The sequence below is a fragment of the Flavobacterium quisquiliarum genome (assembly GCF_019308285.1).
GTDB classification, from domain to species: domain Bacteria; phylum Bacteroidota; class Bacteroidia; order Flavobacteriales; family Flavobacteriaceae; genus Flavobacterium; species Flavobacterium quisquiliarum.
In genome coordinates, this window is the sequence record NZ_WWEM01000036.1 from 128,560 (window position 1) to 186,230 (window position 57,671).

Annotated in this window: 50 protein-coding genes and 1 tRNA gene (2 of these 51 only partly in view); 31 read left to right on the forward strand and 20 right to left on the reverse strand. The window is 34.2% G+C overall.

Features of this window, described 5'->3' with window-relative positions:
* From GSY47_RS19215 to GSY47_RS19225, 3 genes are all read right to left on the reverse strand, one after another.
* Positions 1–375: the start of a fumarylacetoacetate hydrolase family protein gene (locus tag GSY47_RS19215; RefSeq protein ID WP_179000840.1), read on the reverse strand. 480 nt of this gene lie to the left of the window's left edge; 375 of the gene's 855 nt are visible here — the first part of the coding sequence; it begins with the start codon at positions 373–375; its stop codon lies beyond the left edge, outside the window.
* A 145-nt stretch (positions 376–520) separates the two neighbouring features.
* Positions 521–1,285 (reverse strand): SDR family NAD(P)-dependent oxidoreductase, encoded by a 765-nt coding sequence (locus GSY47_RS19220; protein ID WP_095930657.1) that lies wholly within the window; start codon positions 1,283–1,285, stop codon positions 521–523.
* 38 nt (positions 1,286–1,323) lie between these two features.
* Positions 1,324–2,979 carry a UxaA family hydrolase gene (locus GSY47_RS19225; RefSeq protein WP_179000838.1) on the reverse strand — a complete coding sequence of 552 codons (1,656 nt, stop codon included), beginning with the start codon at positions 2,977–2,979 and terminating at the stop codon, positions 1,324–1,326.
* A 172-nt stretch (positions 2,980–3,151) separates the two neighbouring features.
* On the opposite strand from GSY47_RS19225, the gene GSY47_RS19230 reads away from it, so the two are divergent.
* Positions 3,152–4,048: an AraC family transcriptional regulator gene (locus GSY47_RS19230; protein ID WP_179000836.1), complete on the forward strand. Its 897-nt coding sequence runs from the start codon at positions 3,152–3,154 to the stop codon at positions 4,046–4,048.
* Positions 4,049–4,279: 231 nt separating this feature from the next.
* Here the strand turns inward: GSY47_RS19230 and GSY47_RS19235 are convergent, their stop codons facing one another.
* The 5 genes from GSY47_RS19235 to GSY47_RS19255 all read right to left on the reverse strand — a co-directional run bounded on the left by GSY47_RS19235 (position 4,280) and on the right by GSY47_RS19255 (position 10,556).
* Positions 4,280–5,059, reverse strand: coding sequence for an L-fucose dehydrogenase (locus GSY47_RS19235; RefSeq protein ID WP_057115557.1), 780 nt, complete (start codon positions 5,057–5,059; stop codon positions 4,280–4,282).
* A 242-nt stretch (positions 5,060–5,301) separates the two neighbouring features.
* The gene (locus tag GSY47_RS19240; RefSeq protein ID WP_179000834.1) at positions 5,302–6,987 is read right to left on the reverse strand and encodes a sodium/sugar symporter; all 1,686 of its coding nucleotides are present in this window, start codon (positions 6,985–6,987) and stop codon (positions 5,302–5,304) included.
* A gap of 249 nt (positions 6,988–7,236) precedes the next feature.
* Positions 7,237–8,295 (reverse strand): UDP-glucose--hexose-1-phosphate uridylyltransferase, encoded by a 1,059-nt coding sequence (locus GSY47_RS19245; RefSeq protein WP_179000832.1) that lies wholly within the window; start codon positions 8,293–8,295, stop codon positions 7,237–7,239.
* A 17-nt stretch (positions 8,296–8,312) separates the two neighbouring features.
* Entirely contained in the window at positions 8,313–9,473 is a 1,161-nt protein-coding gene (galK, locus tag GSY47_RS19250) for a galactokinase (protein ID WP_179000830.1), read from the reverse strand.
* A 30-nt stretch (positions 9,474–9,503) separates the two neighbouring features.
* Complete coding sequence (locus tag GSY47_RS19255; RefSeq protein WP_179000828.1) at positions 9,504–10,556, reverse strand: aldose epimerase family protein; 1,053 nt, start codon at positions 10,554–10,556, stop codon at positions 9,504–9,506.
* Between the two features lie 101 nt (positions 10,557–10,657).
* On the opposite strand from GSY47_RS19255, the gene GSY47_RS19260 reads away from it, so the two are divergent.
* On the forward strand, positions 10,658–11,656 hold the full coding sequence (locus tag GSY47_RS19260) for a GntR family transcriptional regulator (protein WP_179000826.1): 999 nt from the start codon (positions 10,658–10,660) through the stop codon (positions 11,654–11,656).
* A gap of 83 nt (positions 11,657–11,739) precedes the next feature.
* On the opposite strand, the gene GSY47_RS19265 is transcribed toward GSY47_RS19260, so the two are convergent.
* Positions 11,740–12,429 (reverse strand): NUDIX hydrolase, encoded by a 690-nt coding sequence (locus GSY47_RS19265; RefSeq protein ID WP_179000824.1) that lies wholly within the window; start codon positions 12,427–12,429, stop codon positions 11,740–11,742.
* A 537-nt stretch (positions 12,430–12,966) separates the two neighbouring features.
* Here GSY47_RS19265 and GSY47_RS19270 point away from each other — a divergent pair.
* From GSY47_RS19270 to GSY47_RS19300, 7 genes are all read left to right on the forward strand, one after another.
* Positions 12,967–14,511 (forward strand): alpha-N-arabinofuranosidase, encoded by a 1,545-nt coding sequence (locus tag GSY47_RS19270; protein WP_219071511.1) that lies wholly within the window; start codon positions 12,967–12,969, stop codon positions 14,509–14,511.
* 8 nt (positions 14,512–14,519) lie between these two features.
* Positions 14,520–16,505, forward strand: coding sequence for a glycoside hydrolase family 127 protein (locus GSY47_RS19275; protein ID WP_246611359.1), 1,986 nt, complete (start codon positions 14,520–14,522; stop codon positions 16,503–16,505).
* A gap of 376 nt (positions 16,506–16,881) precedes the next feature.
* Entirely contained in the window at positions 16,882–18,573 is a 1,692-nt protein-coding gene (locus GSY47_RS19280) for a ribulokinase (protein ID WP_179000818.1), read from the forward strand.
* Positions 18,557–19,258 (forward strand): L-ribulose-5-phosphate 4-epimerase, encoded by a 702-nt coding sequence (locus tag GSY47_RS19285; protein ID WP_012023205.1) that lies wholly within the window; start codon positions 18,557–18,559, stop codon positions 19,256–19,258. Before GSY47_RS19280 ends, GSY47_RS19285 begins: the two co-directional genes overlap by 17 nt.
* Positions 19,259–19,417: 159 nt before the next feature.
* Positions 19,418–20,926 (forward strand): L-arabinose isomerase, encoded by a 1,509-nt coding sequence (araA, locus tag GSY47_RS19290; RefSeq protein ID WP_179000816.1) that lies wholly within the window; start codon positions 19,418–19,420, stop codon positions 20,924–20,926.
* Positions 20,927–21,035: 109 nt separating this feature from the next.
* Positions 21,036–22,220 carry an aldose epimerase family protein gene (locus GSY47_RS19295; protein WP_219071512.1) on the forward strand — a complete coding sequence of 395 codons (1,185 nt, stop codon included), beginning with the start codon at positions 21,036–21,038 and terminating at the stop codon, positions 22,218–22,220.
* A gap of 199 nt (positions 22,221–22,419) precedes the next feature.
* Positions 22,420–22,890 carry an OsmC family protein gene (locus GSY47_RS19300; RefSeq protein ID WP_179000812.1) on the forward strand — a complete coding sequence of 157 codons (471 nt, stop codon included), beginning with the start codon at positions 22,420–22,422 and terminating at the stop codon, positions 22,888–22,890.
* A 64-nt stretch (positions 22,891–22,954) separates the two neighbouring features.
* Here the strand turns inward: GSY47_RS19300 and GSY47_RS19305 are convergent, their stop codons facing one another.
* Both GSY47_RS19305 and GSY47_RS19310 read right to left on the reverse strand, forming a co-directional pair.
* Positions 22,955–24,739 (reverse strand): hypothetical protein, encoded by a 1,785-nt coding sequence (locus GSY47_RS19305; RefSeq protein ID WP_179000810.1) that lies wholly within the window; start codon positions 24,737–24,739, stop codon positions 22,955–22,957.
* A 108-nt stretch (positions 24,740–24,847) separates the two neighbouring features.
* A tRNA-Leu gene (locus GSY47_RS19310) sits at positions 24,848–24,927 on the reverse strand.
* Positions 24,928–25,215: 288 nt separating this feature from the next.
* On the opposite strand from GSY47_RS19310, the gene GSY47_RS19315 reads away from it, so the two are divergent.
* The 4 genes from GSY47_RS19315 (at position 25,216) to GSY47_RS19330 (ending at position 28,664) form a co-directional block, all read left to right on the forward strand.
* On the forward strand, positions 25,216–26,157 hold the full coding sequence (locus tag GSY47_RS19315; protein WP_111378835.1) for a ribose-phosphate pyrophosphokinase: 942 nt from the start codon (positions 25,216–25,218) through the stop codon (positions 26,155–26,157).
* A gap of 70 nt (positions 26,158–26,227) precedes the next feature.
* Positions 26,228–26,839, forward strand: a complete 612-nt coding sequence (locus tag GSY47_RS19320) for a 50S ribosomal protein L25/general stress protein Ctc (RefSeq protein WP_026727205.1) — start codon at positions 26,228–26,230, stop codon at positions 26,837–26,839.
* Positions 26,840–27,283: 444 nt separating this feature from the next.
* Positions 27,284–27,913, forward strand: coding sequence for an aminoacyl-tRNA hydrolase (gene pth, locus GSY47_RS19325; protein WP_179000808.1), 630 nt, complete (start codon positions 27,284–27,286; stop codon positions 27,911–27,913).
* Between the two features lie 139 nt (positions 27,914–28,052).
* Positions 28,053–28,664 (forward strand): superoxide dismutase, encoded by a 612-nt coding sequence (locus GSY47_RS19330; RefSeq protein WP_179000806.1) that lies wholly within the window; start codon positions 28,053–28,055, stop codon positions 28,662–28,664.
* 1,119 nt (positions 28,665–29,783) lie between these two features.
* Here GSY47_RS19330 and GSY47_RS19335 read toward each other — a convergent pair.
* The 5 genes from GSY47_RS19335 to GSY47_RS19355 form a co-directional block, all read right to left on the reverse strand.
* Positions 29,784–31,682, reverse strand: a complete 1,899-nt coding sequence (locus tag GSY47_RS19335) for an amidophosphoribosyltransferase (protein WP_179000804.1) — start codon at positions 31,680–31,682, stop codon at positions 29,784–29,786.
* Between the two features lie 82 nt (positions 31,683–31,764).
* Positions 31,765–32,688: a PfkB family carbohydrate kinase gene (locus GSY47_RS19340; RefSeq protein WP_132987703.1), complete on the reverse strand. Its 924-nt coding sequence runs from the start codon at positions 32,686–32,688 to the stop codon at positions 31,765–31,767.
* 226 nt (positions 32,689–32,914) lie between these two features.
* Positions 32,915–33,826, reverse strand: coding sequence for an alpha/beta hydrolase family protein (locus GSY47_RS19345; protein WP_179000802.1), 912 nt, complete (start codon positions 33,824–33,826; stop codon positions 32,915–32,917).
* Between the two features lie 8 nt (positions 33,827–33,834).
* On the reverse strand, positions 33,835–34,239 hold the full coding sequence (locus GSY47_RS19350) for a hypothetical protein (RefSeq protein WP_179000800.1): 405 nt from the start codon (positions 34,237–34,239) through the stop codon (positions 33,835–33,837).
* Complete coding sequence (locus tag GSY47_RS19355; protein WP_179000798.1) at positions 34,223–34,810, reverse strand: RNA polymerase sigma factor; 588 nt, start codon at positions 34,808–34,810, stop codon at positions 34,223–34,225. Before GSY47_RS19355 ends, GSY47_RS19350 begins: the two co-directional genes overlap by 17 nt.
* Positions 34,811–35,118: 308 nt before the next feature.
* On the opposite strand from GSY47_RS19355, the gene GSY47_RS19360 reads away from it, so the two are divergent.
* Entirely contained in the window at positions 35,119–35,466 is a 348-nt protein-coding gene (locus GSY47_RS19360; RefSeq protein ID WP_091490403.1) for a DUF6249 domain-containing protein, read from the forward strand.
* A 64-nt stretch (positions 35,467–35,530) separates the two neighbouring features.
* Here GSY47_RS19360 and rnhA read toward each other — a convergent pair whose 3' ends face one another.
* Together rnhA and purN are read right to left on the reverse strand one after the other, a co-directional pair.
* Positions 35,531–36,007: a ribonuclease HI gene (gene rnhA / locus GSY47_RS19365; protein ID WP_179000795.1), complete on the reverse strand. Its 477-nt coding sequence runs from the start codon at positions 36,005–36,007 to the stop codon at positions 35,531–35,533.
* Positions 36,008–36,079: 72 nt separating this feature from the next.
* On the reverse strand, positions 36,080–36,643 hold the full coding sequence (purN, locus tag GSY47_RS19370) for a phosphoribosylglycinamide formyltransferase (protein WP_179000793.1): 564 nt from the start codon (positions 36,641–36,643) through the stop codon (positions 36,080–36,082).
* 175 nt (positions 36,644–36,818) lie between these two features.
* Between purN and GSY47_RS19375 the strand changes: the two genes are divergently transcribed.
* From GSY47_RS19375 to GSY47_RS19455, 17 genes are all read left to right on the forward strand, one after another.
* Positions 36,819–37,055, forward strand: a complete 237-nt coding sequence (locus GSY47_RS19375) for an acyl carrier protein (RefSeq protein ID WP_007137004.1) — start codon at positions 36,819–36,821, stop codon at positions 37,053–37,055.
* Between the two features lie 238 nt (positions 37,056–37,293).
* A complete protein-coding gene (fabF, locus tag GSY47_RS19380; protein ID WP_179000791.1) occupies positions 37,294–38,547 on the forward strand; it encodes a beta-ketoacyl-ACP synthase II in 1,254 nt (417 codons plus the stop codon).
* A 9-nt stretch (positions 38,548–38,556) separates the two neighbouring features.
* Entirely contained in the window at positions 38,557–39,297 is a 741-nt protein-coding gene (gene rnc / locus GSY47_RS19385; protein ID WP_219071513.1) for a ribonuclease III, read from the forward strand.
* Positions 39,298–39,422: 125 nt separating this feature from the next.
* Entirely contained in the window at positions 39,423–39,911 is a 489-nt protein-coding gene (locus GSY47_RS19390; RefSeq protein WP_109191320.1) for an IPExxxVDY family protein, read from the forward strand.
* Positions 39,912–39,916: 5 nt separating this feature from the next.
* A complete protein-coding gene (gene pyk / locus GSY47_RS19395; protein WP_179000789.1) occupies positions 39,917–41,350 on the forward strand; it encodes a pyruvate kinase in 1,434 nt (477 codons plus the stop codon).
* A 531-nt stretch (positions 41,351–41,881) separates the two neighbouring features.
* Positions 41,882–43,561 carry an arylsulfatase gene (locus GSY47_RS19400; RefSeq protein WP_179000787.1) on the forward strand — a complete coding sequence of 560 codons (1,680 nt, stop codon included), beginning with the start codon at positions 41,882–41,884 and terminating at the stop codon, positions 43,559–43,561.
* A gap of 66 nt (positions 43,562–43,627) precedes the next feature.
* Positions 43,628–44,644, forward strand: a complete 1,017-nt coding sequence (locus GSY47_RS19405) for an HAD family hydrolase (RefSeq protein ID WP_179000785.1) — start codon at positions 43,628–43,630, stop codon at positions 44,642–44,644.
* 67 nt (positions 44,645–44,711) lie between these two features.
* Complete coding sequence (locus GSY47_RS19410; protein WP_179000783.1) at positions 44,712–45,515, forward strand: hypothetical protein; 804 nt, start codon at positions 44,712–44,714, stop codon at positions 45,513–45,515.
* A 154-nt stretch (positions 45,516–45,669) separates the two neighbouring features.
* Positions 45,670–47,142, forward strand: coding sequence for a DUF1254 domain-containing protein (locus tag GSY47_RS19415; protein ID WP_179000781.1), 1,473 nt, complete (start codon positions 45,670–45,672; stop codon positions 47,140–47,142).
* A gap of 25 nt (positions 47,143–47,167) precedes the next feature.
* Positions 47,168–48,571, forward strand: a complete 1,404-nt coding sequence (locus tag GSY47_RS19420) for a DUF1254 domain-containing protein (RefSeq protein WP_179000779.1) — start codon at positions 47,168–47,170, stop codon at positions 48,569–48,571.
* A 10-nt stretch (positions 48,572–48,581) separates the two neighbouring features.
* Positions 48,582–49,982: a DUF2252 domain-containing protein gene (locus tag GSY47_RS19425; protein WP_179000777.1), complete on the forward strand. Its 1,401-nt coding sequence runs from the start codon at positions 48,582–48,584 to the stop codon at positions 49,980–49,982.
* A 25-nt stretch (positions 49,983–50,007) separates the two neighbouring features.
* Positions 50,008–50,748, forward strand: coding sequence for a DUF2092 domain-containing protein (locus GSY47_RS19430; RefSeq protein WP_179000775.1), 741 nt, complete (start codon positions 50,008–50,010; stop codon positions 50,746–50,748).
* Positions 50,749–50,766: 18 nt separating this feature from the next.
* Positions 50,767–51,513, forward strand: a complete 747-nt coding sequence (locus GSY47_RS19435; RefSeq protein ID WP_179000773.1) for a DUF6515 family protein — start codon at positions 50,767–50,769, stop codon at positions 51,511–51,513.
* Positions 51,514–51,750: 237 nt separating this feature from the next.
* Positions 51,751–52,329 carry a DUF4136 domain-containing protein gene (locus tag GSY47_RS19440; RefSeq protein ID WP_179000772.1) on the forward strand — a complete coding sequence of 193 codons (579 nt, stop codon included), beginning with the start codon at positions 51,751–51,753 and terminating at the stop codon, positions 52,327–52,329.
* Positions 52,330–52,456: 127 nt separating this feature from the next.
* Positions 52,457–53,638 (forward strand): helix-turn-helix domain-containing protein, encoded by a 1,182-nt coding sequence (locus GSY47_RS19445; protein WP_179000770.1) that lies wholly within the window; start codon positions 52,457–52,459, stop codon positions 53,636–53,638.
* 73 nt (positions 53,639–53,711) lie between these two features.
* Positions 53,712–54,680: a SphA family protein gene (locus tag GSY47_RS19450; RefSeq protein WP_179000768.1), complete on the forward strand. Its 969-nt coding sequence runs from the start codon at positions 53,712–53,714 to the stop codon at positions 54,678–54,680.
* A gap of 49 nt (positions 54,681–54,729) precedes the next feature.
* Complete coding sequence (locus tag GSY47_RS19455; protein WP_179000766.1) at positions 54,730–55,881, forward strand: BamA/TamA family outer membrane protein; 1,152 nt, start codon at positions 54,730–54,732, stop codon at positions 55,879–55,881.
* Positions 55,882–55,960: 79 nt separating this feature from the next.
* Here the strand turns inward: GSY47_RS19455 and GSY47_RS19460 are convergent, their stop codons facing one another.
* Both GSY47_RS19460 and GSY47_RS19465 read right to left on the reverse strand, forming a co-directional pair.
* Positions 55,961–56,824 (reverse strand): CPBP family intramembrane glutamic endopeptidase, encoded by an 864-nt coding sequence (locus GSY47_RS19460; protein WP_179000764.1) that lies wholly within the window; start codon positions 56,822–56,824, stop codon positions 55,961–55,963.
* A gap of 78 nt (positions 56,825–56,902) precedes the next feature.
* Positions 56,903–57,671 carry the 3' portion of an AraC family transcriptional regulator gene (locus GSY47_RS19465; protein WP_179000762.1) on the reverse strand. Its footprint extends 29 nt past the window's final position, so only the last 769 of its 798 coding nucleotides appear in the window; its start codon lies beyond the right edge, outside the window; it ends in the stop codon at positions 56,903–56,905.

Genomic DNA, 57,671 nt, shown 5'->3' on the forward strand with positions numbered 1-57,671 from the left:
TTCCCAGTCTGTTTTTTCACTGTTTTTTGGAATGATCAAATTGTCATTTGGTCCGCATAAAGAAGTGGTAGATTTGAAGAAAATAATTGGTTCTTCTGGAATTGCTGCTCCAGTTTCTTCACAGTGATCTACATAATTTAATCCGATGCAGATAATTTTTGAAGGACGTGCAACAGGTGAACCTAAACGTACTGAATCGCTTACTTCTGGCAATGAAGGATTATTTTTTAAAGCTTCTTCTAATTTCGCTAAACCGTCATTTTCAAAAAAAGTTTCGTTGTAATCTGTTACAATAGACGAAACATCGTATCTTTTTTCATTTAGTAAAACTCCTGGTTTTTCCTTTCCTTCTTCTCCGAATCTAATAAGTTTCATATTTTAATTTTTTTAGTAATGTGTATTTTTTTAGCCACGAATTCACGAATTAAAATGATTTTAAAAATCTGTGAAATCTGTATTAAATAAAAATAGCCACGAATTATGACTGAAAAAATTCGTGAATTCGTGGCTATTCTTTTTTTTAGTTATTCAATTTAATAAAGCCTCCGTCAATTGGGTAATCTGAACCTGTGATGAAAGACGATTCGTCGCTGCATAAGAATAAAGCTAAAGTGGCGATTTCTTCTGGTTTTCCCATACGACCGATTGGCTGTGACTGAGATAATTTTTCGAAGATTTCTTCTTCTTTTCCAGGATAATTTTTAGCAATAAATCCGTCTACGAAAGGCGTGTGAACTCTTGCAGGAGAAATAGAATTACATCTGATTTTATCGTTCAAATAATCTTTTGCAACCGATAAAGTCATAGCCATAACCGCTCCTTTTGCCGTAGAATAAGCAAAACGATCTGGAATTCCAACCCAGCATGCAATTGAAGCCAAGTTCAAAATGACACCTCCGCCAGAATTTCTTAGCGCCGGAATTGAAGCATGAAGACAGTTGTAAACTCCTTTTACGTTTACATTCATAATACGGTCAAAATCAGATTCTGAAGTAGTATCTACTTTTCCAACGTGAGCAATTCCCGCGTTGTTTACCAGAATATTGATATTTCCGATTTTTTGGAAAGTTGAATTTACTTGTTCGTGATTCGAAACGTCGCAAGCGTGAGCAAAAACATTCCCTCCAGCTGATTTTATTTCTTCAACCGTTTCTTTTGCGCTTTCTTCTGTTAATTCTAAAATATGAACTTCAGCTCCTTGTTTCGCAAATAAAACCGAAATAGCTCTTCCAATTCCGCTTCCGCCGCCCGTGATAATTGCTTTTTTATTTTGTAATGAAAACATTTGATATAATTTTTTTATAGTTATTTTAATTGAGTCTTTTACAAAGATACGCCGCGTTTCCACGGAATAAAATCATCTTGGTTTAATTGAACTGCTTTCGGAATAATTTCGCCGCTTGCCGCTTTGATGCAATATTCTAAAATTTCCTCGCCCATTTCTTCAATAGATTTTTCGCCACTGATAATTGGTCCGCAGTCAATATCGATAATATCTTTCATTCTTTTTGCCAAAACTGAGTTTGTTGCTACTTTAATTACTGGACAAACTGGGTTTCCTGTCGGAGTTCCCAATCCAGTTGTAAATAAAATTAAAGTTGCTCCAGAAGCCGCTTTTCCAGTTGTCGCTTCAACATCATTTCCTGGAGTACAAACCAAACTTAAACCTGGTTTTGTAACCAATTCGGTATAATCTAAAACATCAACAACAGGAGAAGTACCGCCTTTTTTAGCTGCCCCAGCACTTTTGATAGCATCTGTAATTAATCCGTCTTTAATATTTCCCGGAGAGGGATTCATGTGGAAACCAGAACCTACTTTATGCGCCAGTTCGTCATAAGATTCCATTAAATCAATGAATTTTCTAGCTTTATCTTCGGTAACACATCTGTCAATTAAATTTTGCTCTGCACCACACAATTCTGGGAATTCAGCCAAAAGAATTTTTCCGCCTAAGGCTACCACTAAATCTGAAGTATAACCAACCGCAGGATTTGCAGAAACACCGCTGAAACCGTCGCTTCCACCACATTTTACACCAATGCATAAATCGCTTAATGGCGCATCGGTTCTTTCGTATTGGTTGATTTCAATTAAACCTTCAAAAGTTTTTTTGATGGCATTTGTAATCAGAACTTCTTCGCTTTCTGTCTGCTGTTGTTCAAAAATAAACAATGGTTTGTCAAATTCTGGGTTTTGTCTTTTTACATCATTTACAAAATCCTGAACTTGTAAATGCTGGCATCCTAAACTCAAAAGCGTAATTCCTCCAACATTTGGATGATTGGCATAAGAAGCCAGTAAAGCGCTCAAAGTAGAAGCATCTTGGCGCGTTCCGCCACAGCCGCCTTGGTGATTTAAGAATTTGATTCCGTCCACATTTTCAAAAACGCGATTGTTTTTTGGAGTCGGATTTAATTCAATATTAATATTGTTTATATCATTTCCGTTCAAATAACCTTGAAGCAATTCATGCGTAAATTGATTGTATTTATCGGTGACAGCATAACCCAATTGTTTGTGTAACGCTTCTTTGATTACGTCAAGATTTCTGTTTTCACAAAAAACAGTCGGAATAAAAAGCCAGTAATTGGCAGTTCCAACTCGTCCGTCTTTTCTTTTGTAGCCTTTAAAAGTTCTGTTTTCAAATTTAGAAACATCCGGTGCATTCCATTCGTAAGAAGCATTTTTGTAAGCGTAAGGATCTGCAGCGTGTTTAAGGTTTTCAGTTGTCATTAGACTTCCTTTTGCCAAATCGTTTTGCACTTTTCCAACCAAAACACCATACATATTCACTTCTTCTCCCTGCTTCATATCTTGCATGTAGAATTTATGTTTGGCCTTGATGAGGTCTTGTAAAACGTAAGTTTCATTTTCAAAATGAATAGTTTCGCCTTTTTGAAGATCGGTTAAGGCAACCAATACATTATCATCTGGATGTAGTTTTACAACCAGTTTTTTTGTGTTATTCTCAGACATTGTGTTGTTGTTTTTTTCTTTTTTTTTGATGTCGCTGCTTTCATTCTATACCATTTTAATCTTCTGATTTTGTATAGAATTCGGGCAGTTAACGAAAAATAAAATTAGGGTTTTTACATATTCATTAGTAGTCTAATATTATCCGTATCTAATCTTTAATTATCTTTGCAATATGAAATTGGAACAAACCAAAATAGCGTCTTATCTCAACACCAAAGTTTCGGTGCTGAATCGTATTGAACCCTTTTTTCAAGCGCCGTTTCATTCGCATCCAGAATTGGAATTGGTATACGTAAAAGAGAGTTTTGGCAAGCGAATTATCGGAAATTCGGTAATGCCGTTTGAGCCCGGGGATATGGTTTTTTTAGGCTCTGATATTCCGCATGTTTGGCTGAATGATGAAAAATATTATCAGGGAATTGAGGATTTAAGAGCCAATTCGATTGTTGTATATTTTCATAAAGATATTTTCGGACCAACTTTTTACGAATTAAAAGAAACCCAAAAAATCAATGAACTCTTTTTTCAGGCTGGAAAAGGAATTTCGATTATCGGAAAAACCAATAAACAGATTGCGAAAAAACTGGAGAAGTTAGTTTCAAAAAAAGACTTTGAAGTTATTGTGGGACTTTTTGAGATTTTGTCTATTCTTTCCGAAAGTCAGGATACGATTTACATCAATGACGAGATTTATTCTTTGATGCAGAAGGATTCGAAAGTAGATCGTCTTTCGGAGGTTTTTCAATATGTCAATAAAAATTATAAAAAGAATATTTCATTAGAAGAAATTGCTGCTGTCGCAAATATGACAAGAACGTCTTTCTGTAGAATGTTCAGGGTAAAAACGAAAAAGAATTTTGTGGATTATCTGCACGAAATCCGAATTTCGAATTCCTGTAAATTGTTATTGGAAACCGATAAAAGCATGTCTGAGATTGCGTACGAATGCGGTTATAAAACGGCATCGGATTTTAATAAACTCTTCAAAAAAGTTAAGGGAATTACGCCTTCGGATTTTAAAAATAATGCGAACGTTAGTTTTGCCACTCCCGATAGCTATCGGGATTAAAGATTAAAGAGGATTCAAATCTGTTTGAAAAGAAATAGCCACGAATTCACGAATTAAAAGAATTAAAAAATTTACAGTAGCTGCTTGAAAAATAAACTTAGAATTTCACAGATTAAATGATTAAAAAAAAATTTGTGAAATCTAGGAGAGAAAAAAGGAAAGCCACGAATTCACAAATTTATTCTCAAAGATTTTCAAAAAATAATTCATGAATTCGTGGCTAAAAAAAAATTAAATAGAACGATCTAAATGTGTATAACCACCATCCACATAAATAATCTGTCCTGTAGTATGGCTTGATTTTTCAGACAATAAGAAAACCACCATATTAGCAATTTCTTCAGCGGTTGTCATTCTGTTTTCTAACGGAATATTTTTAGTGATTGCCGCTAGTTTTTCTTCTTTATTTTCAAAAGTATTGATCCAGGTTTCGTAAAGCGGCGTATAACATTCTGCCACGATTACTGCGTTTACACGGATGCTGTATTTTAATAGTTCAACCGCCCATTCTCTAGTTAAAGCATTTCTTCCTCCATTTGAAGCAGCGTAGGCTGAGGTTCCGCCTTGACCAGTTTCGGCGGTTTTAGAACCGATGTTTACAATTGCTCCTTTTGATTCTTTTAGATAAGGAAGGGCATGTTGCGCCATTAAATAATAATGCACCAAATTTTTGTGAAGAGAAGCGGCGAAATCTTCATAATTTCCGTTTTCTAATCCAACACCGTCATTAACGCCGGCATTATTTACCAATCCGTCGATTCTTCCGAATTTTGCAATTACGGCTTCAACGGCTTTTTTGCAGTCTTCTGGTTTTGTTAAATCGGCGGCAACTTGGTGCGCTTCTTTTCCAATGGCTTTTAATTCTTCTACGGCTTTGATGTTGTCATTTTCGTTACGTCCAACGATGAACGGAATAGCATTTTCTTCGGCTAAAACCTTAACGATTCCTAAACCAATTCCTTTTGCGCCTCCCGTAACGATAATGATTTTTTGGGTTAATGATAACTGCATGGTATTTATATATTATAATTTAAATTCTGTTTATTTTTTTTCCACAGATTAAAATGATCTAAAAAATCTGTGAGAGTAAATTCTTTCGCCACGAATTTCGCTAATTTCTTTTTTAAATTATTATAAAATTTGTGTAATTCGTGGCGAAAAAATAAATACTATCATACTCTTAAAAAAATTTACAGCTGTTGTTCATGACAAACAACAGCTGTAAAAATAGAGAGAATAGAACTGATAATTTATTACCAGAACTTAACATAAAGCGCAACAATAATCAATAACGTAATAACGATTAAGACTGTTGTTTGCGGTTTAACTTTAAACATTCCAGGTTCTGTCTCGAATGCTTTAGGGTTTACTTTTGGACCAGCGAAACTTATTAGAATCATGGCAATCATTGTAAATAAGAATGATAATCCCATGCAGATGTGGAAAGGAATTTCGAAAGCTCCTTTTCCGTTAGCATAAGCTGTGTATAAAAGTGTATCGTTTCCAAATAAAGCTGGAGCGTATTCGTTGAATAAAACAGATAATAAGAATCCTAAGATTACCCCAACGATTGCAGCTGTTCCAGTAGTTCTTTTCCAGAACATACCTAAGAAGAACATTGCAAAAACTCCAGGGCTGATAAATCCAGTGTATTTTTGGATATAGGTAAATCCACCAACACCACCAATTCCTAAAACGTCATTCCAAGTAAATAATACCGCTAAAAGCATTGCAGCAAAAACGGCAAGTCTACCAATATTTACCTGTTGTTTTTCGCCAGCTTCTTTTTGAATGTATTTTTTATGAATATCTAATGTATAGATTGTAGAGATACTGTTTACTTTTCCAGCTAAAGAAGCTACGATTGCTGCAGTTAAAGCCGCAACAGAAAGTCCTTTTAATCCAGTTGGAAGGAATGTTAATACAGCAGAGTAAGCGCCATCTTTTCCTCCAACTAATTGAGGTAAATGTCCGTTTGTATATAAAACGTAAGCAGCAATACCAGGAAGCATTACGATAAGCGGCATTAATAATTTTAGCATACCAGCAAATAAAATTCCTGTACGAGCCGTTTGTAAGTCAGCACCAAGTGCTCTTTGTGTAATGTATTGGTTACATCCCCAGTAGTTCAAGTTGATGATCCAGATACCAGCAGCATAAGATAACAATCCTGGGAACGTCAAATATTTGTCGATTTCAAGTTGTGTAGAAGTTGCAGTTGGTTTTGGAATAATCATTTTAAAATGCTCAGGAGCTTCTGTCATTAACACTTTAAAACCTTCAATAGCACTGCTGCTAATTCCTAATTTTTCACCAACAGTTACCAATGCAATATAAGAAGTTACCAAACCTCCAATAATCAATACAGCAACCTGAATAACGTCTGTGTAAGCCACAACTTTCATTCCTCCAAGAGAAATAAATAAAGCAAAAACAGCTAATCCAATCATAATAGCGTGAAGATATTCTCCTCCAGCAAGACCGTTAATTGCAACTGCTCCTAAGTATAAGATAGAAGTCAAGTTTACAAAAACGTATAAAAACAACCAGAAAACTGCCATAATCAATGCAGTAGATTCGTTGTAACGTGTTTTTAAGAACTGAGGCATCGTGTAAATCTTATTTTTAAGATATACAGGAATAAACCATACAGCCACAATAATAAGTGCAATAGCAGCAAGCCATTCGTAAGCAGCAACAGCGATTCCTAAGAAGAAACCTTCACCACTCATTCCGATGAATTGTTCTGCAGAGATGTTAGAAGCAATAAGAGAAGCTCCAATTGCCCACCAAGTTAAATTTCCTTCAGCCAAAAAGTAAGCTTTAGCATCTTGTTCGTCTTGTTTACGTTTGCGATAAACCGTGTAACCGTAGACAGAGACTACGATAAAATAAATAATAAAAACCGCATAATCTGCGAAAGCGAGGTTTTGGTTCATTGTTAGTAGTATTTTAAATAATTATTATAGGGTAAAGTTTGTTTATTTAGTTTTACAATCAGTTTTGTTTTATCTCGTTAAAAATGCAAGATGTGTTTTATTTTTGTTATTTTTTTGCGAAAATAAAAGCAGAAGCCAAATGTAAAATAAAAATTTAGAAATCAACCATCAGCAAATGTGTTTTTTACATTTCTAAATGGTATATTGTGTTAAATTTTTACATTTCGCACCTTGATAAAGCGATAATTCTTACACTTTTACAAGGCTCTTATAATGTACCTCTGATTGTTGTCTTAAAATTTCGGCACTTTTCTCTGGTGTAATATCACGCTGTGATTCTCCTAACATTTCGTATCCTACCATAAATTTCTTGACAGTTGCTGATCTTAGCAATGGCGGATAAAAGTGCATGTGGAAATGCCATTCCGGGTGATCTAATCCGTCAGTTGGTGATTGGTGGATTCCTGAAGAGTATGGGAAAGAAGTATTAAACAAGTTATCATACTTCGTCGTTAACTGCTTTAAGATTTTAGCAAAAGCAGTGCTTTCTTCAGCCGTGAAATTGGTGATTTTGTTTACCGCTCTTTTGCTTACAATCATGGTTTCGTAAGGCCAGATTGCCCAGAAGGGAACTAATGCCACAAAATGATCGTTCTCTATTACGATACGTTCTCCAGCTTTTAATTCAGCTTGAACGTAGTCCTCTAAAAGCGTTTTTTTATTTCTGTCGTAGTATGACTTTAAACTGTTTTGTGTTTTTTCAACCTGAGTTGGAAGCGAAGATTGAGCCCAGATTTGTCCATGTGGATGCGGATTGCTGCACCCCATTACACTTCCTTTATTTTCAAAAATCTGAACATGATTAATATATTTTATGTTTCCTAGATCAGTATATTCTTTCTGCCAGGTTTTGATGATGGTTTCAATTCCTTCAAGATCCATTTCTGGCAAAGTCAAATCGTGTCTTGGCGAAAAACAAACCACACGAGAAATTCCCTGTTCAGGTTTAGCTTTAAAAAAAGTATGTTTGATGTCTTCTTCAAAAATAATTTCGTCTTGTTTCATGGCAGCAAAATCATTTTCAAAAACAAAACTGCTTTCGTATGGCGGATTATGCATTCCGTTGGCGCGAACATTTCCTGGACACAAATAACAAGTTGGGTCGTATTTAGGAAGTTCTTCTGTTGAAATCGTTTCGTTTTGTCCTTGCCAAGGGCGTTTTGCACGATGAGGTGAAACCAAGACCCATTCGTTGATTAATGGGTTGAAGCGTCTGTGCGGATCTTCATTAATGTCAAAATTTTTCATTGTAGTTGTGTTGGGTATTAAAGTAGTGTTGTTCCGTTTGAGATTTTTACATCATAGAATTTTAATTCAATTCCAAATGTATCTAAATAAAGTTTCGAAAACTTACTTTTAACCTCATTTTCATATCCTTTTTTAACTAAATTGATAGTGCAGCCGCCAAAACCGCCTCCCATAAGTCGAGAACCAATAATAGCATCGTCTTCTTTTGCAGTATCTACAAGGAAATCTAATTCTTCGCAGCTTACTTCATATTCTTGCGATAATCCATAATGAGTTTCAAAAAGCAATTCTCCTAAAAGCTCAATATTTCCTTGATCCAAAGCTTCGCAGGCTTTAATAACTCGGTTAATTTCTTTAACAACAAAATGAACTCTGCTGAAAACTTTTTCAGTCATTTTATCTTTAAGACTTAGAACCTGCTCTTCTGAAGCATCTCTAAAACTTTTTACTTCTGGAAAATGACTTTTTATGATTGCTAATCCTTCTTCGCATTCAATTCTTCTGGTATTGTATTCTGATGTGAACAGCGAATGTTTTACATTAGAATCCAATAAAATCAAAGAATAGTCTTTAAAGTCGGCATTGTGATATTCAAAATCTAAAGTGTTGCAGTCTAATTTGATTACTTTGTTTTCTAAACCATGAACGCTTGAAAACTGATCCATAATTCCGCAGTTGATCCCAACCCAGTGTTCTGCTTTTTGTCCTAATAAAGAAATATCTACTTTCTCAATCTTTAAATCAAAAAGAGATTTGATTCCGAAAATCATTCCGCATTCCAAAGCCGCAGAAGAGGACAATCCAGAACCAACCGGAATATTACTGCTGAAAACACAGTTGAAACCTTCAAAAGAAAATCCGTTATCCTGCAGTTGTTTGATTACGCCTCGAATATAATTTGTCCAAACTACATCACTCAATTTAACTTCCTGAGTTAAGTCGATTTCAAATTCTTCGTTTAAATCGATAGCGATAATTTTAGAAGTGTTGGTGTTGTTTTTTTCAAAAGCAAAACAAATTACTTTGTCAATTGCTGCTGGTAAAACATAACCGTCATTGTAGTCAACATGTTCTCCGATAATATTGATTCTTCCTGGAGAAAGTACCGTTTTCTGTGGAGAAGATCCGAAAGATTTCTCAAAAAAAGCAACGGTGTTTTGTATTAAAATATCATTCATTCTAGTTGTTGTAATTGTATTGGGTAATAGTTAGTTTAAGGTTTCAAATTGGTACACTGTTTTTTGAACATATTGTTCACCTTTTTTCAAAACAGCATTTGGGAAATGTGCCTGATTTGGCGCATCTGGGAAATTTTGTGTTTCAAAACAAATACCGCTTTGTGCATTGTAATCGACGTTTTCTTTTCCTTTTAGTTTTCCAAAACAATTCCCGCCTACATATATATGCACACTTGGCTGATCGGTATAAACATTCATTCGCAGTTTATTTTTTAAACTGATTAATTGAGCAACGATTTCAGTTTTAGAATTGACTACGAAAGAATTGTCAATAGGAAACGGACAGTTTTTAGGCGCTCTAAAATCAAAATTGTGATCAGTTAAATCAGTAAAATCTCCTGTTGGAATATTATCTGAATTCGTTTCCAGCATTTTAGCCGATTTGATAAACATCTGCTGTTCTAAAACATTTCCATCATGTCCGTCAAGATTAAAATAACTGTGATGCGTTAAATTAATAACGGTGTCTTCTGTTGACGTTGCTTTATATTCTAATTTTAATTCGTTTTCTTCTGTTAAAGTATAGGTTAAGTAAACCGTCATTTCGCCAGGAAAATTTTCATCTAAATGTTGGCTCAAAAGACCAAAAGTAATGGACGGATTTTCGCCAGTTTTTGCATCGGTTACACTCCAAGCTTTTCTTCCAAATCCCATTGTTCCGCCGTGAAGTGTATTTCCATTATTGTTTCCGTCAAGCTGAAATTTTTTATCGTTCAAACTAAAAGTGGCTTTATGAATACGACCGGCGTAACGTCCAACCGTTGTTCCAAAATAAGGAGCACTTGGTAAATTATACGATTCTAAATACGATTCCAGATTATCAAACCCTAATACAACATCGGTTAATTTTCCATTTACAGGAATCTGGATTGAAGTAACTGTTGCACCATAATTGATGATTTGAACATTCATTCCGTTTTTATTCACTAATTCAAATGAATAAATTTCTTCCTTATCAGGCATTAAACCAAACAATTTGCAATTATGAGTGTCCTTTAAATGAGATATGTGTTTTATTTCCATATAATTTTTACCAATAATGAAATCCAAAAATAGAAACATTCTTTATATTTGCATACCAGTACCTACCAGTTTTTAATCTTAATAGTCAAAATGACTTTATTATGAGCATTATTTCAATCCAGAATAATATTGGTCTGCCAAAATATAAGCAGATAATTCTTTCAATAGAAAAAGCGATAGAAGAAGGAAATTTGATCAAAGGAGACCGACTTCCTTCGGTAAATAAAGTTTGTTTGGAGTTTTCTTTATCTCGTGATACGGTGCTTTTGGCATATGACGAATTGAAGAAAAGAGGAATTATTTATGCCATTCCTGGCAAGGGATATTATGTTAAAAGCATTGAAATCACTATAACTCAGAAGGTTTTTCTGCTTTTTGATGAATTAAATATTTTCAAAGAAGACATCTACAATTCGTTCTTAAAAAATATTGGAAAGAATGTTCAGGTTGATATTTTCTTTCATCATTTTAATGCGCAAGTTTTTAAAAAACTGATTAATGACAGTAATGGAAATTACACCAAATATATTTTGATGCCGACGAACTTAAACGATATAGCTGATTCGATAAAAACCCTACCAGTGAATGATGTGATAATTTTGGATCAGACTAATTCGGACTTAAAAATGTTTCCAGCAATTTATCAAAATCATCAAAAAGACATTTATGAAGGTTTGATGAAAGGCAAATCGAGATTATCTAAATACAAGAAACTGATTTTAATTTTCCAGGGATTTAGAGAACCGACCGGAATGAAAATTGGTTTTGAATCTTTCTGTCAGGATTATGGTTTCGACTACGAAGTTATTTCCGATTTCAACAATCAAACTATTGCTTTGGGAGATTTGTATATTATCCCTCATGATCGAGATTTGCTTTTGGTAATTGAAAATGCGATGGCAAGAAAATTAAAATTAGGAGAAGATTTTGGAATTATCTCTTATAATGAAACGCCATTAAAGAAAATTGCTGCAAACGGAATTACCACAATTTCAACCCATTTTGAAATGATGGGAAAAATTCTAGCTGATATGGTCTTGAAAGGAACAAAAGAGCAGATCGAAAATAAATCTGCCCTTATATTGAGGAATTCTTTATAATTTTTCCCCGCAGATTTAACAGATTTTCTTTTGATAATTGATCAGCTAAATCTCCTAAATCTGCGAGCGAATAAATAAAGTTCTTATAAATTGAGTGCAAAGTTATTTTGCAGTTTTTCTTCGTATTTCTCTTTATTAAAGGTATACAAGTAAGAACCTTTTCGAGAAGACTGCATATCTTTTTCTTCTAGTTTATTTAAAATGTCAAGAGAATTAATTTTGCTGATGAAATTTCGTTTGTCCAATTCTTTGCTCAAAATAGCTTCATACAATTCTAAAAGCTGACGCATCGTGAATTTCTCTGGAAGCAATTCAAAACCAATTGGTTTTACAGATGTTTTGTAACGAAGTCTCTTGATTGCATTTTGAACCATTTCATTATGGTCAAAAATCAAGTTTGGCGCATCGTTAATCGGAAACCATTCTGCGTGATAATTTTGAATCAATTCGGCATTATGGTTTTCAATATTAATTAAAGCAAAATAAGAAACCGAAATGGTTCTTTCGACAGGATCACGATCGATCTCACTGTAAGCATATAACTGCTCCATATAAATATCATTCAGACCTGTATAAGTATTTAAGATTCTGGTTGCGGCACTATCTAAAACTTCGTCGCGTTTTAAGAAACCTCCAATCAAGGACCATTTACCTTTTTCGGGCTCAAAATCTCTTTGGATTAAAAGGATTTTCAAACCTTCATTATCAAATCCAAAAATGATGCAGTCTACTGCCAGTAAAACTTTATCGGCAGAACTATAGCTGTTTAACATATATAATTAATTTGGATTGTAAATATATAAACTTCTTAAAACGTTTCATAATTTATTAATGTTGTTTTTACACTTATGTTAAAAATGTTTCAAAAAGAAGTTTTATTGTTGATTTCAGCTAATGAAAAAGGAAAGATTTTTTCCGAATTCTTTTTCATTTTGTACCAAAATTACGAGTCAAAGTTAGAAACATTTTTAAAAGAGAATTGATTTGAGGATTATTATTTCATATTCAGAATTCAAATAAGTTTTAGCGATTGTTAAAAAACGTAGAGAAATCAAGGTTTTTGTAAGTTTTTTTAGTTTCTTAACTTTTGTAAATCTTATAACAGCCCTTTATTTCTGCCGATTTTTTGAAGTTGAATTGAAAAATCTGTTTTTTGCAACCAGTTGTTTTGTGAATTTAATTTTTTTACCTGACTTTTTTTTATTTAAATTTACAAATGTCAAACAGACACTTATTAATCTAAAAAAACCAAAATCCTTTAAAAATATGAAACCACCATATTTTTCTAGGTTCCAAAAAACCAAAAAACTATGAAAAAACCATTTCTCCTGCTGTTTGCTGTCTTGTATCTGCAAACAGTAAGTGCGCAAAAAGAATCTGTAACCATTACAATAAAAAATGATGCTTCGGCAGCAACGATTAATAAAAATATTTACGGTCATTTTGCAGAACACTTAGGACACTGTATTTACGGTGGATTTTTTGTTGGAGACACTTCAAAAATTCCAAATACAAATGGAGTTCGAAACGATATTATTCAAGCATTAAAAGATTTAAAGATTCCGAATTTAAGATGGCCGGGTGGTTGTTTTGCCGATACTTATCATTGGAAAGATGGAATTGGGCCAAAAGAACAGCGTCCGACAATTGTAAACCAATGGTGGGGAGGCGTTACAGAAGATAATAGTTTCGGGACGCATGATTTTTTGAATATGTGTGAACTATTAGGAGCAGAGCCGTATCTGTCAGGAAACGTCGGAAGCGGAACAGTTCAAGAATTAGCAGATTGGGTTCAGTACACCAATTTTGGAGGAAAAAGTCCGATGAGTGATTTGCGTAGAAAAAATGGAAGAACAGAGCCTTGGAAAGTAAAATATTGGGGAATTGGAAATGAAGCATGGGGTTGTGGAGGAAACATGACTGCGGATTATTATGCTAATGAATACCGAAAGTTTGCGACTTTCATGTCAGATTGGAGTAATACAGGTGGCATTACAAGAATTGCTTCTGGATCCAATAGTTCAGATTATAACTGGACAGAAGTTTTAATGAAAAATATTCCACGAAATATGCTGGGCGGATTAGGCGTTCATCATTATGCTGTAATCAATTGGGACAAAAAAGGTTCTGATGTTGATTTCAGCGAAAAGCAATATTTCGAGACCATGCAGTCTGCTTTAAAAATGGAAGAGTTGGTAACCAAACACGCGGCCATCATGGATAAGTATGATCCAGAGAAAAAAGTGGCGATGATTGTAGACGAATGGGGAGGCTGGTACGAAGTTCAAAAAGGAACAAATCCAGGTTTTTTATATCAACAGAATACGATGCGTGATGCAGTTTTGGCTGGAGCAACATTGAATATTTTCAATAATCACGCAGATCGAGTTCGTATGGCCAATTTAGCACAGTGTGTGAATGTGCTGCAGGCTGTAATCTTAACCGATAAGGCCAAAATGATTACAACGCCAACCTATCATGTAATGAAAATGTACAGCGTTCATCAAGATGCTAAATTACTGCCAGTCGATTTTAAATCGCCGTTATATACTGTTGACGGAAAAAGTATTCCAGCGGTTTCGGCTTCTGTATCAAAAGATCAAAAAGGATTAGTTCATATTTCATTGGTCAATGTTGATGCCGTAAATAAGAACAAAATTGAAATTGATGTAAAAGATTTGGGTGTAAAAAGCTTTACGGGAAGTATTATTACGTCTTCAAAACTACAGGATTATAACTCATTCGAGAATCCGAATAAAATTGTTCCAGTTGCTTTTAAAGGTTTTGAAAACAAAAAAGGAAAACTAGAAATAACGTTGCCTCCTTACTCTGTATTGGTTTTAGAAGGAAAATAATGAGCATCATGAAAAAATACCATTATTATTTATTAAGTATTTGTCTGTTGCTCCTGATATTGGTTTCCTGTAAAGAAACTAAAAATCAGGTAACTCAGACTAGCGACAAAACTTCTGCACTAAAAGCAGGATATCAAATTGAGCCGGTAAACATTCAAAATGTAAAATTGACTGATTCATTTTGGCTTCCGATCATCAAAAGAGTACAGGAAATTACGATCGAATATGCTATTAAAAAGTGTGATGAAGAAGGTCGTTTTGAGAACTTTTTAATTGCAGGAAAACAAAAAACAGGAAAAGTGCGAGGCGATATGCCTTTTGATGATACTGATGTTTATAAGATTATCGAAGGAGCATCGAATACTTTAATCAGTGCGCCAAATCCGAAACTGGAAAGAGTTCTGGATTCAATGATTGCCATTGTAAAAATTGGTCAGGAACCAGACGGATATATCACAACTTGGAGAACTATAAATCCAGCAAAACCGCCTGCAAGTTGGGTTCCTGTAATTGAAGGAAAACGTTGGGAATCATTGCAAATTAGCCATGAATTGTACAATCCCGGACATTTAATTGAAGCGGCAATTGTGCATTATGAAGCAACAGGAAAAACTAATTTTCTTGAAATCGCCATTAAAGCCGCTGATATGCTCGTTCGCACTTTTGGAGATAATCCGGGACAGGTCAAAGGCGTTCCAGGACATCAGATTGTGGAAACAGGATTATTGAAATTGTACCAGATTACAGGAAAAGAAGATTATCTGAAACTGGCAAAATACTATTTAGACAATCGCGGAAATCCAAATAATCATAAACTGTACGGAGAATATGCACAGGATCACATGCCAGTAGTAGAGCAAAAAGAAGTTGTCGGACATGCCGTAAGAGCGGTTTATATGTATGCAGGAATGACAGATATTGCGGCATTGACAAAAGATAAGGCTTATGAAAATGCTGTAAATACTTTATGGGACAACATGGTAAACAAGAAAATGTATATCACTGGCGGCATTGGATCGAGACACGATGGCGAAGCTTTTGGAGAAAATTATGAACTGCCAAACTTAACCGCTTATAACGAAACGTGTGCAGCAATTGGCGATGTATATTGGAATCATAGACTGCATAATTTGTACGGAGCGTCCAAGTATTTTGATGTTATCGAAAGAACGATGTACAACGGATTAATTTCGGGAATTTCGCTTGACGGAAAACAATTTTTCTATCCAAATGCTTTAGAAGCAGACGGTGTTTACAAATCAAATCGCGGTTCTTGTACAAGACAAGGCTGGTTTGACTGTTCTTGTTGTCCAACCAATCTTATTCGTTTTATTCCGTCCATTCCAGGATTGATTTATTCCAAAACAAATGATGTTTTGTTTGTCAACTTATATGCTTCAAACAATGCTTCTTTCCAATTAGGAAAAACAGATTTACAGATTTCACAGCAGACCTCTTATCCTTGGAACGGAAAAATTGCTATTTCGGTTAATCCTAAAAAAGAAAGTCAGTTTATCATTAAACTGCGTGTTCCGGGCTGGGCAAGAAATGAAGTTTTGCCTGGAGATTTATACAGTTATAAAAAAGCTTCGGTCCAAAAAGCGACAGTTAGTTTAAATGGAGAAACTTTAGCGATTCAGCCGGAAAATGGTTATTTCAGCATTACGAGAAAATGGAAAAGAGGAGATAAAATCAATTTAAACCTTCCGATGGAAGTTCAGGAAGTACAGACCAGTTCTAAAGTAGCAACCAATAAAAATAAGGTTTCTTTAGAATATGGCCCAATCGTTTATGCTGTTGAAGGAATTGATAACAAAAACAATTTTGATAAAATAGATGTGACGGCTTCAGATACTTTCAAAGTAAAAAAAGAAGTCAATTTATTGCAAGGCGTGAATGTGATTGAAAATTCAAAATTGAAAGCTATTCCATATTATTCTTGGTCAAACAGAGGAGTTGGAAAAATGAAAGTTTGGTTGGATTACAAAGAGTAGAGAAAATAGAAAATAGAGTTTAGAAAAAAGAAATTTTGACTCTCGCTTTTAAAAATTCTTGTCGCTTGTGAGGAAATAAAAAAAACAAAAATCATTTTAATCTGTGGTAAAAATTAAAAATCAGAGCGATTTAAAAGTAAATAAAATTGAAAAAAGGCATACGATTTTAATCCACTCCTTTTAACAATTTGAAGATTAAGTTGAAATAATTTCAGTGTTATAAATGTATTGTTAACATTTATTCTTTGATTAAGTGCTAAAATGCTGTTTTTATGCATTTATGGTAAAAATGAATCATGTAATTTCAATTAAGTGTTTTTTGTACACTTATAAAATAATTATCTCTATATTTGTCAATATTTAAAAAAGAAATAGAATGAAAAATTATGTAATAGGATTGGACTACGGAACAGATTCTGTTCGCGCGGTGCTGATAGACGCTGAAAATGGACAGGAGTTGGCATCCAATGTTTCTCATTACAAAAGATGGAAAAACAAGCAATATTGTGACGCCTCCATAAATCAGTTTCGCCAGCATCCTTTGGATCATATCGAAGGTTTGGAAATTACAATTCAAAATGTAGTTAAAGAAAGTAAAGTTGATCCTTCATTAGTAAAAGGAATTTGTATTGATACTACCGGATCTTCCCCAGTTCCAGTTACAAAAGACGGAACGCCATTAGCATTGACAAAAGGTTTTGAAGAAAACCCAAATGCGATGATGGTTTTATGGAAAGACCATACATCAATAAATGAAGCAAACGAAATCAATGAACTGGCAGTAAGCTGGGGCGGAGAAGACGTAACAAAATACGTTGGAGGAATTTATTCTTCGGAATGGTTTTGGGCAAAAATCCTTCACATTGCAAGAGAAGACGAAGCGGTTCGAAATGCAGCACACACTTGGATGGAGCACTGCGATTTAATGACGTATTTGTTAATTGAAGATAAAGATTTAAAAACGTTCAAAAGAAGCCGTTGCGCAGCAGGACATAAAGCCATGTGGCACACAGACTGGAACGGATTGCCACCAGTTGAGTTCTTAGAAAAATTACATCCCTATTTAGCACAGCTTCGTGGAAATTTATATGATGAAACGTATACATCAGATTTAGTTGCCGGAAAACTAAGCAAAGAATGGGCAGACCGTTTAGGACTTTCGACTGAAACAGTTGTAGCTGTTGGAACTTTCGATGCGCATTCTGGAGCGGTTGGAGCTAAAATCGAAGAGAATGCTTTAGTTCGTGTTATGGGAACTTCAACTTGCGATATTCTTGTGGGTTCTTATGATGAAGTGGGAACAAAAACCGTTCGTGGAATCTGCGGACAAGTTGATGGTTCTGTAATTCCAGGCTTTATTGGTCTTGAAGCAGGACAATCTGCTTTTGGCGATTTATTGGCTTGGTACAAAGAACTTTTAATGTGGCCGACAGAGCATTTATTACAAACTTCTTCTGTTTTAAATGATGCTCAAAAAGAACAGTTAAGAGAAGAATTCAGCGATAAATTAATCGTGGAATTAACGAAAGAAGCAGAGAAAATTCCAGTTTCAGAAAGCCTTCCAATCGCTTTAGACTGGATTAACGGGCGACGAACTCCAGATGCCAACCAAGAGTTAAAAAGCGCGATTTCAAACCTTTCTTTAGGAACAAAAGCACCACATATTTTCAAAGCTTTAGTAAACGCAATTTGTTTTGGAGCGAAGAAAATTGTAGACCGTTTTGAAGAAGAAGGCGTAAAAATCGACAGCGTAATCGGAATTGGCGGTGTTGCTAGAAAATCTCCTTTCATTATGCAGACTTTGGCTAACGTTTTAAACAAGCCAATTAAAATTGCAGCTTCAGACCAGACTCCTGCTTTAGGTGCAGCAATTTACGCAGCCGTTGCAGCGGGAATTTATTCAAACGTAATCGAAGCAAGCCAGAAAATAGGAAGTGATTTTGATGGAGAATATTTCCCTCAAACAGACAAAGTTGAAGCATATCATAAACTGCTTTTAGGGTACGAAAAATTAAGTGCTTTTGCAGATCCAAACTTAAAAATATCGCAACATGAGCTCTCTTTATAAAGATTTAAAACAAGAATGTTACGAAGCCAATATGCAGTTAAATGCATTGAATTTGGTGGTATACACTTTTGGAAATGTAAGTGCTGTGGACCGCAAAAATGGTGTTTTTGCCATTAAACCAAGCGGTGTTCCTTACGAAGATTTAAAACCGGAAGATATCGTAATTGTCGATTTTGATAATAACGTAATTGAAGGAACAATGCGTCCGTCGTCTGACACAAAAACGCATGCTTATTTATACAAACATTGGCCAAATATTGGAGGTGTTGCACATACGCACGCAACCTATTCTGTTGCTTGGGCACAATCTCAATTGGATATTCCAATTTTCGGAACAACACACGCCGATCATTTAACGGCTGATATTCCGTGCGCACCGCCAATGGCAGATTCTCTTATCGAAGGAAACTACGAACACAATACTGGAATTCAGATTTTGGATTGTTTCAAAGAAAAAAATCTTTCATACGAAGAAGTAGAAATGATTCTAATTGGAAATCACGGTCCGTTTGCATGGGGAAAAAATGCGGCAAAAGCAGTTTACAACAGTAAGGTTTTAGAAGTCGTGGCAGAAATGGCTTATTTGACTTTGCAAATAAACCCAAACGCACCAAGATTAAAAGATTCATTAATAAAGAAACATTACAATCGTAAACACGGAAAAGATTCGTATTACGGACAGTAAAATAATTTTAGATTTTAGAGTGTAGATTTTAGAGTGTAGATTTTAGATTTAGGATTGAAATCTGAAATATCACAAAACCAAAATAATAAAAATAACAATTTGAGTTTTCAGATTCCAACCACATGAAACCTGAAACTTGAAATAAAATAAACAAAAACAATGGTAGATATATCTCAAAAAGAAATTTGGTTTGTCGTAGGAAGCCAAGAATTATATGGTGAAGAAACGCTTAGAAAAGTAGCAGAACATTCACAGATTATTGCAAAAGGATTAGATGCTTCATCTTCAATTCCTGTAAAAGTAGTTTACAAAGATGTAGTAAAATCGCCTTCACAAATCTTAGATGTGTGTTTGGCGGCAAACTCAGCTAAAAACTGTATCGGAATTATTGCTTGGATGCATACTTTCTCTCCGGCAAAAATGTGGATTGGTGGATTAAATATCCTTAAAAAACCATTATGCCATTTACATACACAATATAATGCTGAAATTCCGTGGGGAAGCATCGATATGGATTTCATGAACTTAAACCAATCGGCACACGGAGATCGCGAATTTGGTTTCATTATGTCTAGATTACGTAAAAAACGTAAAGTAGTTGTAGGACACTGGGAAGATGAAAGAGTTCAGAAAAAATTAGGAATCTGGTCAAGAGTAGTTTTAGGATGGAATGAACTTCAAAACCTAAAAGTAGCTCGTATTGGAGACAATATGCGTGAAGTTGCCGTTACAGAAGGTGACAAAGTTGAAGCTCAGATTCGTTTCGGAATGTCTGTAAACGGATACGATTCTTCAGATGTTACCAAACATATCGAAAAAGTAACAGATAAACAATTAACTGATTTATTAGCAGTTTATGAGCAGTCATACAATTTAACTGATTCTTTAAAAGAAGGAGGCGCACAAAGAAGTTCTCTAGTTGAAGCAGCAAAAATCGAATTAGGATTAAGAGCTTTCCTTGAAGAAGGAGGATTTGGAGCTTTCACAGATACATTCGAGAATCTTGGAGTTTGGAAACAATTACCAGGAATCGCAACACAAAGATTAATGGCCGATGGTTATGGTTTTGGTGGAGAAGGAGACTGGAAAACAGCGGCAATGGTAAGAGCTTTAAAAGTTATGACTGTTGGTTTGGAAGGCGGAACTTCTTTCATGGAAGATTATACGTACCATTTCACACCTCAAAAATCATACGTTTTAGGTTCGCATATGTTGGAAATTTGTCCATCAATCGCTGACGGAAAACCTTCTTGCGAAGTACATCCTTTAGGAATTGGAGGAAAAGAAGATCCTGCTCGTTTAGTATTCAACTCTCCTGCAGGAGATGCAATCAATGTTTCTTTAGTGGATATGGGAACTCGTTTCCGTTTAATCGTAAACGAAGTTGAAGCGGTTAAACCAATGGCAGATTTGCCAAAATTACCAGTTGCAAGAGTTTTATGGGACTGCAAACCAGATTTAGAAATTGCGGCAACAGCTTGGATTTTAGCTGGTGGAGCGCACCATACTGTTTACAGTCAGGCATTAACAACAGAATACATGGAAGATTTTGCTGATATTGCTGGGATTGAACTATTAGTTATTGACGAAAAAACTACTGTAAGAGAGTTTAAAGATAAAATTAATGCCAACGAAGCATATTTCCATTTGTTTCAACACGGACTATAAATTAGTCAAAAGGCGAAAGTCATAAAGTCCGAAAGTTTTAGTTACTTTGAAGAAAAGACTTTATGACTTTTGACTTTAAAACTTTACTAACTAAAAAAATAAACCATTTATGAATGTATTAAAACGCTCTCTTTTCATACTAAGCATGCTCGGTATTGCTATAGTTTCAGTTCAATGTAAAGGCGATAAAAAAGCAGATACAGAAAAAGTTGCAGCTGAAGGAAAAGATTTAGTTACAATCGAAAAATCGGAATACGGAACTACTGCTAAAGGCGAAAAAGTAGAGAGTTATAAACTGAAAAACCAAAATGGGATGGAAGTTGACATCATCACTTTTGGCGGCAGAATTACAGATTTGAAAGTACCAAATAAAGAAGGTGTTTCAGAAAATGTAGTGATCGGATTTAATTCTTTGGCACAATATGAAAAAGAAAATCCTTTCTTCGGAGCTTTAATTGGAAGATACGGAAACCGTATTGCTAAAGGGAAATTTTCTTTAGATGGAAAAGAGTATCAATTGGCAATCAACAATGAGCCAAATGCTTTGCACGGTGGACCACAAGGATTTTTTAATGTGGTTTGGAAAGCAGATGAGGTTAAATCTGGAGAAACAGCTTCTTTAAAATTATCTTATTTAAGTAAAGATATGGAAGAAGGTTATCCAGGAAATCTTAAAGTTATTGTGACTTATACCTTGACAAATGATAATCAATTGGAGGTTTTGTATGAAGCTACTACAGACAAAAAGACGGTTGTGAATTTAACACAGCATTCTTATTTCAATTTATCAGGAGATTTTACCAAAACAATCCTAGATCACGAATTGACTTTAAATGCTGATAAATTAGTTCCAGTTGATGCAGATCTAATTCCGACAGGAAAATTAGAAGATGTTGCTGGTACGCCTTTCGATTTCAGAACGCCAAAATTAATTGGAAAAGACATTAATGCTAAAAATGATCAGTTAGAAAAAGGAAAAGGGTACGACCACTGCTGGGTACTGAACAATCCTGAAAAAGGAAAAACAATTATCGCAAAAGTGTACCACGCTGCAAGCGGAAGAGTTTTAGAAATGACAACAGACGAACCTGGAATTCAGTTTTACTCTGGAAATTTCCTAGATGGAACTTTACCAATGCCAAACGGAGGAACTTTTGCGCATAGAACAGGATTATGTCTAGAAACAGAACATTATCCAGATTCTCCAAACCAGAAAAACTTCCCAACAACGGTTTTAAACCCGGGAGAAAATTATAAAACGAAAACAACCTTTAAGTTCTCGGTACAAAAATAATTTTTTAGAATTTGTTAATTAATTTTAGTTCAAAAAACCTCGGAAGTATATGCTTTCGAGGTTTTTTTGTTTGTTTTCCGCCACGAATTCACGAATTTTTATCAAATGAAAGTAGCGATATAAAGAATCGGATTTGAGAAATTAGATTTTAATGGCATCATATATTTGCGTAAATTCGTGAATTCGTGGCGGAAAAAATATGGCATTCAAACATCTATTCAAAGCACAGTTAAACTGGACTTCAAAAAAAGAAGAGGCATCCTCAAAAATCTACAGCAAAACCCATCAAATTAAAATTGAAGGAAAACCAATTTTAAACGTATCGGCAGCAAAAGCTTTCAAAGGCGATCCATCATTGTATAATCCGGAAGATTTATTGTTAAGTAGTTTAGTTTCCTGTCACATGATGTCGTATTTATATGTCTGCTCTCAAAACGGAATAGAAGTTTTGGAATATTCAGATAATGCAGAAGCCACACTAGAAGTTTCTCCAGATGGAAGTGGTCGTTTTGTTGCCGTAAGATTATATCCGAAAGTAAAAATTTCGAATCCGGATAAAATTGAATTGGCTTTAGAATTACATCAAAAGGCAAATCAATTGTGTTTTATTGCTAATTCATGTAATTTTTCTGTTTTGCATGAAGCGAGTTGTGAGGTTCAGAAAGTATAAATATAACTAAAGAAAAAGACCTTTTCAGTGAAGAAAAGGTCTTTTTTTATATTGATTTGTAGATCTAACAATAAGTGTAAAGATAATTTAAGGTGTTTGAGAAATAGATGATTTCGTCATGAGTGAATTTTTTGTTTTCCTGAATTAATTTGCAAATGTTTTTATATTCAAAAAAGACTTCTTTATTCTGAACAGGGAATTTTTTATCTAAATAAGAAGTAATGTTAGACATTTTTTCTTTTATAAGATTATCAAACTTGGTAGTGTTTGTAAGTTGTTTAAGTGTCATTGCCATATTAAAATCAATGAAATCATGCGCTAATACTGTGTTGTCTGGTTTTGTGTATGCAATAGTTTTGTCAACGGCAACAGATAAGACATCATTAAATGAAGTGAACTCTTCTATTTTGTGAAGGCTTAAAAGATGGTTTGTCAATTTGATTTTATATGAACTGGCTTCTTTTTTGAAATCAAAAGTAGCGTCAAATTTCTTTTTTTCTTCCTGTATTTTTTTGCAGAACAAATTAAAGTTTAGAACACTCTCGTTTGCTTCTTTAGGCAGGCTGGAATTTGATGCATTATCAGCATAAGTTGTAATGTTTATAAGCAAATCAGTTAATTTTGCGAAATTTTCTGAGCCAGGTTTGTTTTCTTTGATTAGGATACAAGCATTCTTGTAAATGTGCATGTCGTTTAGTTTAACATCAAATTTCCCTGGTTGAATAATCATAAGTTCATTGATTCTATCCGCTTTCTTGTTTAAAAAACGAGTAAGGTCTGTTTTAGCAAAACGAGGAGGAATTGGAGAGTATATAATCTCTTTTTTTTCTGCAGAAACTGCATTTCTCTTTTTATTTGAAATCAAAGCGTCAGCAATTTCATTTCTTGTATCTATAGTTTTAAGATTGTTAGCAATTTCGTCTGTTTCAGTAAAATCTCTTAAAACATTATAACATTGTAAAATATTCTCTTGAATTGCGATGTAATATTTTTTGTTCTTTTTATCTTCAAGATTGGTAATTGTTTTTGCTTCACTTTTCCATATTTCAAGAGCCTGTCTAACTTTTGTTTCGTCGATAGGATCAATTCCTGTATTAATTAATTGAGAAGCTTTGTTAAAATTTTCGCCATTAAAATCTTTGTCTTCTTTTAAGTAGTTAAATGCAAGATTAGCATATTTTCCGTGAGTATGGAATTTGTTTTGAAGAATACTGCCTACTTTAATACGTAACTTTAACAATTGTATTTGATCTACAGTCTTAACTTCTGTCTTTCTTGGTAAGCTTAAATTTTTCTGGTCTCTATATTGATTGGCTTCAAATTCTGAAAGATCTGACAGTAAAAGAGTAGTGTTTAAATTGTTAGGATAGTCTAAATATCCTAAATTAGAGTTGTAGCCTTTTGTATTTCCAACAGGATTAACTAAATCGGCATCTCCCAATTTAACTTCTTGAACATCAAAAACACCTTTCTCTGGATCTATCAAGAGTAAATTTGCATATAGATGAGAAATTACGGCAACCTGATATTTTAAATCTTTTTTGATGATGTGTAAAGTCGCGGGTTGATATTTGTATTCCAATAATGCAACAAGTTTCGGACATCCTAGATTATTGGCAATAAAACTATTATGTAAAACGTCAGTATCTGCTACATAATATTGCATCGTTTGGTCGGCAAAAAAATCTTGATCTGTTGACGTGTATAAAAAACCAACATCTAATGGGTTTTCTTTTAAAAATAAAGAGGGCTGTACTTCTCGTCTAACATTTAGATTGTCCCACCTGATTTTCTGGGCATGAGAAAGAGATGATACTAGTAAAATAAATAGCAATAAGTTGTTTTTCATATTAGTTGGTTTAAGTTATTTGGGTAATTTTTATTGTTTGTGGTTTTTTTATTACGAAATAAAGAGTTTTTAACATAAAAAAACCTCTTCTGTTAAGAAGAGGTTTTGTACCCGGAGCCGGAGTCGAACCGGCACGGTTTCCCACAGGTGTTTGAGACCAGCGCGTCTACCAATTCCGCCATCCGGGCTTAGCAGACGAAAAAATAATGATAAAACCATTACTTTAACGCAATAGAACAAAATCAAAAATGATGTCGTTCCTTTAACACGGTGCAAATGTAAAAAATAAATTTAAACCAACTACTAAAAATACTTAATTTTTTGCTTTCAGTGTTCAATAAATTTTATAAATTTGCAGCTCGTTAAAACGAAGCACACACAACTAACTACATCCGAGATATTTATGTTGATTTTGCTTTACTGAAAAAGATAAAGTCAAATTATATAAGTATAACGGAATAAAACAACACATTACAATGTCGCACCTAGAACCAGAAGCTAAAATTTTTGCTTGTTCACAAAGTGTTTATCTTGCAGAAAAAATTGCAAAAGACTACGGGATTCCGTTAGGAAAAGTAACGATGTCAACGTATAGCGATGGAGAATTTCAGCCATCTTACGAAGAATCAATCAGAGGTTTACGAGTATTTATCGTATGTTCAACTTTTCCAAGTGCAGATAATCTGATGGAATTGTTGTTAATGATTGATGCTGCAAAACGTGCATCAGCAAGACATATTACAGCTGTTATGCCTTATTTTGGTTGGGCAAGACAAGATAGAAAAGACAAACCAAGAGTGCCGATTGGAGCGAAGTTAGTAGCAAATTTGCTAACTGCTGCAGGAGCAACAAGAATCATGACAATGGATTTGCATGCAGATCAAATTCAAGGATTCTTCGAAAAACCAGTAGATCATTTATTTGCATCTACCATCTTTTTACCATACGTAGAAAGTTTAAATTTAGAAAATCTAACTATTGCATCTCCAGATATGGGAGGTTCAAAAAGAGCATATGCTTACTCTAAGTTTTTAGAATCAGATGTAGTAATCTGTTACAAACAAAGAAAAGCAGCCAACGTTATCGACACTATGGAGCTTATTGGCGAAGTAAAAGGACGTAACGTAATCTTAGTAGACGACATGATCGATACAGGAGGAACATTAGCGAAAGCGGCAGACCTAATGATCGAAAAAGGAGCGCTAAGTGTAAGAGCAATTTGTACACACGCTATTTTATCTGGCGGTGCATACGAAAAAATCGAGAACTCAAAATTAACTGAGTTAATCGTAACCGATTCTATTCCATTAAAGAAAGAATCAAAGAAAATAAAAGTGGTAAGCTGTGCGCCTTTATTTGCTGAGGTTATGCAAATGGTTCACCACAACAATTCCATCAGTGGAAAATTTATAATGTAATAACTGCTCAAAAAGCATTTATAGCATTTTTTAAACAAGAATATTTATTTAATAACTATATTTTTTTACAATGAAATCGATTACAATTAAAGGATCAGAAAGAGAAAGCGTGGGCAAAGTGTCAACTAAAGCCTTACGTAATGCTGGAGCGGTTCCTTGCGTGTTATACGGAGGAAATCAGGCAGTACACTTCTCAGCAGACGCTGCAGCGTTCAAAAACTTGGTTTACACTCCAAACGCACACACAGTTGTGATTGAGCTTGGAAAAGGAAAATCATTCAATGCAATTTTGCAAGATATCCAAGTTCACCCAGTTACTGACAAAATTTTACACATTGACTTCTTCCAATTATTTGATGACAAAGAAATCACAATGGAAGTTCCTGTAAAAATCGTTGGTACATCTAAAGGTGTTCTTGCGGGAGGTGTTTTACGTTTGAACCAACGTAAATTAAAAGTTAAAGCTTTACCAGCAAATCTTCCTGATTTTGTTGAAGCTGACATTACTCCACTTGAAATGGGTAACAAATTATACGTTACTAAAGTTGGAAAACCAGAGTACAAAATTATGCACCCAGACAACACTGTTGTTTGTCAAGTAAGAATCTCTCGTGCTGCTATGAAAGCTGCTCAAGAAGCTGCAAAAGCTGCAAAAGCTCCTGCAAAAGGAAAGAAAAAATAATTTTTTTCAAACTATACAAAAAGCCTCAATCTTTCGATTGGGGCTTTTTTTTTGAGGATCTGAGATGCTGAGGTTCTAAGGAGCTAAGATTTTTGGTTATTTTTTTAGAAGCAGAAACTTCTCGTTTTCAGAAGACGTGACATTCCTGCCATCCGCTATATCTTTTCATCCGCTAAAAAGCGGATAAAAAGGATGCCGCTTCTGTCAGGGCTAGCAAGAAAAAATCTTTTTCATAAGATTGTAAGTTCTTGTGATTCTCGGGTTTTAAGAGATAATCAACATAATCATCGACAAATACTTTTGTAAATGATTATAATAAAATCCGTGTAGATCAGCGTTTTTGCGATAGCAAATCAGTGTCATCCGTGTGTTATTTCTTAGTGTCCTTTGCGTAAATCCTTCGCGCTCTTTGCGGTTAAAAATAATTAGTCCTATTTTTGTCAAATGATAAAATGGATAACAAAACTGTTTTCATCAACACCAAAAGAAGAGAACATAGAAGACAATATGAAGAAATATTTAATCGTAGGTTTAGGAAATATAGGAGCCGAATACGTAAACACCAGACATAATATCGGATTTAAAGTGCTGGATTTTTTAGCTAAAAAAGAAGGGCTTTCTTTTGAAACCGTAAAACTAGGCTCATTAGCAGAATATAAGTTTAAAGGAAGAACTTTTTTTCTTTTAAAACCAAACACTTACATGAATTTAAGTGGAAAAGCCGTAAAATATTGGATGGACAAAGAAAATATACCTTTAGAGAATATTCTAGTCATTACAGACGATTTAAATCTTTCATTTGGAACTATTAGAATCAAACCAAAAGGGAGTGACGGCGGTCACAACGGTTTGAAAAACATCAATTTGGTTTTAAATACACAAAATTATACCCGTTATAGATTCGGTATCAGTGATCAATTTAAAAAAGGGCAGCAGATTGATTATGTTTTAGGAGAATGGAATGCTGAAGAAGAAGCAAAACTTCCAGAACGTTTAGAGACTTCAGCAGAAATTATTAGAACTTTTGGAACTGCCGGTTTAGAAAACACAATGACTACTTTTAATGGAAAATAAAGATTTTCAGATGTTTATATTGTAAAAATGTAAATTATCAATGAATTAAATTCAATTATAACGAAATAGTATTTTCAATTCCAAAGTTAAATGTCTAAATTTGGGATAAATTATTATAAACCATAAAAATCGTAATACCATGGCTTTTGAATTACCACAATTACCTTATGCATACGATGCATTAGAACCACATATTGATGCACGTACAATGGAAATCCATCATACAAAGCATCACAATGCTTATACTACAAATCTTAACGCGGCAATTGCTGGAACAGATTTAGAAGGAAAAACAATTGAGAATATCTTAATCAACTTAGATAAATCTAACGCAGCAGTTCGTAACAATGGTGGAGGTTTCTACAACCACAATTTATTCTGGACAGTAATGTCTCCAAACGGAGGAGGATTGCCAACAGGAGATTTATTAGCAGCAATCGAAGCTTCTTTCGGATCATTTGATGAATTTAAAGCAAAATTTGCTAAAGCTGGAGCAACACAGTTTGGTTCTGGATGGGCTTGGTTAACAGTTCAAAAAGGAGGGAAATTAGAAGTTGTAGGTACTCCAAATCAAGATAATCCATTAATGCCGGAAGTTGCTGGTAATGGTGGGACTCCAATCTTAGGAATGGATGTTTGGGAGCACGCTTACTACTTAAACTACCAAAACAGAAGACCAGATTACATCGAAGCTTTTTTCAGTGTAATTAACTGGACAGAAGTGGCTAGAAGATTTGCTTTAGACAAATAAGAAAATAGAGCATAGAATATAGAAAAAAGACGAGCCATAGGTTCGTCTTTTTTTATGTCCAAAATTTTAGTCTATAATCTATATTCTTTTCTCTAAAAAAAAGAAATAAAAAAGGCGGAATCTCTTCCGCCTTTTTTGCCCCAAATCTACCATAAACTTAACCTACTAATGTCATGGTTTAGTAAAGGTATAGTAGTGATTAGTGTGAAAAAAACATTTCGGATGAAAAGTAAGTATATCCGATAAATGGAATATACTTTATGATCGCGTCCTTTTAAAGGAAAAAAATTTAAGATGATAATTTATAGAGTATAGAATAAAGAAAATAGAATAAATATTTTTGGTTATAGAAAGGAAGGGAAGTTTTGCTTTTTTCTTTTAAAGAGACAATCTATATTCTCAGTTCTATTTTCTTTTCTCTAAAAAAAGAAAATAAAAAAGGCGGAAGAGATTCCGCCTTTTTTGCCCCAAATCTACCATAAACTTAACCTACTAATGTTATGGTTTAGTAAAGGTATAGTAGTAATTATTGTGAAAAAAACATTTCGGATGAAAAGTAAGTATATCCGATAAATGGAGTGTACTTTATGATCTTGTCCTGTTAAAGGAAAAATATTTAAGATGATAATCTGCAGAGTATAGAATAAAGAAAATAGAATAAAGATTTTTGGTTATAGAAAGAAGGGAAGTTTTGCTTTTTTTTTCTTTTAAAGAAACAATCTATATTCTCAGTTCTATATTCTTTTCTTCTAAAAAAGAAAATAAAAAAGGCGGAAGAGATTCCGCCTTTTTTGCCCCAAATCTACCATAAACTTAACCTACTAATGTTATGGTTTAGTAAATGTAAAGTAAGTATTTAATTGAAAAAAAGTTTTCAGATAAAAAGCAAGAATTTCCGATGAAGAGAATGTAATATGTTGTTGTAGAAATATTTGAGTTTATTCCAATAAAAAAGGTGGAATTGCTTCCACCCTTTTTGCCCCAAATCTACCATAAACTTAACCTACTAATGTTATGGTATCTCAAAAGTATTGTAGCTTTTCAATTTTACCAAACAAACAGGATGAACGGCAAAAAAAACCGATGAAATGCACAAATTAACCTTTTGTTAATACTTTTTTAATAAGCTCGAGCGTCTTTTCCTTCGTAAAAATTCATAAAAGCACGGTTTACAACTCGATTTCCACCTGGAGTAGGGTAGTCTCCAGTGAAGTACCAGTCACCTAAATTTTTAGGACAAGCTACGTGAAGATCTTCTACAGTTTGGAAAATAATTTTCACTTCAGCATTGATCTCAGGAGAGCTTAACATTTCGGCTATTTTATCTGAAATCTCCTCATTTGTAAATTGATCGTAAATTTCTGTTACATAATTTACAACATCAGTATCTGAGAAATTTTCTTGTGCTTTACATTTAGCATAAACTTCGTCTACAATATGGTAAAGGTTTCTTTCTTTCAATAAAGCAAGTGCTGCTCTAAAAGCAACTAAACCTTCTAATTTTGCCATGTCAATTCCGTAACAATCTGGGTAACGAATTTGTGGAGCAGATGAAACGATTACAATACGTTTTGGTTTTAAACGATCCATCATTTTAATGATACTCATTTTCAATGTAGTACCACGAACAATACTATCGTCGATAATTACTAAATTATCTTCAGGTTTAATTACGCCGTAGGTAACGTCGTAAACGTGAGCTACTAAATCATCACGACTGCTGTCTTCAGTTATAAAGGTTCTAAGTTTAGCATCTTTAATGGCTACTTTCTCTGTACGTATTTTTACAGCTAAAAGTTCCTGAAGAGTATCTGCAGTAAGCGTATTTCTATTTTCTAAAATATAATTGTTTTTTCTTTGGTTTAAGAAATCCTGAGCCGCTTCAACTAAACCATAAAAAGAAGTTTCGGCTGTATTTGGAATGTAAGAGAAAACAGTATTATCTGTATCGCTGTCAATTGCTTTAAGAACAGCTGGTAGAATTAATTTTCCTAAATCTTTACGTTCTTGATAGATTTCAGCATCACTTCCTCTTGAGAAATAAATTCTTTCAAACGAACATGCTTTTTTAACCGTTGGTTCTAAGATTTGCTGCATCGAAACTTTTCCGCTTTTCTTGATAATCAAAGCATTTCCTGGATCGATTTCTTGAACACTTTCAAAAGGTACATTAAATACAGTTTGAATAACTGGTCTTTCAGAAGCTACGACAACAACTTCATCATCTTGATAAAAATATGCTGGACGAATTCCTGCCGGATCTCTAAAAACAAAAGCATCACCATGACCTAATAAACCAGCCATAGCATAACCTCCATCTAAGTTTTTGGCTGAACGAGCTAATATTTTACCAATATCCAAGCGCTCAGCAATAACTGGAGAAGCTTCTCTTTTGGAATATCCTTCGGCTTTACAATCTTGGTATAATTGCATTACTTCTTTATCTAAGAAATGACCAATTTTTTCCATTACTGTAACAGTATCTGCCATTTCTTTTGGATGCTGTCCTAATTCAACAAGATTTTCGAAAAGTTCTTTAACATTGGTCATGTTAAAGTTTCCTGCCAAAATCAAGTTACGGTGCATCCAGTTGCTTTGACGTAAAAATGGGTGAACACTTTCGATGCTGTTCTTTCCAAAAGTGCCGTAACGAACGTGACCTAAAAACAATTCGCCTACATAAGGAATGTTTGCTTTTAGTTCTGTCATATTATCTCCCAATTCAGGATGTGCTTTTAGCTCTTCACTAACACGCTCATTGATTTGTTTGAAAACATCTTGAATAGGTTGTGAATGATTAGAACGAACTCTGCTAATGTAGCGTTGTCCAGGTTCAACATCCAGTTTAATGCTTGCAAAACCAGCTCCGTCTTGTCCGCGGTTATGCTGTTTTTCCATCATTAAATACATCTTCTGAATTCCGTAAAAAGCAGTTCCGTATTTTTCTTTATAATATTCAAGCGGTTTTAGTAGTCTAACTAAGGCTATACCACATTCGTGTTTTAAAGCGTCGCTCATTGTTTTTTGTTATTTGTGTGTTGTTGTAAGTTGTGTGTATTAACGTAATAAAAAAGCCCCGTTTTATCGAGGCTCTTAGGCATTATATTTCTATGTCAAACTGAGTTAACGACTTAAATTGCTGTAATCGAATCGCTACTTCGGCTTTGCTTAAATTTTCCATCCTTTCGGTTCCAAATTTCTCTACGCAGAACGAAGCTAAATTTGAACCGTAAATAATTGCATTCTTCATGTTTCCAAATGAGATATTTTCACTCTGTGCAATAAATCCTGAAAAACCACCTGCAAAAGTATCTCCCGCTCCAGTTGGATCGAAAACTTCTTCTAATGGTAAAGCTGGTGCAAAGAATACTTCTCTATTGTGGAATAAAAGTGCTCCATGTTCTCCTTTTTTAATCACCACATATTTTGGTCCCATATCTTGGATTTTAGAAGCCGCTTTTACTAATGAATATTCGCCAGAAAGCTGTCTTGCTTCTTCGTCATTGATTGTAATAACATCTACACGTTTGATAACGTCTAATAATTCTGGAAGAGCGCAGTCCATCCAAAAGTTCATTGTATCTAAAACAACTAATTTTGGTTTTTTCTCCATTTGATCTAGAACACTGCTTTGCACTAATGGATGTAAGTTTCCTAACATCACAACATCAGCATCTTTGTAGTTTTGAGGAACTTTTGGCTGAAAATCAGCTAAAACGTTTAACTCGGTTACAAGAGTGTCTCTAGAATTTAAATCGTTGTGGTATAAACCGCTCCAGAAAAAAGTCTTTCCTCCTTTTACAATTTCGATACCAGAGATATCAATATTTTTTGAAGTTAAAAGATCTAAATGTTCTTGAGGGAAATCGTCGCCAACTACAGAAACAATGGCCGATTGCAAGTTAAAAAATGATGCCGATAATCCGATGTAGGTTGCAGCACCACCTAATATTTTATCTGTTTTTCCGAAAGGAGTTTCAATCGCGTCGAAAGCAACTGTTCCAACAATCAATAGTTTATTCATTTTATGAATTTCGAATTAGGGTGCAAAGATACTTCATAAGTTACAATCTTGCAACGGTTTAGGTTCTCAAAATTTTCTTAAAAAAATGACAACGATTTCGAAGTAATACTATTGTAAATGAATGGGTTAAAATTGTTTTTTTGGAGAGATTAAAATATGTTTTTTGAATTTATGATGCAAGTTTTTTGAAAATAATTGCGAATAATTTACAATTGATACTTCTGTCTTAATTTGTGATTCTTTTATTTTTTATCCAATCGATTGCATCTTTCATAGGTTCTTCATCGTTTGAAAATGCTGTATTGTGACCCAAGTTTGGAAACAATTTGTATTCATAAGGTTTTCCTTTAGATTTTAACGCGTTAAGATATTCGATTGATAAATTCGCAGGAACTTGTATGTCTTTGCCTCCAAAAATCCAGATTCCCGGAATTGACAATTTAGAAAGAACCTCATTAGGATTTGTATCAATAAACTCGTATTTGTCAGGGTCATTAAATACATGCTTTCTTGCCTCTTCTTCTGAGTGTGTGTCCCAAAATTTTCTATCTCCATTTGTATAAAATTGAAATCTCAATTGTTCTTTAACGGTTATAAGCGCTCCACTAAATATTGTCATGAATTTGACTTTCTTATTTTTCTCTGCAGTCAGTGGAATTATCCATCCGGCCTGACTACCGCCTATTAAGCCTATTGCTATTTTATCATTGGATAAAGATTTAGATAAGGTATTTACAGCAGCACTTGCGTCTAAAGACAAAAGATTTAGATTTGCGAAATCAACATTGTTGGTTCCTACCTCAGGTCCGGCATATACACCAGCCGATTCTCCAACTCCACGTTTATCATACGTTAAAACTGCAATTCCATTATTGGCTAGGGTTGTAGCAAAGTCTATCATTCTTTTTTCTTGTCCAGATCCGTGAACAATCACAATGGCTGCTTCTATGTTCTTAGGCGTAAAAATGGTTCCAGCGAGAGAAACTCCTTCGCTAACAAATTTTATTTCCTTAGTAGTAAAGTTTGGTGAAATTGTAGATGCGTAACCAGTGATACAAAACAACAATATCAAGATAGAATATGTGGATGTTTTTTTTACTCTTAGAAAGTTTTTGAAAATTATCGGTTTATTTTTCATTTTTAAATTTATAATTGGTACTTCTTATCAAAATAATTTTTCAAAATTCCAATCTGAACTAAAATCATAAATGGAACAATCAAAATAGCATATAAGGTATTTTTAGAAAAATGAATTCCTGAAAAAGTGTTCGAAATTTTATCAGAATATAATTTTCCGACTTTCTCGATTTCAAAATCGTTTTGTGATACAGAAAAAAGAGAAATATAAATTACTAAAATCACTATAGCCAATCCAATCGAAATCCAAACGGGTTTAGAAATTAATGGTTTGTATGCTTTGAGTTTTTTCTCTTCTAGTACATGAACTTCAGCCATTATTTTAGAAGTAAAATCTATTGATGGCGACTGCAGTTTATCTTCAGCCATCATTTTCTCAATAAGTTGTTCTATATTTTTATCGCTCTCTTTCATAACATTCTATTATTTCTGGTTCTAACTGCTGTCTCAAAATTACGGCTAATTTCTGTCGGCTCCTAAACAATTTTACTTTGGCATTATTGGCCGATATGTTCATTATTTTTCCAATTTCTTCTAAATTCTGATCATCAAAATAAAATAGAGTCAAAAGGAAGTTTTCATCGCTTGGTAATAAATTTAAACATTTCTGAATAGTCTGCTTTCGTTCTTTTTCTTCTAAAGCGCTCAAAGCATTATCCATGGTTTTGATTAAATGTGATGAAAATTCATCTATTGAAATATTTAAATCTTCTTTCTTGCTTTTCTTTAATCTATCCAGACACGTATTATAAGCAATCTTATAAATCCAAGTCGAAAATTTCGATTCTCCTTTAAATTTATTTAATGAATTGTAAATCTTAATAAACGTATCCTGAGCAACTTCTTCAGCTTCTTCCCGATTTTTAACCATTTTTAGAGCCAAAGTAAAAATCATATCCTTATAACGATCCACAAGAACGGCAAAGGCATTGGTTTCGCCCTGCAGAATTTTATCGATATAATGCTGATCATTTATTGTGCTCATATTATATAGGACGACAATTTGTTGTTTTAGGTTACAGTTTTTGATAAAAAATTTCAATTTTTAAATCACAAATTCCAATTCAATGACCATTAGGAGTTAAATTTTAAATTATACATATTATATGGTAATATACGTTTTGTCAAAGTTTCAAACTTTGACAAAGTTTTTTAGAGTTAAAATTTACTGATTATCAGTTAGTTTTGGGGTTTTGAATTTGTTTTTTTGAATTTTTTTCTAAAAAATTGTAACCTCATTTTTAAAACCCTCGTCATATGAGGTATATCAATCAATTAAAAACATACAATATCATGGACGACAAAATTTTAATTCCAATTAGCTTTTTCTTAATGATCTTCGGGATCGTTTATTTGGTTTATTCCACAAGAAATAGAGAGCGTCTGGCTCTTATCGAAAAAGGTGTTGATGCAAGTATCTTTTTGCAAGGAAAAGGAAGTGGGGTTCCAGCTTGGAAAATCTTTGTAGTAAACCTAGCATTCTTATTAATAGGAAGCGGTGTTGGAATTTTTCTCGCGCTATTAATCACAACTTATACGTCTTTAAATGACGGAGCAGTTTATCCTTCAATTATCTTCATAATGGCAGGAATTGGACTTTTGACTGGATTTAAAACAGCAAAAGATTTAGATAAAGAATAACAAAGATTTTTTATTTAGTAATTTAATAACGTATCGAGAACTTAATTTCCGATACGTTATTTTTTTATTCTTTAGAACCGATGGTTTCGTAATAAACATCGATAGAAAGTTTTGGTTGCATAGATGCCATAACAGCCAATTGATCGCATCGTTCGTTTTGTGGATGATTGTTATGGCCTTTTATCCATTTGAAATCTACTTGATGTTTTCGGTAGGCAACTAAAAAACGTTTCCATAAGTCTGGATTTTTTTTGTCTTTGTATCCTTTTTTTTCCCAGCCAAAAACCCATTTCTTTTCAACGGAATCAACCACATATTTAGAATCCGAAACCACAAGCACTTTCATGTTTGGATTTTTCAATTTTTCTAAACCCACAATTACAGCAAGAAGCTCCATTCTGTTATTAGTTGTTAGGCGAAAGCCTTCGTAAAATTCTTTTTTATGAGGAGTGCCAACCAATTCCATTACCACGCCGTAACCGCCATTTCCAGGATTTCCTTTTGCCGCGCCATCTGTATATATATGTACTTCGTGATTCATTTAATTTTAGATTTCAGTCCCGATAGCTATCGGGATGATTTTTGTAATTGTAATTGATTTTTGAATTTGATTTTATTCTCCTAATAATCTATGAATGATTTCTGGAAAATGCTTTTGTTCCAATTCATGAATCTTTTCTGAAACGGTTTCAGGAGTGTCTTGGTCAGTTAGTGCAACGTTTGCTTGAAAAATAATACCGCCTTCATCGTAATGTTCATTTACATAATGAATAGAGATTCCGGTTTCTTTCTCTTTATTGTTTACAATAGCTCTATGAATGTGCATTCCGTACATTCCTTTACCTCCATATTTGGGTAAAAGTGCTGGATGTATGTTGATTATTTTATTCGGATAGTGTTCAATTATGTTTTCAGGAAACTTTAGTAAGAAACCGGCAAGAACGATCAAATCTGGGTCGATTTTTTGTATTTTTTGTAGTACATTTCGCTCCAATAGTTCGTTTTTTTCGAAGATTTCAACTGGAATTTGATGATTTTTTGCTCTGTCAATAACTTTTGCTGAAGCATTATTTGTAAAAACCGAAACGACCTTTGCAGTTTCAGTATTTGAAAAATATTTTATAATGTTTTCTGCGTTAGTTCCTGATCCTGAGGCAAAAACGATAATTTTTTTCATGATTGAATTTATTTTAAGACTGCAAAAAACGGAATAAAAAACGAAAATAAATAGCTTTCAAACGGCTTTCTTGAAATTAATTTTATAAATTAGTGTCACATTTATAAACTAAATAGTTGTTTTAAAATAAAGTTTTTTATTTTTGCCAACAAATTAAATTCTAAAATTAAAGATTATGTCAGACATTGCATCAAGAGTAAAAGCGATTATCGTAGACAAATTAGGTGTTGACGAAAACGAAGTTGTAACAGAAGCAAGCTTCACTAATGATTTAGGAGCTGACTCATTAGACACTGTTGAGCTTATTATGGAATTCGAAAAAGAATTTGATATTCAAATTCCAGACGATCAAGCAGAAAACATTGCTACTGTTGGTCAAGCTATTTCTTATATCGAGGAAGCAAAAAAATAATAATACCACACCCGATTTCTAAAAATCCCAATTTTTTGAAATTCCACATTCCAATTGGAATTTGATTTTTGAAATTTGAAATTTTTAAGAATCGGGTGTTATTATTTTTTTAAATTTTAAAATTAAGATTGATTCTCAATCAAAAAAGATATATTTTATTGTAATTCCCATGGCTCTTAAGTAACAATAAGTTAAGAAAGCGTGGGTTTTATTTGTTTAAAGTACAAAACACATATTTATGGCATTAAGGCGAGTTGTTGTAACAGGATTAGGTGCACTTACTCCTATCGGGAATAATATCCAAGAATATTGGAACGCACTTGTGAATGGGGTTAGCGGAGCGGCTCCTATAACATATTATGATACAGAAAAGCATAAAACGAAATTTGCCTGCGAAGTGAAAAACTTCAATATTGAAGATTACATGGATCGCAAGGAATCTCGTCGATTAGATAAATTTGCACAATACGCTATTGCTGCCAGTGATGAAGCTATTAAAGATGCTGGAATTACAAATGATAACGTAAACAAACAAAGAGTTGGTGTTATCTGGGGAGCAGGAATTGGAGGCTTAGAGACTTTCCAAGATGAAGTATTGTATTATGCTAAAGGAGATGGGACTCCAAAGTTTAATCCTTTCTTTATCCCTAAAATGATTGCCGATATTGCACCTGCACATATTTCTATGCGTAATGGATATATGGGACCAAATTATACTACGGTTTCTGCTTGTGCATCTTCTGCAAATGCATTGATCGATGCTTTCAATTACATTCGTTTAGGAATGTGCGATGTTATTGTTTCTGGAGGTTCTGAAGCAGCAGTTACAATTGCTGGTATGGGAGGTTTCAGCTCAATGCACGCTTTGTCTACAAGAAACGAAAGCCCAGAAACAGCTTCAAGACCTTTTGATGCAACTAGAGATGGTTTCGTTTTAGGAGAAGGTGCAGGAGCTTTGGTTCTTGAAGATTATGAACATGCTAAAGCCAGAGGTGCAAAAATCTATTGCGAAATTGGTGGTGGCGGAATGTCATCAGATGCTTATCACTTGACAGCACCACATCCAGAAGGAATTGGAGTTATTGCCGTAATGGAAAATACTTTAAGAGATGCTGGAATGACGCCTGATCAAGTAGATCACATTAATACTCATGGAACTTCTACTCCACTAGGAGATGTTGCTGAGTTAAAAGCGATCAGTAAAGTTTTTGGAGATCATGCTAAAAATATCAACATCAATTCAACAAAATCAATGACAGGACATTTACTTGGTGCTGCCGGAGCTATCGAAGCTATTGCTTCTATCTTGGCGATGCAGAACGGAATTGTTCCTCCAACGATTAACCATACAGTTGTTGACGAAAACATTGATCCATCTTTAAACCTTACTTTAAACAAGCCTCAAAAAAGAGAGGTAAATGTTGCTATGAGTAATACATTTGGTTTTGGCGGACATAATGCTTGCGTATTGTTTAAAAAATTAGTTGACTAATTTCTGTATATGAATATTATCAAAAAAATATTTTCTAAATCCCGTTCTCTAGAAGACGGGATTTTTTTTGACACTATTCAGAAAATTCTTGGTTTTCCGCCATCAAATGTTGATTTTTATAGGAGAGCTTTCACGCATCGCTCTTCCAATAAACTTGATTCTAATGGGCATCCTATTAATTATGAGCGATTAGAATTTTTAGGAGATGCTATGTTAAGTGCTGTTATTGCTGCACATCTATTTAACAAAGCACCAAATGGCGATGAAGGTTATTTAACCAAAATGCGTTCAAAAATTGTGAGTCGTGAACATTTGAACGAATTAGGTAAAGATTTAAATCTAGTGCAGTTTGTAGAGAGTAAAGTGCCGATTCAGCATTTTGGAGAAAATATTCATGGGAATATTTTTGAGTCTCTAATAGGTGCAATTTATTTGGATAAAGGCTATTCTTTTTGTGAACGATTTATTCAAAAAAGAGTAGTTACTCCTTATGTCGATATTGCTCGACTAGAAGGAAAAGTGATAAGTTATAAAAGTCTTGTTATCGAATGGTGTCAGAAGGAAAAAAGAGTTTTTAATTATGACATTTTTGAAGATAATGGCATAGACGGACAGCGTTTATTTGGTGTAAAATTGAGTATTGATGATAAAGTTGTTGCAAGAGCGCGAGCAACTTCAAAAAAGAAAGCAGAAGAAAAAGCATCACAGAGAGCTTATTTTGCATTTCAAGAAAAAATTGACAAGAAATAGCTGCAAAAATGTTGTAAGTATCACAATGCTATAACGTTTTCGTTTATAATTTAACAAAACAACCATGTCATAACTGTTGAAGCTCCGTTTAGAAATAGTATATTTACAACTTGATTTTTCAAGACATGGCTATTCATAAATTGGATTTAGACGAATTTGACGAAATTGATTATTATTTAATGGCAATTCATACTTCATTAGAAGATTATAGATTAGCCTATTTTATCAATAAAATCCTTCCGATAAACTTAAGTAAGAGCAAAAACGAGATCCATGCTCAAACTAAGGAAGGAGAAGCAAATTTTTCGAGATTCTATTATTATGATGAAGAAAAAGCTGTTTCCTGGAATTTAATTCAGAATAAAAACGAAATCATTTCTGTGAGTACAAATGATTTTCAGAATTTGTTTTCTAATGAAACAAGTGAGGTTTCGACAACAATTCATTTACTTCCTGAATTTAAAAAAGTCGATTTTTTCCTGAAAATAGACAATAGCGAAGAGGCGCTTAATTTTTCAGAAATTCAACAAAAATTAAAAACAATCGAAAGTATTGCAGCAATTTATGCTGTCGATACGGACAATATAAAATCAAAAAACAATCTAATTTTTTAAAAAAAATGCTAACAAACAAGAAAACCAAAATTGTTGCTACACTTGGCCCCGCTTGTAGTACAAGAGAGATCATTAAAGACATGATCGAAGCAGGTGTTAATGTGTTTAGAATCAATTTTTCGCATGCAGATTACGAAGGAGTAAAAGAAAAAATTAATATTATTAGAAGCCTTAACGAAGAGTTTGGTTACACAACTGCAATCCTTGGAGATTTGCAAGGACCAAAACTTAGAGTTGGTGTAATGGAAGAAGGTACTGTGGTAAACGATGGTGATGAAATCACTTTTACAACTGCCGAAGATATTGTCGGAAATGCAAAAAAAGCATTTATGAAATACCAAAATTTTCCAAATGATGTAAATGTTGGAGAGCGTATTTTGCTTGACGATGGTAAACTTATTTTTGAAATTGTTTCAACTGACAAAAAAACAGAAGTTGTTGCTAAAGTTATTCAAGGTGGAGAATTAAAATCTAAAAAAGGCGTTAATCTTCCAAACACAAAAATTTCTTTACCAGCTTTAACTGAAAAAGATATTGCAGATGCGATTTTCGCAATCGAACAAAAAGTAGACTGGATCGCACTTTCATTCGTGAAAACGCCACGCGATTTACAAGATTTACAAGAATTAATCGCTAAACATTCTGAAGTAAAAATTCCAATCGTTGCTAAAATTGAAATGCCAGAAGCTCTTGAGAACATGGATAAAATTGTAGCTTACTGCGATGGTTTAATGGTTGCTCGTGGAGATCTTGGTGTTGAGCTTCCTGCTCACGAAGTTCCATTGGTTCAAAAAGACTTAATCAGAAGAGCAAAAACGGCAAGAATTCCTGTTATCGTTGCGACTCAAATGATGGAAACAATGATTACAAGTTTAACTCCAACAAGAGCAGAAGTAAATGACGTTGCTAACTCAGTAATGGACGGTGCAGATGCTGTAATGTTGTCTGGAGAAACTGCTACAGGAAACTACCCAGTTCAAGTAATCCAAAGAATGGCTCAAATTTGTGAGGCTGTTGAGAATTCACCGTTAATCCAGGTTCCTCAAAATACACCACAAATTAAAACGAACCGTTTTGTTACTAAAACTGTTTGCCACCAAGCGGCTTTATTGGCTAACGAAATCGAAGCTAAAGCAATTTGTACTTTAACAAACAGCGGTTATACAGCTTTCCAAGTTTCAGCTTGGAGGCCTTCAACAGCTCACATTTTAGTGTTTACTTCAAACAGAAGAATCTTAACACAATTGAATTTATTATGGGGAGTTAAATCTTTCTACTATGATAATGACGAAAGTACTGATGATACTGTAACAGACGTAAATCAAATTGCAGTTGAAAAAGGATATGCTCAAAAAGGAGATTATTTAATCAACCTTGCTGCAATGCCAATCAAAGAAAAAGGAATGGTTAATACGATGAGAGTATCTCAAATCGACTAATAATTTCTCTACAATATTTTTAAAAGCCGCTTAGTTCATAAGCGGTTTTTTTTGTTTTTACTTCTTTTTTATTGATACTCTCAAGGTCAGATGATGGCAAATTTCGTTTCATTTGATCAATTTTATAGAAACTTTTATTCCTATTTCTCTTCTATCCCATGTAAAAAAGACTTCCTCTAATTAACTTAAAAAATATAAATGGTTAATTAAGTGATGTTTTATAATGTTTCATTTTATAAAATGAAACATTTTGGTGCAAATTCTTCATTTTTCTTGTTTCATTTTATAAAATGAAACAAGCTGACGCCAAATAATTACAATTGTTCGCTCATTTATTAGTTAATTTTGAGAAGCTTAAAAAAAAGTTAAAAAACTATGTTTCAGATTTTTAAGTAAAAACAAATTTGAAACACCTTCAAAATACAGCCTACTCTTTATTAAAAGCCTTTTTAAAATTACATTTTCCCATTTCTTTTTTTGGATTTACAACCTCATATACATAACAAGAATCATTAACGAATTTTTATTATCATGAAACAAATCAAACGAAAATGCGGATTTACATTTGCCATAAAGGTATTTACACTACTATTTTTTGCAGGAGTTTCTGTAACTGCACAGAGCAAAAAGCCAAATATTTTGGTGCTTTGGGGAGATGATATCGGAACAACTAATATAAGTGCTTACAGCGATGGACTTATGGGTTATACAACCCCAAACATTGATCGTTTAGCCAATGAAGGACTACGTTTCTTACATTACTACGGAGAACAGAGCTGTACAGCAGGACGTGCGGCTTTTTTAACAGGACAGCATGGACTTAGAACAGGATTAACAAAAGTAGGTTTCCCAGGAGCACCAATGGGGATGAGCCAGTTAGACCCTTCTATAGGAGGTATAATGAAAAGCTTAGGCTATACAACAGGACAGTTTGGTAAAAATCACGTAGGCGACCGTAACGAAAGTTTACCAACTGTAAACGGTTTTGATGAATTCTTTGGCAACTTATATCATTTAAATGCAGAAGAAGAACCAGAATTACCAGATTATCCGAAAGATCCTGAATATTTGAAAAAATTTGGACCAAGAGGAGTTTTAAAATGTGTAGCAACAAATGTTGATGATGCAACTACAGATCCTCGTTTTGGTAGAGTTGGAAAACAAAAAATTGAAGATACAGGAGCTCTTACTAAAAAAAGAATGGAAACAGTAGATGATGAAACTTCTGCAGCAGCAATTGATTTTATTAAAAGACAGCATGCAGCAGGAAAACCATTTTTCTGCTGGTTCAATGCTACTCGTATGCACTTACGTACACACGTTAGAGCAGAACACAGAGGAAGATATACTCATGGAGACAGCGAATACATCGATGGTATGATCGAACATGACGAAACTATTGGAAGTATTCTAAAGGCATTAGATGATTTGGGGATTGCAGACAATACTATTGTAGTGTATTCTACAGATAATGGTCCTCACATGAACACATGGCCTGACGGTGCAATGACACCATTTCGTTCTGAGAAAAATACCAACTGGGAAGGAGCTTTCCGTGTACCATGTATCGTTCGTTGGCCAGGGCATATTAAACCAGGAGTAACGACTGAATTGATGAGCCATAATGATTGGATTCCAACTTTTGCTTCTATTGCAGGAGAGCCAGATATTATTAATAAACTTTTAAAAGGTTACAATGCGAACGGAAAAACATATAAAGTTCATTTAGATGGTTTTGATCAAAGTAAATTTTTAGAAGGTAAAACACAAAAAAGCGCTAGAGATAAATTCTTTTATACAGATGATGATGGACTTTTAGTTGGTTTAAGAGAAGGAGATTATAAATATGTTTTCGCAGAACAGCGTTTAGGAGGAACAATGGGAGTTTGGGCAGAACCATTTACAAAACTGCGTTTACAGAAAATATTCAATTTATACCAGGATCCATTTGAAAGAGCTGATATTACTTCAAACACTTTCTGGGATTGGCAGATGAATCATGTACAGCTAATGTATGGTGCCATTCAAGATGTAGTCGTATTTGCGGAAACATTTAAGGATTATCCTCCAAGATCAATTCCTCCAAGTTTCTCTGCTTATACTATAATGGAAGAAGCGATGAAAGATATCAAAGCTCAAAAATATATTGAGAAAAATGTACTTCCTAAATTAAAAGAGGACGAAGAGACAGCTTCAAAAAAGAAAAAATAAAAACATAAAAAATAGAGCTTGAATCTTCTATACTTCAAGCTCTATTAACTTCAAAAAATCAATATCATGTATAAGAAAATATATGTGTTGCCTCTGTTTTTGTTTTTATTGATTTCTTGTAAAAACAAATCAGAAGACACTACTACTCTTAGTCCAAAAGATAGTACGGCAGTAGTCACAAATAATGGAGATCCTCTGCCGAGCTGGAATGATGGTGCTTTAAAAAAAGATATTATTGCTTATGTCGAAAAGGTAACCAAAGAGGGAAGCCCAGATTTTATTCCAGTACAAAATAGAATTGCCACTTTTGATAACGATGGAACGCTTTGGGCAGAAAAACCATTGGTTCAGGAATTATTTGCTTTTTACCGCGTTAAAAAAATGGTGGAAGCCAATCCTGCTTTGGCACAAAAACAGCCTTTTAAAGCGGTATTAGAAAAAGATAAAAGCTACTTTGAAAAAGGCGGAGACAAGGCGCTTATCGAATTGGTGGCAGCAACTCATACCGGAATGTCAGAAGATGAATTTGAAGCTTCGGTTTTAGATTTTTTTAAAGATGCAAAAGTTCCTGGAAAAAATGTCGCTGTAAAACAGATCCGTTATCAGCCTCAGTTAGAACTTTTGAATTATCTGCGTGCCAACGGATTTAAAACATTTATCGTAACAGGAGGAACAATCGAAGTGGTTCGAGGAATTTCTGAAGAGTTTTATGGTATCCCAAAAGAACAAGTTGTGGGGACTTCTTTTAAATATAAATACGATCCAGATAAAAATGTGGTCAAGAGAGAGCCTGCTTTGGATCTTTTTAATGACAAAGAAGGAAAACCTGTTAGTATTCAACTTCATATTGGACAGCGTCCTGTTTTTGCTTGCGGTAATGAAGGAGGAGGTGGAGACCTTGCTATGCTGAAATATTCGCAGGGAAATAAATATCCATCATTTCAAATGATTGTAAATCATAATGATTCAATCAGAGAATATAATTATGAGGAAATAGATAATCTTTCATTAAATACAGCGGCTAAAAATAAATACCATGTTATTAGTATAAAAGACGACTGGAAAAAGGTTTTTGCAGATTAAGATTTACCGTTTCCAAGTTGATGATTATAGATTTGAGTTGCTTTTTTAATTGATTAAATAAAATGGTATGAAAAATTCTTTTCTAGTATTAATGCTGATGTTATCAGTTCATTTTACAATTTCAGCACAAGAAGAAGCGAAGTCTGGAAATAGTGCGCAAGAACTTGCTGATAAAATGGCAAATCCCGTGGCAAGTCTAATTAGTGTTCCACTTCAAAATAATCTTACTTATGGAATTGGTCCATATAATGGAATAAAATATCAGATTAATATACAGCCCGTTGTTCCTTTTAAATTAAGCGAAAATCTAAATTTAATTACCCGTTATATACTTCCAGTGGTAGACCAGCAAGATGTTACGGGAGAAAATACACATGAATTTGGTTTAAGCGATGCAACAGTAACTGCTTTTTTTGCACCAAAAAGCAAGAAACTGATTTATGGAATTGGCCCCGCTTTTTTAATCCCAACCGCTACGGAAAAATTTTTAGGAACAGAAAAATTTGGAATTGGGCCAAGTGTTTTGGTCATGCATCAAGGAAAAGGACTTTCAATAGGTTTTTTGGCTAATCAAATTTGGTCTGTAGCAGGAGCTTCTGATCGTGCAGATTTTAATCAGTTTTACACTCAGATATTTCTAACTCATAGTTATAAAAGCGGAGCAAGCTTAGGTATTACTTCAGAAATTACGCAAAACTGGCAGGGAAATACCACACTTATTACCATTAGTCCAAATGTTGGTGCTATTACAAAATTAGGAGGTCAGACCATGCAATTTGCGGTTATGCCTTTAATTCCGGTAGTTGGACACCAATCTATTAAACCAGACTGGGGACTTCGAGCAGTGGTAGCATTTATATTTCCGCAGTAAGTTTCATAAGAGTTTTTAGAAAATATCACTTTAATTTTTTAATAGTATCAATGAAAACCAAATTTTAAGAATTGGCACGTTTTTATGGTTTGAGAAAAAAACGAAGAAATAAAAGATTAGGAAGTTGAAATTAAATCATTAATAATATTCTAGTATGAAAAATAAATGCCAAATAATTCTAGCCGTAATTTCTTTATTATTATGCTTTGGCTGTAAAGAGTCAACTATAAAAAATCCAGATACAGCAGTAGTTTCACAACCTGGTTCCGAAATAAAAATGGATGGAGAACTGCCTTCAAAAGAATCTGTTTCGTTACTATTTGATGAAATGGATACCCAGCAGGCAACACAATGTTATTTATGGGGGCTTCCAATTGTGGCTTTCGCCGAATGGCAGTATCAACATTATAAAACATTTAATGCATCGAGCAATGATCTTGTTTTGTATAATACTTATGATGACCGATTGGGTATTTTGACGGCTAATGCTACAACTCCTTATATAATGACATTTATTGATCTCGCCGCCAATGGACCGACTGTAATTGAAATGCCTGCGGGTCGTACTGCAGGAGGTTTGGCAGATTTTTGGCAGAGAGAGCAGGCAACAATTGGAGAAATGGGGCCCGATAAGGGAAAAGGCGGAAAATATATTTTGGTGCCGCCAACCTTAAAGGACTTTAAAGCCGATGGATATTTTATAGTTCCCTGCAACACTGTCAATATGTTTTTTGGTTTTAGAGCTTTGGATCCTGATCCTAAAACAACAGAAACATTATTGAAACAGGTAAAAATTTATCCGTACGCACAAAGAGCAAATCCAACTCCGACAAAAGTGGTTAGCCCGCCAGTAGGTAAAAAATGGCTGGGAATTCAGCCATCTGGAATTGCATACTGGGAACGCCTTCATGCAATTCTGCAAAATGAACCTGTTGAAGAACGCGATCGTTTTTTTATGGCTTGGCTTAAAAATTTGGGTATAGAAAAAGGGAAACCTTTTGCACCAGACGAACGACAGAAAAAGATTTTAATATTGGGTGCCGAGAAAGGACAGCAAATGGCAATGGCGAATTCTTTTGAAAAACGTTTTGCAGCTGTAAAACATTGGCCGGACAAAAAATGGGATTATGTTATGATTCTCTCAGATCCATCACAACGTACAGCTAATTATGATGAATTTTTCGAGAGATCATCTTATTTCTATGAAGCCGTAACTTATTCAAAAGCTATGATGACCAAAATACCAAATGTAGGCCAAGCATACTTGGGAGCTTATTTTGATAATAATGGAAATTGGTTAGACGGTTCTAAAAACTATACTTTAAATATTCCGGCAAATCCGCCAGCGGTTAATTTCTGGTCAATTACGATTTATGATTCAGCAACGAGATGTTTAATTGATAATCCGCAGAAAAATGCTGATTTATCTTCTCGTAAGGATTTGATCAAAAATGCAGATGGTTCGGTCGATTTGTATTTTGGGCCAAAAGCTCCAGAAGGAAAAGAGAAAAACTGGGTACAGACTTTGCCTGGAAAGCATTGGTTTACTTACATGCGTTTTTATGGACCAACAAAGGCGTATTTTGACAAAAGCTGGAAAATGGATGACATTAAAGAAGTGAAATAGAAAAGATCATTTAAAATCCTTTACGATGAAAAAGTTATTTTTTTTAGCATTAGTTTTTATAGCTATATTCTCTTGTAAGAAGAAAGAAAATGTTGAACCGCAGGCAGCTTCAAACACACAAATTACAACATCTCCAGATTCTGCAAAAGCAATTACAAAGGAAGCTTGGATATATGCCTTTTCTATGGCAATGAACTATAGAAGTATGCGTCTTTACGCATTAGACAAAACATATCCTGATTATGCTGGCGGTTTCAATAAATTTAAACACTACGATAAAATTTTTACTCCTGCAGATACAGCAGTAATCACGCCTAATAATGATACACCATATTCCTGGGCAATTTTAAACCTTACCGATGAACCTGTGGTTTTAGAAGTACCGGCTATAAAAGACCGATATTATTCGTTTCAGTTTATTGATTTGTACACATTCAATTTTGCTTATGTAGGAAGTCGTGCAACTGGAGACAATGCAGGTAAATATTTAATCGCTGGCCCAGATTGGAAAGGAGAAAAACCTAGCGGAATTAATGAAGTTATTCAGTCAGAAACTAATCTGGTGACGTTATTGGGAAGAACAGAATTAAAAATGGCAGCAGGAGACATTGAAAATGTAAAAAAAATACAATCGCAGTATAAACTCACTCTTTTACATGAGTTTACAAAACAAACTGCACCTCTAAATAATGAATATACTTTGCCTTATCCTGAATTTAATAAAACCGATTTAGGTTCTGCAAAGTTTATTGGATTAACCAACAATCTTTTGCAGTATGTTTCATTAAATCCAGTCGAAAAGGATTTGAGAGCAAAATTTGCAAAAATAGGAATCGTCGCAGGAAAAGAATTTGACCCTAAAAATTATACTCCTGAAGTTTTAAAAGCAATTACTGAAGGAGCGCAAGAAGCAGGAAAAGAATTAGAAGAAGGAACAAATAAACTAACCAACGCAACAGATTTATTTGGAACAAGAGAAGAACTTAACGGTGATTATACCAAGCGGGCTTTAGGTGCAGCAGCAGGTTTATTTGGTAATACAAAAGAAGAAGCGATTTATATAGGAACCAGAGTAGACAATGTAAATAACATCTTGTCAGGAAAAAATAAATATATCATTCGTTTTCCAAAAGGACAAACACCGCCAGATAAATATTTCTGGAGTATAACGCTGTATGAATTGCCATCACGCTATTTAGTTAGCAATCCAATAAATAGATATTCAATAGGTGATAGAACAAAAGGTTTAAAATATGAATCTAATGGAGATCTGATTATTTATATTCAAAATGAAGTTCCAAAAGGAAAAGAATCGAATTGGCTACCAGCTCCCAAAGATGCTTTTTATTATTTGATTAGAATTTACGGTCCTGACAAATCAATTTTGGACGGAACATGGAAAGCGCCACAGCCGGAACTTGTGAAGTAAAATCATTTTTATGACCGAAAAAACAGCAAATAGTGCCGAGAACCTTTTTGATCCTATTGCATCAAAAGCAGAACGTTACGACAAAGGCGCAGCGATCAGAAAAACAGTGCCTCGTTCTTCTCATCAGGAATGGACTGTACCAGAAGACCGAGAAGATCCTATTGCTGTTTTGATTAAAACAAGTATCGGGCGAATTGAAGATTTATTGCCTATTCGATATAGAAGAATGATCGAATCGCCTTTTGCATTTTACAGAGGCGCGGCAGCAATCATGGCAGCCGATTTAGTAAATACACCCAATACAGGAATGCAGTTGCAACTCTGCGGAGATTGTCATTTAATGAATTTTGGAGGGTTTGCAACTCCAGAACGTAAACTGGTTTTTGATATTAATGATTTTGATGAAACCTTTCACGGTCCTTGGGAATGGGATGTGAAAAGACTTGCCACAAGTTTTGCCATTGCCGGAAAATGGAGAAAATTTTCTAGTAAAGAATGTAAAGAATTTGCTTGGCAAGCGGCAGATAGTTACAAAAGACATATGCTGGAATACAGTAAATTATCGGCGCTTCAAATTTGGTATGCTGATTTGGATTTGGCTGAACTTATTGAATTGGGAAAAGATGAGGAATTGAAAGAGTTTCAGCAGAAGCGGATTAAAAAAGCAGCCGAATCTACAGCTCACGAAAAGGAGTTTGCAAAAATGACGTATCTCGATGGAGTTCGAGCTAGAATAAAAGACGATCCCCCGCTGATTTATCATCCTTCTGGGACTGATGAAAATTATACGTTAAGAGAAGCCAAAGTCATTCATAAGCGATATATAGAATCGCTTCCAGAAGATAAACAGGTTTTGTTGAGCCGTTACACTATGCATGATTTTGCGATAAAAGTGGTTGGTGTTGGAAGCGTTGGAACACTTTGCGGTATAAGTTTATTAATGTCGGCAACGGGAGAACCTATCTTTTTACAATTTAAAGAAGCCAGAAAAAGTGTTTTAGAAGCTAATGTAGAGAATAAACCAAAATATAAACATCAAGGTGAACGGATTGTAATGGGACAAAAATTAATGCAGTCGGCATCGGATATGTTTTTAGGATGGACAAATGATGACAGAGGAAGGTTCTTTTATATTCGTCAGCTTCGAGATGCTAAAATAAAACCTGTTATCGAAATCATGAAAGTAGATAATATGGCCGATTACGCCAAAGCCTGCGGATGGGCACTTGCACGAGCACATGCACGATCTGGCGATCCGTCAATGCTTTCAGGTTATATTGGAAATAATAATGAATTTGCTAATGCAGTCTCAAAGTTTTCCATGTTATATGCACATCAAAACGAACTCGATTACAATAAATTGGTCGAAGCCGTAAAAGAAGGAAGATTGCCTATTTCAGCAGAAATATAATTTTCAGTAATTAAAAAAGATAAGTATGAATCGAAAAATGATGTTCTTAATCAGTTTTCTGATTACGACAATTACAACACAAAGTCAGACACAGCGTATTGATTCGGCCGCTGTTTATATTTTGAACAGAACGACAGAATCTTTACAATACATAAAATCATGCAGTTTTAAATCGGTTATGACGTATGATATTTTTAACGAAAGTCTGGGCTTGGTTAAGCATTCTATAAATGAAAAAGTTTCAATAAAATTTCCAGATAAAATGAAAATTACATCCACTGGAGATAAAGGAAACAGAAGTTTATGGTACAACGGAAAAACGCTCCATTATTATTCTTTTGATAATAATACTTATGCCGTTACAGATGCACCAAAATCGGTTATTCAAACCATCGATGAAACCAGTAAAAAATTCGGAATCGAATTTCCTGCCGCCGATTTTTTTTATGAAACCTTTTTGGAAGATTTAAAATCAGAACAAGGCACTCTAATGTATTTAGGAAAAACAATTCTTGACGATAAGGAATGTTTTCATCTTGCAGGAAAAGACAAAAACAAAAGTTTTCAATTTTGGATTGGGAATGATGATAATTTCCTGCCCATCAAAATGGTAATTGTTTATACAAATGATTCCAATAAACCGCAATACGAAGCAGTTTACAAAGACTGGATTGTTAATCCTGATTTCTCCGATTTTATGTTTGAATTTTCGATACCGCCAAAAGCTTCAAAAGTAAAATTACAGCCTAGAGAAGAAAAAAAATAATCTTTTAAATTCTTTATCATGAAATTAGATTTACTTAAAAATATAAAAGCGTGGATTTTAGTAATAGTGTTTGTATTGATGCTAGTACCAGAATCTGTAACGGCGCAGCGTTTTGGTCATTTTACACCACATGCCGTAATGCCTCGCCCGATGCCGATACATCCAAACCCGAGACCAATTCCGCCGGGACCTACACCACGCCCAATTCCTCCAAGACCAATACCACCGGGACCGCGTCCAATTCCTCCTCATCCATATCCGAGACCGTTGCCGCCACCGCCACCGTTTCATCCTTATCCAGTGCCGTTTCCGTACATCTATCATCCATTTGTGCCTTATTATTGGGGGCCAACATGGTATCCAGTAGGATTCTTTTTAACCACATTAACAACGGCTGCAATTGTTGTTTCTGTAGAAAATAACAGCTACAATTATGATGACGGAGTTTATTATACAAAAGAATCAAACGGATACAAAGTAGTTCCTGCGCCATTAGGAGCAACAATTCCTGAACTGCCAAAAGGATATATTACGATCACTGTTGATGGAATCGATTACTATTATTATGGAGGAACCTATTATATAAAAGATACTTCTAAATATAAAGTAGTTGCCCCACCGGTTGGAGCAGTAGTACAGCATCTGCCAGAAGGAGCTGAAGAAAAAACGATAGATGGACAAAAATACATGATCTATAATAACGTCTATTATCAGCCAATTTCAAAAGACGGACAAGACAGTTATGTAGTCGTACAAGGTAAATAATATATAGATTTTTAAAGTCAATATGAAGAGAAAGTAAAGCTAAGTAAGATTTTATTTGTTTAATTGTGTTAATTGAATAAAATCATTTATCTTTGATAGTGAGCTAAATAATTGTTTTACAAATACTTGCAAAGGTTTTACAATTGTTAAGACATTCTACGCCTCTCCATTCATGATTTTTAGATTTTAATAAGATTCGAGTTAAACAGATTTAATTATTAATTTAAATACCACAACATGAATATCAAAAGAACAAATCTTCGTATTATCCCAATGTTGTTTTTGGGTTTAGTTTACAGTTGCTCCCCAACTGTAAAAGTCACTACAGATTATGACCATGCGGCCAATTTTGGAGAATACAGAACCTTTGCGGTTTATGACTTAAAAGCGCAGGAAGGTCAGGTTAATCAATTAAATGTGGATCGTGTGACAAAAGCGATCCGAAATGAAATGCTTGCAAAAGGATTTACAGAATCAGACAATCCAGATTTAAAAGTAAATGCAGTATCTATTTTAAAGAATAAAACTTCAATGAGTGCCAATACCGATTTCTATGGATATGGCGGTATGTATCGTCCTTATGGATATTGGGGAGGCGGTGCCATGATGGGCGGTGCCAACACAACATTCAATACTTATGATTATGTAGACGGTTCGCTGGTAATTGATATTGTATCTACCAAAACACAGAAACTGATCTGGCAGGGAATCGGAAATGCCGAAATCGACAGTAAACCAGACAATCCAGAAGAATTTATCAATAGCTCTATCAAAAAAATACTGGCGGGTTTTCCTCCTGGTACAGAGAAAAAATAAGTCTTACATATTATAAAAAAACAAATGTGCTTGGTCTAATCAGCCGATAAGCACATTTGTTCTCCAAATTTAAGTCCCCCTCTCGAAATTCTTTTTAAGAAGTATTAACAAATAAATCCGCTTAAAAATGATCGATATATTACTTTCTCTATTCTTTTTTATTGCCACGATCGCAGGTCTTGCTACTTCGTTTATGGTTCTTTTTTCTAAAAAATATTTTTCTAAAAGTTTCTTTTTAGGAATGTTTTTATTGAGCCTTGCAGTAGTGAGTATCTATAATTTTTATCTGTCGGCAAATATGTTTAAAGAGTTCCCAGATCTTTTTACTATTACAAAATCGTTTATTTTTTTAGCTGCACCATGTTCTTTCTTGTATGTTCGAAACATTTTGTCTCCAAACAACAAGAACAAAAAATACGATTGGGTACATTTCATACCTTTTGGGATCTATTTCATTTTAACCCTTTTTGTTTACATTGGAAGTTTTACCGATTCAAAAATTGTTGATTATGTAGGCTCGATTATCAAAAATCCATTTTCTATTTTAACTCTTACGATTTGGCTTTTTTATGTGTTTTTTCAAACCATGTTGATTTTAAACTATGATTTGAAAAAGTTCAACGGAAACCAATTTCATAGAAGCAAAATAATCAATTGGATTAGAGTTTATAATCTTATGATTTTGTTTTTGTTTTCGGCGCTTTTCGTGTATCATTTTTTGTTGAGAAAAATAGATGCCGTAGATATTTCATGTTATTTCCTAATTTCAACGGTTTTATTTTTTACGGTTGGCTGGCTGTATTTCAGGCCTCAGATTTTTCACGATGAAGAAGAGGCATTCGATTTTGTGAGCGATAATACACTTCTTGTAAAATCTAAAGAAATCAAAACCAATCTGCCGATTCCGCACGAGCTAACTACTGATAAAAAAGAAGATTATCTCTTGAAATTAGATTATGTTTTAAATGCTCAAAAGTTGTTTCTAAAGAAAGATTTTGTAATCCGAGACCTTTCAGATGAAACGGGAATATCTGTACATCTTTTATCCAATTTAATCAATTCAGAATTCGGACTTCATTTTCAGGATTACGTTAATCTTAAAAGAATTGAATATTTTAAGGAAAAAATAAACGATCCAGAATGGAAAGATTTGTCTCTAGAAGGAATGGCTTGGGGATCTGGTTTTAAATCCCGTACAACCTGTTTTAGAGCTTTTATAAAACATACCGGAAAATCTCCTTCAGAGTACTTTAAAACCATCAGAATAAATCCAGAACGCACTACTACAAGCACTTACTATTTCAAGTAAAACTTCTCCTCCATAAAATTTCCAGTTATTAGCCACAGTTGTAAAGTCTTAATTCATTTTAAAACATTTCAGCATGAAAGCAAAGAATACTATTTCAGGAAAAGCATTGCGCCTTTTTTTAATGACAATGTTTGCAATGATTTCATTATACAGCAATGCACAATTAAAAGGCGGACATATTCTTGGTGCCATGGGACTTCAGTCTGGAACTCAAGCGCCAGAAAACACTTTAAGCGTTTATGTTCCAGCCTATATTTACACTGCAAATTGTCTTCGAAACGGTGATGGTGATAATATGGGAAATCCCGATTTAACTATGTTTATAACTGGTGTTGGAGCTAATTATGTTAGTGATTTTAAAATTCTAGGAGCCAATTATGGTGCTACAATTCTGCTGGCTGGAGCTTCTAATACCATTCAAGGAAGTTATGTTGATTCCAAAAGCAATTTTGCGTTTACAGATATGTACGTACAGCCTATCCAATTGGGCTGGCACAACAAAAAAGCCGACTTTGTTTTTAGCTACCAAATGTATATTCCAACTGGGAAATATGAATTAGGAGGAAGTGACAACAGCGGATTGGGAATGTTTATGAATGAGTTTTCAGCTGGAACTACTTTGTTTTTTAATGAGAAAAAAACGTTTCATTTTTCTGCATTAGCTTCTTATGAAATCAACGGAAAGAAAAAAGATACTGACATTAAAACAGGAGATATTTTCAGCATTGAAGGAGGTCTCGGAAAAACATTTTACTGCATGAATGCCGAAAAAACGGCACCAAAAGGAATATTGAATGCCGGATTAATTTATTATTTCCAATATAAAGTTTCAGATGATAAAATTCCAGTTGGGAACTTTTTAGTACTTGAGCCAGACAAAGACCATATTGGCGCTGTAGGAGCTGAGGTAAATTATCTTCATATTGGCTGTATGACGCAGGCAGGTTTTAGATGGGTTTCAGAATTTGGTGCAATAAATAGATTTCAGGGAAATACTTTTTTCATCACTTTGGCACATGTTTTCAGTTTAAAGAAAAAATAATGTTTTAGAATAAGGTAAATTTTAATTGTAATTAAAGATTCGAGTTCTTATGAAAAACAGAAAAACAAATATCTTATTCTCACTTTTAGTCCTTTTGTTCTTGAATACTTTAAGTGCGCAGAAATATAAAATCAGTGTGAAAGATTCCTTAGATGGAGCTTTTGATTTAAGCGATTACATTATTTATGCACATGGTTTTATTGTTGTTCCAACTATAATTACAGAACCAGCTTTAGGAAATATTGGAGGGGCATTAGTTCCTATTTTTCTAAAAAAACATGCTCCAGTAATTGATGAAGACGGCAAAAAACGATTCATAAACCCTGACATAACAGGCGGAATCGGAATGTACACAGGAAACAAAAGCTGGATGGCAGGTGCTTTTCGTTCGGCAACTCTGATAAAACCACGAATATTGTATCGCGTTGCAGCAGGTTATGGAGATGTGAATTTGTCATTTTATGCTAACAACAGACCCAATCTGCCAGATCAGGAATTCAAACTTAATTTTAGGTCAACGATTTTTTATACACAATGGCTCAAACAGTTTAAAAATGCAAAATGGAGCGCAGGACCTCAATATCTTTTTTTAAATTCTAAAATAAACCTGCCCGATTTTAATTTGCCACCGCCATTTGTAAAACCCGGTGATATAAAAAGTACGGTAAGTCAGCTGGGAGGCGCAATTCAGTTCGATAATAGAGACAACATATTTACACCAGACAAAGGAATCCGAATTCAGTCCGATTTCTTTTGGTCAGATAACGCAATAGGAAGTGACTACGATGCCTGGCGCGTTAATTTATCAGCAATAGGATATTATCCATTAGCTAAAACATTAATTGGCGGACTAAGGGTAGAAGGAGAGCAGGCGTTTGGGAGTCCGCCTTTTTATTTAAGGCCGGGAATTAACCTAAGAGGAATCCCAGCAGCGCGTTATCAAGGTAAAACCAGCATTGTAACCGAAGCTGAATTAAGATGGGACGTTTACAAAAGATGGAGCATTATGGGATTTGGCGGTCTTGCAAGTGCTTTTGACGATTGGGATAAGGCTTTTGCCAAACCTGTTGTGTACAGTTATGGAACAGGTTTTCGATATTTAATGGCCCGAAAATTTAAACTCAGAATGGGGGTTGACATTGCCAAAGGAAATGAAGACTGGGCATACTATATTGTTTTTGGAAGTAATTGGATGAGGTAGTTTTTTAGTCTTAGTCTCGGTTTTCAGTCTTACAGAGAACTTTGTCAAAGTTTTAAACTTTGACAAAGTTGCATCAATATTATTTTCTTTTCCAGTATGGCGCAACGATTTTGTTTTTCTTATGACATAAAATTAGTAATAAGATTGTTGCAACACTACAAAAAAGAATAGCTTGGAGGCTTCCTTCTGGCCCAAAAGCTCCTCCTGTGATTAATTCTGGCCCTTGTATTTTAGCTTCAAATAGGCTGTTTGTTTTTTCGTTTCCAGATGTGATAGCTCCAAAAATACCAGATTGGGTAAAGTTCCATGCAAAATGTATCGCGATTGGCAGCCATAAGTTACGGCTGTACATAAAAGCCACACCAAATAAAAGTCCTGCCATAGTAATACATAATAAAGAGAGGAAATCACTATGCGGATTTATTAAATGTAAACCTCCAAAAATAAGAGCAGAAATAATCAGGGAAATATAACTTCCTAATTTTTCTTCGATAATTCGGAACATAATCCCTCGTACCAAAACTTCTTCAATAATAGCAACGGTAAACATTAGTGCAAACGGAACCAGGATTAACCTAATTGGATTTACTGCAATAACGCTATAATTTCCGTTAAGATAAATTACTAAAATAGTAAGCGCCTGCAAGACAAAACCAATTGCGATTCCGATAGTAACATTGCTAAGAAATCCTTTTGCAGCAAATTCTGTTATGTCTCTTTTATCATATTTTTTAAAGAAGAAAATATAACTCAAAACACATGATACCGAAACAAAAAGTCCTTTTAAAAGATTTCGGTAATCTTTTTCCAGAGGAGTTAAATCCAGCAATTTTACAGCAATCTGCTGTCCGATAATAACAACGGCCATAAAAGTAAGCAGAGCAAGGATAATTTTGGTTATAGGAGAATTAAATGTTTTTTGTTTTAAGGTAAGCGTTTCCATTTGGTTTGGTTTAATGATTTATGATGAAGCAAAAGTAGCCCGCATCAAAATCAAAAAATAGAATGAAATTTGCCTTCTTTATAATTTTTGAAATTGTTTAGGTAAAAATCCAGTCTGGTTTTTAAAAGTTCGGATAAAATGACTTTGATCGGCAAAACCGCATTGAAAACTGATTTCCGTTAGATTCGCTTCGTTGGATTGTATTAGCGGAAGCGCACGATTAATTTTGATTCGGCGCATATATTCCCCCAAAGTACAGCCAAAATATTTAGGGAAATGTTTGGAGATTGTAATGGGATTTAAATTTAAAACCTTTGCTAAATCCTGTAGGTTTGGCGTTTCGTTCCAACTGTCGTTTAATAATTCATGCAGACTTTTTACCCAAAAAGGACTTTTTTCAAATTTATCCAAATAATGAGAAGCTTGGGAAAGCTGCGAAAACAACATTTTGATACTATCGTTCGAAAAAGTATCAGCGTTCTGAGTTTCTTTAAAAATCTTCAGAATTAAAAATTTAGTAACAGCGCTGTTTTGAATTGATTTCTCTATTACTGCTTCATTAATTTGAAGCTCTTTTAATAAATTATCTTCAATTTCGATATTAATATTTCGGGAAGGGAAAAGAGTATTTTGATTCAAATGCAGTTCGTCGCTGTGATAAAATAATAAAGAACCAGAACCAACAGTTTCGCTGAAATTTTTTCGTTTTTCTGTTGTGCCTCCTTTTAAGAAAAGGGTTATATGTGCATTATTGTGAGAATGCCAGCCTTCGTAAACGGTATTCTGATACTCTGTTTCTACAATAGCAATTCCCTCATTAGTATTGAAAATGTTTTTGGTGCTGCCT

Excerpts from the sequence above, each read along its gene's own strand:
- GSY47_RS19300 (WP_179000812.1), top strand. The coding sequence starts at position 22,420 with ATGGCATTCAAACATCTATTCAAAGCACAGTTAAACTGGACTTCAAAA.
- GSY47_RS19230 (WP_179000836.1), top strand. The coding sequence starts at position 3,152 with ATGAAATTGGAACAAACCAAAATAGCGTCTTATCTCAACACCAAAGTT.
- GSY47_RS19240 (WP_179000834.1), bottom strand. The coding sequence starts at position 6,987 with ATGAACCAAAACCTCGCTTTCGCAGATTATGCGGTTTTTATTATTTAT.
- GSY47_RS19260 (WP_179000826.1), top strand. The coding sequence starts at position 10,658 with ATGAGCATTATTTCAATCCAGAATAATATTGGTCTGCCAAAATATAAG.
- GSY47_RS19400 (WP_179000787.1), top strand. The coding sequence starts at position 41,882 with ATGAAACAAATCAAACGAAAATGCGGATTTACATTTGCCATAAAGGTA.
- GSY47_RS19320 (WP_026727205.1), top strand. The coding sequence starts at position 26,228 with ATGAAATCGATTACAATTAAAGGATCAGAAAGAGAAAGCGTGGGCAAA.
- GSY47_RS19280 (WP_179000818.1), top strand. The coding sequence starts at position 16,882 with ATGAAAAATTATGTAATAGGATTGGACTACGGAACAGATTCTGTTCGC.
- GSY47_RS19430 (WP_179000775.1), top strand. The coding sequence starts at position 50,008 with ATGAATCGAAAAATGATGTTCTTAATCAGTTTTCTGATTACGACAATT.
- GSY47_RS19390 (WP_109191320.1), top strand. The coding sequence starts at position 39,423 with ATGGCTATTCATAAATTGGATTTAGACGAATTTGACGAAATTGATTAT.
- GSY47_RS19330 (WP_179000806.1), top strand. The coding sequence starts at position 28,053 with ATGGCTTTTGAATTACCACAATTACCTTATGCATACGATGCATTAGAA.
- GSY47_RS19275 (WP_246611359.1), top strand. The coding sequence starts at position 14,520 with ATGAAAAAATACCATTATTATTTATTAAGTATTTGTCTGTTGCTCCTG.
- GSY47_RS19460 (WP_179000764.1), bottom strand. The coding sequence starts at position 56,824 with ATGGAAACGCTTACCTTAAAACAAAAAACATTTAATTCTCCTATAACC.
- rnhA (WP_179000795.1), bottom strand. The coding sequence starts at position 36,007 with ATGAATCACGAAGTACATATATATACAGATGGCGCGGCAAAAGGAAAT.
- GSY47_RS19350 (WP_179000800.1), bottom strand. The coding sequence starts at position 34,239 with ATGAAAGAGAGCGATAAAAATATAGAACAACTTATTGAGAAAATGATG.
- GSY47_RS19440 (WP_179000772.1), top strand. The coding sequence starts at position 51,751 with ATGAATATCAAAAGAACAAATCTTCGTATTATCCCAATGTTGTTTTTG.
- rnc (WP_219071513.1), top strand. The coding sequence starts at position 38,557 with ATGAATATTATCAAAAAAATATTTTCTAAATCCCGTTCTCTAGAAGAC.
- fabF (WP_179000791.1), top strand. The coding sequence starts at position 37,294 with ATGGCATTAAGGCGAGTTGTTGTAACAGGATTAGGTGCACTTACTCCT.
- GSY47_RS19445 (WP_179000770.1), top strand. The coding sequence starts at position 52,457 with ATGATCGATATATTACTTTCTCTATTCTTTTTTATTGCCACGATCGCA.
- GSY47_RS19220 (WP_095930657.1), bottom strand. The coding sequence starts at position 1,285 with ATGTTTTCATTACAAAATAAAAAAGCAATTATCACGGGCGGCGGAAGC.
- GSY47_RS19455 (WP_179000766.1), top strand. The coding sequence starts at position 54,730 with ATGAAAAACAGAAAAACAAATATCTTATTCTCACTTTTAGTCCTTTTG.
- GSY47_RS19425 (WP_179000777.1), top strand. The coding sequence starts at position 48,582 with ATGACCGAAAAAACAGCAAATAGTGCCGAGAACCTTTTTGATCCTATT.
- pyk (WP_179000789.1), top strand. The coding sequence starts at position 39,917 with ATGCTAACAAACAAGAAAACCAAAATTGTTGCTACACTTGGCCCCGCT.
- GSY47_RS19410 (WP_179000783.1), top strand. The coding sequence starts at position 44,712 with ATGAAAAATTCTTTTCTAGTATTAATGCTGATGTTATCAGTTCATTTT.
- GSY47_RS19235 (WP_057115557.1), bottom strand. The coding sequence starts at position 5,059 with ATGCAGTTATCATTAACCCAAAAAATCATTATCGTTACGGGAGGCGCA.
- GSY47_RS19270 (WP_219071511.1), top strand. The coding sequence starts at position 12,967 with ATGAAAAAACCATTTCTCCTGCTGTTTGCTGTCTTGTATCTGCAAACA.
- GSY47_RS19435 (WP_179000773.1), top strand. The coding sequence starts at position 50,767 with ATGAAATTAGATTTACTTAAAAATATAAAAGCGTGGATTTTAGTAATA.
- araA (WP_179000816.1), top strand. The coding sequence starts at position 19,418 with ATGGTAGATATATCTCAAAAAGAAATTTGGTTTGTCGTAGGAAGCCAA.
- GSY47_RS19315 (WP_111378835.1), top strand. The coding sequence starts at position 25,216 with ATGTCGCACCTAGAACCAGAAGCTAAAATTTTTGCTTGTTCACAAAGT.
- GSY47_RS19405 (WP_179000785.1), top strand. The coding sequence starts at position 43,628 with ATGTATAAGAAAATATATGTGTTGCCTCTGTTTTTGTTTTTATTGATT.
- galK (WP_179000830.1), bottom strand. The coding sequence starts at position 9,473 with ATGAATGATATTTTAATACAAAACACCGTTGCTTTTTTTGAGAAATCT.
- GSY47_RS19345 (WP_179000802.1), bottom strand. The coding sequence starts at position 33,826 with ATGAAAAATAAACCGATAATTTTCAAAAACTTTCTAAGAGTAAAAAAA.
- GSY47_RS19265 (WP_179000824.1), bottom strand. The coding sequence starts at position 12,429 with ATGTTAAACAGCTATAGTTCTGCCGATAAAGTTTTACTGGCAGTAGAC.
- GSY47_RS19255 (WP_179000828.1), bottom strand. The coding sequence starts at position 10,556 with ATGGAAATAAAACACATATCTCATTTAAAGGACACTCATAATTGCAAA.
- GSY47_RS19415 (WP_179000781.1), top strand. The coding sequence starts at position 45,670 with ATGAAAAATAAATGCCAAATAATTCTAGCCGTAATTTCTTTATTATTA.
- GSY47_RS19355 (WP_179000798.1), bottom strand. The coding sequence starts at position 34,810 with ATGAGCACAATAAATGATCAGCATTATATCGATAAAATTCTGCAGGGC.
- GSY47_RS19420 (WP_179000779.1), top strand. The coding sequence starts at position 47,168 with ATGAAAAAGTTATTTTTTTTAGCATTAGTTTTTATAGCTATATTCTCT.
- purN (WP_179000793.1), bottom strand. The coding sequence starts at position 36,643 with ATGAAAAAAATTATCGTTTTTGCCTCAGGATCAGGAACTAACGCAGAA.
- GSY47_RS19285 (WP_012023205.1), top strand. The coding sequence starts at position 18,557 with ATGAGCTCTCTTTATAAAGATTTAAAACAAGAATGTTACGAAGCCAAT.
- GSY47_RS19305 (WP_179000810.1), bottom strand. The coding sequence starts at position 24,739 with ATGAAAAACAACTTATTGCTATTTATTTTACTAGTATCATCTCTTTCT.
- GSY47_RS19295 (WP_219071512.1), top strand. The coding sequence starts at position 21,036 with ATGAATGTATTAAAACGCTCTCTTTTCATACTAAGCATGCTCGGTATT.
- GSY47_RS19360 (WP_091490403.1), top strand. The coding sequence starts at position 35,119 with ATGGACGACAAAATTTTAATTCCAATTAGCTTTTTCTTAATGATCTTC.
- GSY47_RS19335 (WP_179000804.1), bottom strand. The coding sequence starts at position 31,682 with ATGAGCGACGCTTTAAAACACGAATGTGGTATAGCCTTAGTTAGACTA.
- GSY47_RS19340 (WP_132987703.1), bottom strand. The coding sequence starts at position 32,688 with ATGAATAAACTATTGATTGTTGGAACAGTTGCTTTCGACGCGATTGAA.
- GSY47_RS19450 (WP_179000768.1), top strand. The coding sequence starts at position 53,712 with ATGAAAGCAAAGAATACTATTTCAGGAAAAGCATTGCGCCTTTTTTTA.
- pth (WP_179000808.1), top strand. The coding sequence starts at position 27,284 with ATGATAAAATGGATAACAAAACTGTTTTCATCAACACCAAAAGAAGAG.
- GSY47_RS19225 (WP_179000838.1), bottom strand. The coding sequence starts at position 2,979 with ATGTCTGAGAATAACACAAAAAAACTGGTTGTAAAACTACATCCAGAT.
- GSY47_RS19245 (WP_179000832.1), bottom strand. The coding sequence starts at position 8,295 with ATGAAAAATTTTGACATTAATGAAGATCCGCACAGACGCTTCAACCCA.
- GSY47_RS19375 (WP_007137004.1), top strand. The coding sequence starts at position 36,819 with ATGTCAGACATTGCATCAAGAGTAAAAGCGATTATCGTAGACAAATTA.